This is a genomic window from Marinomonas sp. SBI8L (assembly GCF_001624705.1).
In the GTDB taxonomy this organism is placed as follows: Bacteria; Pseudomonadota; Gammaproteobacteria; order Pseudomonadales; family Marinomonadaceae; genus Marinomonas.
Genome location: NZ_JSEO01000004.1, coordinates 173,015 through 230,685, shown reverse-complemented (window position 1 = coordinate 230,685; position 57,671 = coordinate 173,015). Strand labels below are relative to the sequence as shown.

48 protein-coding genes and 6 tRNA genes (2 of these 54 running past the window's edge) are annotated in these 57,671 nt (G+C 40.5%); 29 read left to right on the top strand and 25 right to left on the bottom strand.

Features of this window, described 5'->3' with window-relative positions; genetic code table 11:
• Positions 1 to 746: the 5' portion of a LysR family transcriptional regulator gene (locus OA91_RS07300; protein WP_063337419.1), read on the bottom strand. Its footprint begins 121 nt before the window's first position; only the first 746 of its 867 coding nucleotides appear in the window; it begins with the start codon at positions 744 to 746; its stop codon lies beyond the left edge, outside the window.
• Positions 747 to 878: 132 nt separating this feature from the next.
• On the opposite strand from OA91_RS07300, the gene OA91_RS07295 reads away from it, so the two are divergent.
• On the top strand, positions 879 to 1,979 hold the full coding sequence (locus OA91_RS07295; protein WP_197477768.1) for an alcohol dehydrogenase family protein: 1,101 nt from the start codon (positions 879 to 881) through the stop codon (positions 1,977 to 1,979).
• A 53-nt stretch (positions 1,980 to 2,032) separates the two neighbouring features.
• Here OA91_RS07295 and OA91_RS07290 read toward each other — a convergent pair whose 3' ends face one another.
• On the bottom strand, positions 2,033 to 2,977 hold the full coding sequence (locus tag OA91_RS07290; RefSeq protein ID WP_063337418.1) for a LysR family transcriptional regulator: 945 nt from the start codon (positions 2,975 to 2,977) through the stop codon (positions 2,033 to 2,035).
• 268 nt (positions 2,978 to 3,245) lie between these two features.
• Here OA91_RS07290 and OA91_RS07285 point away from each other — a divergent pair, with 268 nt between their 5' ends.
• The 4 genes from OA91_RS07285 to OA91_RS07270 all read left to right on the top strand — a co-directional run bounded on the left by OA91_RS07285 (position 3,246) and on the right by OA91_RS07270 (position 6,648).
• Entirely contained in the window at positions 3,246 to 4,268 is a 1,023-nt protein-coding gene (locus OA91_RS07285; RefSeq protein WP_063337417.1) for a TRAP transporter substrate-binding protein, read from the top strand.
• A gap of 72 nt (positions 4,269 to 4,340) precedes the next feature.
• Positions 4,341 to 4,889: a TRAP transporter small permease subunit gene (locus OA91_RS07280; protein WP_063337416.1), complete on the top strand. Its 549-nt coding sequence runs from the start codon at positions 4,341 to 4,343 to the stop codon at positions 4,887 to 4,889.
• Complete coding sequence (locus OA91_RS07275; RefSeq protein WP_063337415.1) at positions 4,879 to 6,201, top strand: TRAP transporter large permease; 1,323 nt, start codon at positions 4,879 to 4,881, stop codon at positions 6,199 to 6,201. The genes OA91_RS07280 and OA91_RS07275 overlap by 11 nt, the downstream gene beginning before the upstream one ends.
• 3 nt (positions 6,202 to 6,204) lie before the next feature.
• Positions 6,205 to 6,648 (top strand): universal stress protein, encoded by a 444-nt coding sequence (locus tag OA91_RS07270; protein WP_063337414.1) that lies wholly within the window; start codon positions 6,205 to 6,207, stop codon positions 6,646 to 6,648.
• Positions 6,649 to 6,726: 78 nt separating this feature from the next.
• On the opposite strand, the gene OA91_RS07265 is transcribed toward OA91_RS07270, so the two are convergent.
• On the bottom strand, positions 6,727 to 7,713 hold the full coding sequence (locus OA91_RS07265; protein WP_197477767.1) for an NADP-dependent oxidoreductase: 987 nt from the start codon (positions 7,711 to 7,713) through the stop codon (positions 6,727 to 6,729).
• A gap of 185 nt (positions 7,714 to 7,898) precedes the next feature.
• Between OA91_RS07265 and OA91_RS07260 the strand changes: the two genes are divergently transcribed.
• From OA91_RS07260 to OA91_RS07250, 3 genes are all read left to right on the top strand, one after another.
• Positions 7,899 to 8,825 carry a LysR family transcriptional regulator gene (locus tag OA91_RS07260; RefSeq protein ID WP_063337413.1) on the top strand — a complete coding sequence of 309 codons (927 nt, stop codon included), beginning with the start codon at positions 7,899 to 7,901 and terminating at the stop codon, positions 8,823 to 8,825.
• A 150-nt stretch (positions 8,826 to 8,975) separates the two neighbouring features.
• Positions 8,976 to 9,275 carry a Bor family protein gene (locus OA91_RS07255; RefSeq protein ID WP_063337412.1) on the top strand — a complete coding sequence of 100 codons (300 nt, stop codon included), beginning with the start codon at positions 8,976 to 8,978 and terminating at the stop codon, positions 9,273 to 9,275.
• Positions 9,276 to 9,780: 505 nt separating this feature from the next.
• Positions 9,781 to 10,080 carry a Bor family protein gene (locus OA91_RS07250; protein WP_063337411.1) on the top strand — a complete coding sequence of 100 codons (300 nt, stop codon included), beginning with the start codon at positions 9,781 to 9,783 and terminating at the stop codon, positions 10,078 to 10,080.
• Positions 10,081 to 10,230: 150 nt separating this feature from the next.
• On the opposite strand, the gene OA91_RS07245 is transcribed toward OA91_RS07250, so the two are convergent.
• On the bottom strand, positions 10,231 to 10,695 hold the full coding sequence (locus OA91_RS07245; protein WP_063337410.1) for an Lrp/AsnC family transcriptional regulator: 465 nt from the start codon (positions 10,693 to 10,695) through the stop codon (positions 10,231 to 10,233).
• A gap of 283 nt (positions 10,696 to 10,978) precedes the next feature.
• On the opposite strand from OA91_RS07245, the gene OA91_RS07240 reads away from it, so the two are divergent.
• A complete protein-coding gene (locus tag OA91_RS07240; protein WP_231870333.1) occupies positions 10,979 to 13,138 on the top strand; it encodes an alpha-ketoacid dehydrogenase subunit alpha/beta in 2,160 nt (719 codons plus the stop codon).
• 10 nt (positions 13,139 to 13,148) lie between these two features.
• Positions 13,149 to 14,399: a dihydrolipoamide acetyltransferase family protein gene (locus OA91_RS07235; RefSeq protein WP_063337409.1), complete on the top strand. Its 1,251-nt coding sequence runs from the start codon at positions 13,149 to 13,151 to the stop codon at positions 14,397 to 14,399.
• Positions 14,400 to 14,487: 88 nt separating this feature from the next.
• On the opposite strand, the gene ggt is transcribed toward OA91_RS07235, so the two are convergent.
• A complete protein-coding gene (ggt, locus tag OA91_RS07230; RefSeq protein ID WP_063337408.1) occupies positions 14,488 to 16,254 on the bottom strand; it encodes a gamma-glutamyltransferase in 1,767 nt (588 codons plus the stop codon).
• Positions 16,255 to 16,622: 368 nt separating this feature from the next.
• Positions 16,623 to 17,483 (bottom strand): delta-class carbonic anhydrase, encoded by an 861-nt coding sequence (locus tag OA91_RS07225; protein ID WP_063337577.1) that lies wholly within the window; start codon positions 17,481 to 17,483, stop codon positions 16,623 to 16,625.
• 392 nt (positions 17,484 to 17,875) lie between these two features.
• Here OA91_RS07225 and cobJ point away from each other — a divergent pair, with 392 nt between their 5' ends.
• From cobJ to OA91_RS07200, 5 genes are read left to right on the top strand one after another with little or no spacing between them, the layout of a single operon-like run.
• On the top strand, positions 17,876 to 18,652 hold the full coding sequence (gene cobJ / locus OA91_RS07220; protein ID WP_063337407.1) for a precorrin-3B C(17)-methyltransferase: 777 nt from the start codon (positions 17,876 to 17,878) through the stop codon (positions 18,650 to 18,652).
• 24 nt (positions 18,653 to 18,676) lie between these two features.
• Positions 18,677 to 19,477: a precorrin-4 C(11)-methyltransferase gene (gene cobM / locus OA91_RS07215; protein ID WP_063337406.1), complete on the top strand. Its 801-nt coding sequence runs from the start codon at positions 18,677 to 18,679 to the stop codon at positions 19,475 to 19,477.
• Between the two features lie 3 nt (positions 19,478 to 19,480).
• Complete coding sequence (cobW, locus tag OA91_RS07210) at positions 19,481 to 20,560, top strand: cobalamin biosynthesis protein CobW (RefSeq protein WP_063337405.1); 1,080 nt, start codon at positions 19,481 to 19,483, stop codon at positions 20,558 to 20,560.
• A gap of 60 nt (positions 20,561 to 20,620) precedes the next feature.
• On the top strand, positions 20,621 to 24,571 hold the full coding sequence (cobN, locus tag OA91_RS07205; RefSeq protein WP_063337404.1) for a cobaltochelatase subunit CobN: 3,951 nt from the start codon (positions 20,621 to 20,623) through the stop codon (positions 24,569 to 24,571).
• A gap of 60 nt (positions 24,572 to 24,631) precedes the next feature.
• A complete protein-coding gene (locus OA91_RS07200) occupies positions 24,632 to 25,849 on the top strand; it encodes a sirohydrochlorin chelatase (protein WP_063337403.1) in 1,218 nt (405 codons plus the stop codon).
• 45 nt (positions 25,850 to 25,894) lie between these two features.
• Here OA91_RS07200 and OA91_RS07195 read toward each other — a convergent pair whose 3' ends face one another.
• Positions 25,895 to 27,466: a diguanylate cyclase domain-containing protein gene (locus tag OA91_RS07195; RefSeq protein WP_197477766.1), complete on the bottom strand. Its 1,572-nt coding sequence runs from the start codon at positions 27,464 to 27,466 to the stop codon at positions 25,895 to 25,897.
• A gap of 318 nt (positions 27,467 to 27,784) precedes the next feature.
• Between OA91_RS07195 and OA91_RS07190 the strand changes: the two genes are divergently transcribed.
• The 5 genes from OA91_RS07190 (at position 27,785) to folE (ending at position 34,617) form a co-directional block, all read left to right on the top strand.
• The gene (locus OA91_RS07190) at positions 27,785 to 29,035 is read left to right on the top strand and encodes a sensor domain-containing diguanylate cyclase (protein ID WP_063337401.1); all 1,251 of its coding nucleotides are present in this window, start codon (positions 27,785 to 27,787) and stop codon (positions 29,033 to 29,035) included.
• 242 nt (positions 29,036 to 29,277) lie between these two features.
• Positions 29,278 to 31,698: a putative bifunctional diguanylate cyclase/phosphodiesterase gene (locus tag OA91_RS07185; protein ID WP_063337400.1), complete on the top strand. Its 2,421-nt coding sequence runs from the start codon at positions 29,278 to 29,280 to the stop codon at positions 31,696 to 31,698.
• Between the two features lie 26 nt (positions 31,699 to 31,724).
• Positions 31,725 to 32,660 carry a 2-hydroxyacid dehydrogenase gene (locus OA91_RS07180; RefSeq protein ID WP_063337399.1) on the top strand — a complete coding sequence of 312 codons (936 nt, stop codon included), beginning with the start codon at positions 31,725 to 31,727 and terminating at the stop codon, positions 32,658 to 32,660.
• Positions 32,661 to 32,738: 78 nt separating this feature from the next.
• Positions 32,739 to 33,686 (top strand): phospholipase A, encoded by a 948-nt coding sequence (locus tag OA91_RS07175; RefSeq protein ID WP_197477759.1) that lies wholly within the window; start codon positions 32,739 to 32,741, stop codon positions 33,684 to 33,686.
• A gap of 247 nt (positions 33,687 to 33,933) precedes the next feature.
• Positions 33,934 to 34,617 (top strand): GTP cyclohydrolase I FolE, encoded by a 684-nt coding sequence (gene folE / locus OA91_RS07170; RefSeq protein ID WP_046016934.1) that lies wholly within the window; start codon positions 33,934 to 33,936, stop codon positions 34,615 to 34,617.
• A gap of 103 nt (positions 34,618 to 34,720) precedes the next feature.
• On the opposite strand, the gene OA91_RS07165 is transcribed toward folE, so the two are convergent.
• From OA91_RS07165 to OA91_RS07095, 15 genes are all read right to left on the bottom strand, one after another.
• Entirely contained in the window at positions 34,721 to 35,416 is a 696-nt protein-coding gene (locus OA91_RS07165) for a TIGR04219 family outer membrane beta-barrel protein (protein ID WP_063337398.1), read from the bottom strand.
• Positions 35,417 to 35,612: 196 nt separating this feature from the next.
• Positions 35,613 to 36,284, bottom strand: coding sequence for a TIGR04219 family outer membrane beta-barrel protein (locus OA91_RS07160; protein ID WP_046016937.1), 672 nt, complete (start codon positions 36,282 to 36,284; stop codon positions 35,613 to 35,615).
• Positions 36,285 to 36,466: 182 nt separating this feature from the next.
• Positions 36,467 to 36,541, bottom strand: a tRNA-Gln gene (locus tag OA91_RS07155).
• A gap of 16 nt (positions 36,542 to 36,557) precedes the next feature.
• Positions 36,558 to 36,634, bottom strand: a tRNA-Met gene (locus tag OA91_RS07150).
• A gap of 20 nt (positions 36,635 to 36,654) precedes the next feature.
• Positions 36,655 to 36,729 (bottom strand) — tRNA-Gln (locus OA91_RS07145).
• A 16-nt stretch (positions 36,730 to 36,745) separates the two neighbouring features.
• Positions 36,746 to 36,822: transfer RNA gene (locus OA91_RS07140), tRNA-Met, on the bottom strand.
• 28 nt (positions 36,823 to 36,850) lie between these two features.
• Positions 36,851 to 36,925 (bottom strand) — tRNA-Gln (locus OA91_RS07135).
• 120 nt (positions 36,926 to 37,045) lie between these two features.
• Positions 37,046 to 38,137 (bottom strand): redox-regulated ATPase YchF, encoded by a 1,092-nt coding sequence (gene ychF / locus OA91_RS07130; protein ID WP_046016938.1) that lies wholly within the window; start codon positions 38,135 to 38,137, stop codon positions 37,046 to 37,048.
• A gap of 50 nt (positions 38,138 to 38,187) precedes the next feature.
• Positions 38,188 to 38,772: an aminoacyl-tRNA hydrolase gene (pth, locus tag OA91_RS07125; protein ID WP_063337397.1), complete on the bottom strand. Its 585-nt coding sequence runs from the start codon at positions 38,770 to 38,772 to the stop codon at positions 38,188 to 38,190.
• Between the two features lie 23 nt (positions 38,773 to 38,795).
• On the bottom strand, positions 38,796 to 39,374 hold the full coding sequence (locus tag OA91_RS07120) for a 50S ribosomal protein L25/general stress protein Ctc (protein WP_063337396.1): 579 nt from the start codon (positions 39,372 to 39,374) through the stop codon (positions 38,796 to 38,798).
• A gap of 81 nt (positions 39,375 to 39,455) precedes the next feature.
• Positions 39,456 to 40,403, bottom strand: coding sequence for a ribose-phosphate diphosphokinase (locus tag OA91_RS07115; protein ID WP_046017085.1), 948 nt, complete (start codon positions 40,401 to 40,403; stop codon positions 39,456 to 39,458).
• Between the two features lie 37 nt (positions 40,404 to 40,440).
• A tRNA-Gln gene (locus OA91_RS07110) sits at positions 40,441 to 40,515 on the bottom strand.
• Complete coding sequence (gene ispE, locus OA91_RS07105; protein WP_082827818.1) at positions 40,495 to 41,379, bottom strand: 4-(cytidine 5'-diphospho)-2-C-methyl-D-erythritol kinase; 885 nt, start codon at positions 41,377 to 41,379, stop codon at positions 40,495 to 40,497. Before ispE ends, OA91_RS07110 begins: the two co-directional genes overlap by 21 nt.
• Positions 41,380 to 41,422: 43 nt before the next feature.
• Positions 41,423 to 41,995 (bottom strand): lipoprotein insertase outer membrane protein LolB, encoded by a 573-nt coding sequence (gene lolB / locus OA91_RS07100; protein ID WP_046016941.1) that lies wholly within the window; start codon positions 41,993 to 41,995, stop codon positions 41,423 to 41,425.
• On the bottom strand, positions 41,992 to 43,881 hold the full coding sequence (locus OA91_RS07095) for a hypothetical protein (RefSeq protein ID WP_063337395.1): 1,890 nt from the start codon (positions 43,879 to 43,881) through the stop codon (positions 41,992 to 41,994). The genes lolB and OA91_RS07095 overlap by 4 nt, the downstream gene beginning before the upstream one ends.
• 299 nt (positions 43,882 to 44,180) lie before the next feature.
• Between OA91_RS07095 and hemA the strand changes: the two genes are divergently transcribed.
• The 3 genes from hemA (at position 44,181) to prmC (ending at position 47,499) form a co-directional block, all read left to right on the top strand.
• On the top strand, positions 44,181 to 45,455 hold the full coding sequence (gene hemA / locus OA91_RS07090) for a glutamyl-tRNA reductase (protein ID WP_046016943.1): 1,275 nt from the start codon (positions 44,181 to 44,183) through the stop codon (positions 45,453 to 45,455).
• A gap of 69 nt (positions 45,456 to 45,524) precedes the next feature.
• The gene (prfA, locus tag OA91_RS07085; protein WP_046016944.1) at positions 45,525 to 46,616 is read left to right on the top strand and encodes a peptide chain release factor 1; all 1,092 of its coding nucleotides are present in this window, start codon (positions 45,525 to 45,527) and stop codon (positions 46,614 to 46,616) included.
• A gap of 25 nt (positions 46,617 to 46,641) precedes the next feature.
• Complete coding sequence (prmC, locus tag OA91_RS07080; protein ID WP_063337394.1) at positions 46,642 to 47,499, top strand: peptide chain release factor N(5)-glutamine methyltransferase; 858 nt, start codon at positions 46,642 to 46,644, stop codon at positions 47,497 to 47,499.
• Positions 47,500 to 47,572: 73 nt separating this feature from the next.
• Here the strand turns inward: prmC and yaaA are convergent, their stop codons facing one another.
• Positions 47,573 to 48,355: a peroxide stress protein YaaA gene (gene yaaA, locus OA91_RS07075; protein WP_063337393.1), complete on the bottom strand. Its 783-nt coding sequence runs from the start codon at positions 48,353 to 48,355 to the stop codon at positions 47,573 to 47,575.
• 101 nt (positions 48,356 to 48,456) lie between these two features.
• Here yaaA and OA91_RS07070 point away from each other — a divergent pair, with 101 nt between their 5' ends.
• From OA91_RS07070 to codA, 3 genes are all read left to right on the top strand, one after another.
• Positions 48,457 to 48,699, top strand: a complete 243-nt coding sequence (locus OA91_RS07070; protein ID WP_046016947.1) for a hypothetical protein — start codon at positions 48,457 to 48,459, stop codon at positions 48,697 to 48,699.
• Positions 48,700 to 48,840: 141 nt separating this feature from the next.
• Complete coding sequence (locus tag OA91_RS07065; protein ID WP_063337392.1) at positions 48,841 to 49,749, top strand: hypothetical protein; 909 nt, start codon at positions 48,841 to 48,843, stop codon at positions 49,747 to 49,749.
• A 36-nt stretch (positions 49,750 to 49,785) separates the two neighbouring features.
• On the top strand, positions 49,786 to 51,039 hold the full coding sequence (gene codA / locus OA91_RS07060) for a cytosine deaminase (RefSeq protein ID WP_063337391.1): 1,254 nt from the start codon (positions 49,786 to 49,788) through the stop codon (positions 51,037 to 51,039).
• A 108-nt stretch (positions 51,040 to 51,147) separates the two neighbouring features.
• Here codA and OA91_RS07055 read toward each other — a convergent pair whose 3' ends face one another.
• On the bottom strand, positions 51,148 to 53,505 hold the full coding sequence (locus tag OA91_RS07055; RefSeq protein ID WP_231870332.1) for a GH36-type glycosyl hydrolase domain-containing protein: 2,358 nt from the start codon (positions 53,503 to 53,505) through the stop codon (positions 51,148 to 51,150).
• A 66-nt stretch (positions 53,506 to 53,571) separates the two neighbouring features.
• Positions 53,572 to 54,576: a LacI family DNA-binding transcriptional regulator gene (locus OA91_RS07050; RefSeq protein ID WP_063337390.1), complete on the bottom strand. Its 1,005-nt coding sequence runs from the start codon at positions 54,574 to 54,576 to the stop codon at positions 53,572 to 53,574.
• A 264-nt stretch (positions 54,577 to 54,840) separates the two neighbouring features.
• Between OA91_RS07050 and OA91_RS07045 the strand changes: the two genes are divergently transcribed.
• The 3 genes from OA91_RS07045 to OA91_RS07035 all read left to right on the top strand — a co-directional run.
• Positions 54,841 to 56,067: an ABC transporter substrate-binding protein gene (locus OA91_RS07045; RefSeq protein WP_231870331.1), complete on the top strand. Its 1,227-nt coding sequence runs from the start codon at positions 54,841 to 54,843 to the stop codon at positions 56,065 to 56,067.
• 84 nt (positions 56,068 to 56,151) lie between these two features.
• Positions 56,152 to 57,045, top strand: coding sequence for a carbohydrate ABC transporter permease (locus OA91_RS07040; protein ID WP_157203789.1), 894 nt, complete (start codon positions 56,152 to 56,154; stop codon positions 57,043 to 57,045).
• A gap of 63 nt (positions 57,046 to 57,108) precedes the next feature.
• Positions 57,109 to 57,671 carry the 5' portion of a carbohydrate ABC transporter permease gene (locus tag OA91_RS07035; RefSeq protein ID WP_197477757.1) on the top strand. It continues 283 nt past the right edge of the window, so only the first 563 of its 846 coding nucleotides appear in the window; its start codon is at positions 57,109 to 57,111; the stop codon falls past the right edge of the window.

The window sequence follows — 57,671 nt, the reverse complement described above, 5'->3', positions numbered from 1 at the left end:
GATAAAGTCTCTAGGGATTGCAGGCGGTTTTCATTCACTAGGGAAGTGGGCAGAAGTGCGATGCCTAATCCTGCTTCAGCCGCAGCCACGAGGTTTTCTAATACAGGGCTTTCAAAACTGGTTTTAAAGACTCGTTTGCTTTCTTTCATGCTTTGCTTGGCAATGTCTTTAATCATGCAGTCTTGCTCGAAACTTGCTAAAGGTATCTCTTCATAAGCCTTTAAATCAAAGCCGTGGGGTGCTGCCCAAATCAAGGGTTCAATCCAAAGGGAGCTTGCGCTTGTTTTGGCGCCTTCCCCTGTCACTATCGCAATATCAATTTCTTCATTTTTTATTCGTTTACGCAAATTGCGGCTTGAATCACAGATTACCTTGGCATCTAACAAGGGGAGTTCGCTTTTTAGCAGGGGCATGAAATGACGAATAAAATCTTGAGCATAATCACTTGGGATGCCAAAGGTGAGATGGCTTTTTTCCTCTTTTACGGTAAGCGCCTGCACAGCTTGATGATTAAGGCTAAGCAGTTGCTCGCTGTAACTTAATAGTTTTATGCCTGCTTGGGTGAGCTTTAAGTCTTGGTTGTTACGAATTAATAATTGTTTGCCAGTGACTTCTTCCAAACGTTTAAGCTGCATACTCACAGCACCTTGAGAGCGAGAAACGGTTTCGGCTGCTAACTTTAACTGGCCTGTTTTGACTATGGCCACAAAGGTTCTAAGTAGGTCTAAATCTAAAATAGGGGACATAGGTTTCTCTAGTTTTATCAAAATAAACCTAGTTCAATATTTCTGAACTAGTTAATTAAAAATATTAGTTTGTCTTAATTATTCTGCCTTTATATTCTCTATTAATAAAGCAATTAAATTTTGAGGTGATGTATGTCTGATTTAGCAAAAGGGTTTATGGAAGGGGTTGTTTTGACTAGCCATGGTGGGCTAGAAAAATTGGAATATAGAGACAAGCTCCCTTTGCCTGTGCCTGCTGAAAATGAAGTCTTAGTTAAAGTGCATGCCGCAGGAATTAACAATACAGACATAAATACTCGCATTGGTTGGTATTCAAAAACGGTGACAGGCGATACGAATCAGGTAGCGGAAGACGGCTTAACGGATAACGCGGATGATGGCAGTTGGTCTGGAGAGCCTTTAAAATTTCCTCTTATACAAGGGGCAGATTGCTGTGGTGAAATTATTGCAGTGGGCTCCGGGGTTGATACAAGCCGTATTGGTGAGCGCATTCTTATTAGACCTATGCAGCAAAATCTAAATCAGAATGGTGAACTTAAAAGCATTACCATGGGCTCTGAATGCAACGGTAGCTTTGCTCAATATACTAAAGCTTTAGCACATGAGTGTTACCCAGTTAATTCAAGCCTTAGTAGTACTGAGTTGGCTTCTTTCCCTTGTGCTTATTCAACTGCCGAAAACATGATAGATAGGGTACAAGTAAATGAAACAGATACCGTCTTAATAACCGGGGCGTCTGGTGGTGTCGGTTCAGCAGCGATTCAATTAGCAAAACGTCGTGGTGCTAAGGTGATTGCCGTTTGTGCTAAGTCCAAAGCAGAAAGCGTGTTAGCCGTGGGGGCAGATAAAGTGCTAGCAAGAGAAGAAAGCATTTTATTGCACCAAGCCCATGAATCTGTTGATGTAGTGATAGACCTTGTTGCTGGAGATAGCTGGTCTGAACTGATTGATGTGCTTAAGGTGCGCGGTCGTTATACGGTAGCAGGTGCCATTGCTGGGCCTATCGTCGAGATGGATGTGCGTACACTCTACTTAAAAGATTTAACCTATTATGGTTGTACTTTTCAGCCGTCCTCAGTGTTTGAAAACTTGGTCCGTTATATCAACGATGGTGAGATCAAACCTCTGGTTTCCAAGGTGTATGAATTAAAGCAGATTAAAGAAGCGCAAACCGATTTCTTAAATAAAACCTACATAGGTAAATTGGTATTATCTGTTTCATCGTCTCATTAGGTTAAAAAATGCCCCTTTTTCTCATCATGGGGAAGGTGACTTGATAGGTACTTTTAGTATGGTTTTTGAAGATCTATGCCTTCAAAAACCTCTGAAATAGCTTTTAAAAAGAGCTCTTTAGCTCGGTTTTTATTTACTTCCTTCTTACAAATGACAGCAATGCCAAGTGGGAAGTTTTTTATATCTTTTCTTAAGGCTCTTAATTCACCTAGAGCAATGTGTGGTTCGGCAACCGCTTCTGGTAAAAAGCAAATATAGTGTCCTGATAAAACCATAGCTATGCGGGATTCGTAGTTATATGAGGTGCCAGCAAGGCTCATCTTACTAAGATTCTTATAGACTTCTTGATGCGGCTTGAGACCAGCATGTATGGCTCTAGCTTCATTTATCATAGATTCGGTCAAGTCTTCGTCTTTGACTGAATATAAAGGGTGAGTTCTACCACAGTATAAGTAATTATAATCTGTAAAAAGATGGGTATAAGCTAAGCCCTCAAGGTGTCTATGGTAAGGAATAAAGCCGATATCCATTTCATCATTCAGTACTTTGCGCTCAATTTCATTCATGCTCTCTACAAAAGTCGATAGCTCAACGCTAGGGGCGTTTAAGCAAAATTGATCGATAATTTGTGGTAATTTGCAGCGACTATCAAGGCTTAAGGTATCACTTAGTGCAATATTTAATTGCCCAGAAGGCGTTTGGCTTAAGTTATTGATGGTGTTACGTAAGTCTTCAAATGACTCCAACAGCTTTTTGGTTTGTTGATAAACTACAGCCCCTTCTTCCGTCAAAGCAAATCCTGCACGTCCTCTTTTGCAAAGCACCAAGTTGATTCGAGTCTCAAGGTTAGCAATATGATTACTGATGTTAGGCCGACTGATGTTGAGTGTCGTTTCTGCTGCCGCAAAGCCACCGCAATCAACTACGGCTTTAAACACTCTAAGTTGCTTGAGTTCTATATCACTGATTTGGCCAAGGGCAGTGTTGTTTGCTGTCATTTTTTATGTCTCTTGGATAGATATATTTATACCTATTAGATTGCACAGAAAGTCATTGGGTCGATTGGATAATAGCTTTTGATACCAGCCTGATAGTTAGTCTTTTTAAGGGGAAAGAATAAGTGAATTAGAAATAATTTATACCCCCTTATAGGTATTGAAAACTAAACCTTTACGTGTATTTGGTCAAATTTATCCTTGAAATTTCTTATGGGATCATCCTCTTGAAACAGATCATGACAAATGCATCACATGAGGATAAAAACAAATGTTAGACAATGTGAAAAAAATCAAATCAAAACTAGCGACTTCCACTTTAGCCCTTACTTTGGGGTTGAGCGTTATTGCTACTGACCTTGCCGCTGCCGATCATAATTGGCGCTTTAGTAATTTATATAGCCGTGGTACCGCTTTTGGTGAGCTTTATGAAGGATTAGGCAAAGATATCGAGCGCTTATCTGAAGGAAAGATTAAGGTACAAACACTTTATTCTGGTGAAGGCGTGGGAACCTCGGGTTTATTGGGGGCAGTAAAATCAGGATTAATTACGATGGGAGCCCCTTTTCAGTCTATGCATGCAGGAGAGCTACCTGCTGGCGTTGTTGAAATAGGTTTGCCTGGTGGTACTGAGGATGCTGGTGAACTGTATGCTTTATTCCATAAAAAAGGTTGGGGTGAAGTGCTTGAAAAAGCTTATGGATCACAGGGTATGGTGTGGTTAGAGCCTTATATTCAGCCACCTGTTTATATCATTACGAAAGAACCAATTCAGTCTGTAGAAGATTTTAAAGGTATGAAGATTAGGGCGCCAGGTGCTTACGGTAAATTTTTGAGAAACCTTGGGGCTTCACCTGTTTCTTTGGCATGGAGCGAGATCTATACCAGTTTGGCAACAGGGGTAATTGATGGCTCGATTGGCAGTAACTTGATTGATCATAGAGATGGTAATCATGTGGAAGTTGCAAAGTATATGTACCCATTGCCGCTTGCTGGAGCACAAGTTCTACCCATTGTGGTGAACCGTGGCGCATGGAGAAAGTTACCTGATGATTTAAAAGCAGCGGTTAGAAAAGCGACTGAGATTCATGCACAAAAACAACTAGAAAAATCAAGACAATGGGAATCAGAAGCCTTAGAGATGATGATTTCTCAAGGGCTAAAATGGAGCCCTGCTGCTAGTGATCAAGATAAACAAGCGTGGGCGCAAGCTGGCTCTGGTTTATGGGATGAGTATGCTGCGAAAGATAAATATAGTAAGCAGTTAATCGATATTCTTAAACAAGATCTTTAGCAGGGTATTTAGTCAGAGGTGTTATAGGCATCTCTGACTTTTTTTATGTCTTAAAATCCTTGGGTAATGCCAATGTTTATTATTCTAATAAAAAGGCTGTGTCTTAGTATCGATCTTATTGTCATGCTATTTGGTAAAACAGCGTCTTTTCTTATGCCTTTGATTGCTGCCATTGTGGCATTTGAAGTGTTTTCTCGTTACTTCCTTGGTGCGCCTACTATTTGGGCCTACGATTTATCTCTTTTTATGTTTGGTTATATGGCTGCACTTGGTGGAGCCTATGCTCAACAACAAAAGTCACATATTAATGTCGATATCTTGTATATACAGGTATCACAAAAAACAAAATGCATTTTTAACATTTGCTCATTTTCACTAGGTATTTTCTTTTTACTTGTGATGCTAGATACGGGTTATGAAAAATATCTAGAAGCCATTGAATTTGATTACCGTCGTCAAAGTGAGTGGGCTCCGCCTATGTATCATTTTTGGCTTATGGTCATGCTTGCCTGTGGCCTTTTTATTGTGCAGTTCATAAGAGATATCTTGCTAAATCTTTATGAGTTAATTACTGGAAATATATTAATCGAATTAAAAGAGGCAGAAACAGATGGCTATTGAGATGTTAACCGGCATTCTGCTTTTATGCATTTTAGTGTTTTTTGCACTAGGTGCGCCTGTGGGATTAGCTTTGGGCGGTATTGCCATGGGAATAGGCTATATGACATGGGGAGAAGGTATCTTTAATGTCATTCCCACTACTTTAGAGGCAACTTACTTTAGCTTTATCCTACTTGCCATTCCTCTTTATATTTATATGGGGCAGCTACTTACTAAGTCCGGCATTGGTGATGCCATGTTTAATGCCAGTCAATTAGTGATTGGCAAAGTACGAGGCTCGTTAGCCATTAGCGTAATAGGTGTTTGTTCCATGATAGGTGCCATGGTCGGCATTATTGGGGCAGGCATTATGACCTCAGGCAGTATCGCCTTAAGACCTATGCTAGAGCGTGGTTATGATAGACGCATGGCTTTGGGGGTTATCATGGCTGGTGGTGGTTTAGGGATATTAATACCTCCAAGTATTCCAATGATTATGTTTGCTGCTGCAACTCAAAACTCCATTGGCCGTATGTTCTTAGGGGCCATGGTACCTGCATTATTGATGATTCTGTTGCTAATTTGCTATGTCGTGATCAGTTGTAAAATCAACCCGGATAAAGCGCCTCTAGATTTAGAACAAAATGATTATGAAGAGCAAACCCCTAAGCAGAAGTTTCGCATTTTACGAGATGGATTATTTTCAATTTTGCTGATCGTCACTGTACTTGGCAGTATTATTACTGGTATTGCTACCCCTACCGAATCAGGAGCAATCGGTGTTGTTGGAGCTATCTTGTTAGCGATTGTTTTTAAGCGATTTAAGCTAGATATGTTTCGATCTGCTGGGATTCAAACGGCAATTTTAGTCAGTGTCGCAATGTGGGTTATCTTTGGGGCATCGGTATTTAGTAATTTCCATCTATTGATGGGGGTTCAGTCCATGGTTGCTAATTTTACCGATGGCTTAAACCTTCCACCGATTATGATCATCATAATGTTTCAAATTATTATGCTGCTCTTAGGTTTTATCATAGATGAATTCATTATTGTTTTAATGTGCGCACCATTATTTACTCCAATAGCCGTAGGATTAGGATATGACCCTATATGGTTTGGCATCCTGATGATCATCAATATCTTAATTGCAGTACAAACACCTCCCTATGGGTTTGCTTTGTTTTACCTAAAAGGTATTGCTCCAGCTAATGTGGGCATGGGGGAGATCTATAAATCTGTCACGCCGTTTATTTTGCTCAATTTGACTGTACTTATTTTATGTATGGTGTTTCCAGATATTATTCTTTGGTTACCTAATAAGGTCATGGGGTGAGTTATGTTTAAAAAAATACTCGTCGCTTTTGATATTGCCCACAATGAGCAAGTGCCTTACTTGCTGAAAGCAGCCTTTGAAGTGTTAGATCAAGAGGGCGGTCAGATTTGTTTGTTTTATGCTGACCCTAACTTAGAGCAAGGTATTAGTACCCAGCAACTGGAGGAGCAAAATATCAGGCACCATAAAGAAGAAGTGAAATTTGCAATAGCGTCTTTAATGGCTTTCATTCAAAATACTTTTTCTGAGAAAGAAGTGTCTGCAATTAAATGTCATACCCAACAAGGTAGTGTTCATGAACAGATATTAAAACAGGCCAAAGCACTCGATGTTGATGCTATTATTTTAATGTCCAAAAAACCTGGTTTCTCAAGTTACTTTATTGGTTCAAATGCAGATAGAGTTGTGCGTCATGCTAAGTGCTCTGTATTTGTGATCAGACACTGATTGGGTTGTGATCTTTTGGTACGATAAAGCCAGCGACTGGTTGAATAATAATCGCTGGCTTTGGTTCAGCTTTAACTTCTAATCAGCATATTCATATGCTGCAATATTGAGTACTATCTTTCCTGTCGCTTTACCTGCCTCACTGCGCTGATGGGCTGCTTTCACTTCTTCTAGTGGATAAACAGAGTCCAGATGCACTGTGATTTTTTCTGCATCGATTAGCTCTGCAATTTTGCCAAGATCATTTCCGTTAGTTTTTACCCACATACGCGTAAACTGGATATTATTGGTAACTTGAGTACCTTCTGGGAGCTCATCTAAGGTTGAAATAAGTTGGCCGTTAGGTTTTATCACATCTAATGATTTGACGAGATTTTCTTGACCGCCAATGGCTGCTAATACTATGTCTACTTCTTCAACAAGTTCGCTAAAATCTTGTGTTTTATAATCAATAAACTCATCGGCTCCTAAACTTTTAACATAGGCTTCTTTTGCGCCTGATGCACTAGCGATGACATGAGCTCCAAGATAGTGAGCAATTTGTACAGCAAAGCCACCCACACCCCCTGATGCGTTTTGAATAAAGACTTTTTTGTCTTTGGCATTTTCTAAGTTGAGCCCTGCGTCTCGGGTAAGAGCTTGCCAAGCTGTTACTGCTGCTAAAGGGACGGCTGCGGCTTGCTGCATATTAAGCTTATTCGGCTTTGACCTTACTAATTCGGCATCAACTGCCACATACTCAGAATAAGTGCCTTGTTTGCCGATATCAGTGAAAGCAAATACCTGATCGTTAAGGTTGATGCCACTGACATCATTGCCTATTTGAACCACTTCACCGGCTAAATCCCAGCCTAATACAAGGGGAAGCTGGTGGGTGTCAGTTCCTGCTAGCATCCCGTTACGAATGTGAAAATCAACTGGGTTTACACCGGCTGCTGCGACCTTGATTAAGACTTGGTCGGCATTAATTTGAGGTGTATCGAGTGTGCCAACTTGTAAGTTTTCATGGCTTCCATATTGATTGATAAAGGCGGCTTTCATTTGAGTTTTAATGCTTTCATTCATTGTCTTATTCCCTGTGTATTTTGCCTTTTAGGCTGTATTCGAGTTAATGCCAGTATTGAAGATTAAATACATATCTTCAAATTAATGATTGGTATAAAAAGCATTGATAAAAATGATGTGTTTATATAAGGTTTGTCTAACTTAATGGTTTTTAATGACGTCGTTTTATTAAAAGGAGAGTGGAAATGGCGAAGACGGATCTCAATCTCGTTGTGATTTTTGATGCCATCATGAAGGAGAAATCTATCACTGCAGCGGCAGATAGTCTTGCTATGACTCAGCCATCTGTATCAAATGCTGTTTCTCGCATGCGCCATGCTTGGAAAGACCCTTTATTTGTAAAGGATGGCAGAGGCATAAGACCGACGCCTTATGCCAGTAAACTTTGGAAAAGTGTGGCCGAACCTCTTGCTCAAATTAACCATGCGATTGCTCCTGATTATTTTGATCCATTAACCTCTAAAGCCAGTTTTCGCATTGGTATTACGGATGGTTCTGCCTCCATTGTCTGGCCTGAACTTAGGCATATTATTGAGCAAGAAGCGCCAAATATTAATATATATGCTGTGCCTTATAAGGTGGATGGGGAGCTTTTATTAAATAATGCCGATGTTGATCTGGTGTTTGATTATTATGATGGCAGTAGTAACGAAATTAGCTCTAAAGTGATGTACGAAAATCATTTTGTGACTGTGATGCGCGCAGATCATGTGCTAGCAGATAAAGAGTTAACCCTTGAGCGTTATCTAGAAGCTGAGCACTTACTGGTATCTTTATCTGGCGATATATGCGGGATAGTGGATGATAAGCTTGCTGAGCTTGATAGTAAGCGGCGAACCGCTATGACAGTAAATAGCTTTGCCAGTGCAATTAACCTTATCAAGCAAACACGTTTAATTATTACCATGCCCTATGCCGTGATAGCGGAACACCTTGAAACGAGTGACCTTGTGTTAAAACCCGTTCCATTAGAGCTCTCTAGTATCAAGATTAGTTTAGCTTGGCATAGCCGTAATAATCACTCGCAAGCATTGAAATGGTTGATAGGGGTATTGGATAGAATTATTGATTCTAAACGCCATTTATTTAATTTGGATTTACCACATACTTAATCGGTATATTTCTTTACAAATTACTCATAAATAATTTGCAATATAGGGGCTCTTGGGGCTTACTACGCCGTGATAAAACTAGGCCATTTGAACAGGGCTTAATTTTATAGGGACTTTTTACTTTAAAATGGAAATATAGGTAATTTAAACATGAAAAAAACATTAGCTGTTGCAGCACTTAGTACTCTTCTTTTAGCAGGTTGTTCTACTCAGAAATTCAACTTGAATCCAGGTGCTGATTTAACCTCTGATGCGAGTCTTACAACATCTCAAACTTTCTTTGTAAGTGGTATTGGTCAAGAGACTGAAGTGAATGCGGCAGAAGTATGTGGTAGTGCTGATAAAGTAGCTCAAGTACTGACTAAACAAACTTTCATTAATGGTTTGTTGGGCGCTGTGACTTTTGGTATTTACACACCTCGTACTGTCGAAGTTCGTTGTGTAGGCTAAGCCTAAAAACAGATTTGGAAAAGGCGTGCTGTTAAGGAACCTGCGATTAAGTCACCTCTTCTCAGTCTTATCAGAAAAAGTATCACACAAGGCGTTACTTTGACGTAATGTAGGTACCTTTCGAGAAGTGACAACACAGGGTGTTACTTTTTCTGAAAGACCCGAAGGGCGTGGTCTAAAAGCCCTATCTTTACGTTGAGAATCTTATTAATAGAATCACTATTAAGTTGCGCTCCTCGCCATAAATCTAGCGGCTTTTATCCACACGCTGAGGCGGGAGAACTTATTCGCAGGTTCCTTAACTTAACAGCACGCCTTTTTTGTACTTATTGCTAGGGTATAAATAAAGCTCGCTTACCTTTGATTCTTGCCGAAAGATTACAAATAGTTAATTTGAAAATAAGCCCATTCTATTGCTTACTTATAGGTCTTTATTATTCGTCATTTTTGTCAGTATGGCGTTAACAATTTGGCTTTTTCAATATATTAAATAGGTGTCTTTCAAATGAAAAAAACTTTGGCTGTTGCTGCTCTTAGCACGCTTATTCTGGCGGGTTGTTCTACTCAAAAATTCAATGTAAATCCAGGAGCTGATCTGACTTCTGAAGCAAGCCTTTCAACGTCTCAATCATTCTATATCAGTGGCATTGGACAAAAGACTGAAGTGAATGCAGCAGAAGTGTGTGGCAGTGCGGATAAAGTTGCACAAGTGCTGACTAAGCAGACATTTCTAAATGGTTTATTGGGTGTTGTGACATTTGGTATTTATACACCTCGTACGGTTGAAGTACATTGTGTAGGCTAGGCTAAAAGTAGATCTTAAAAGGGCGTGTGATAACTCAGTTGCACGCCTTTTTTATTATCTAAATCTCACGACTCTCAATAAGTCTCACGGATTTCAATAAGTCTAATGTCTTTTAATAAGTCTAACGTCTTTGCTAAATCTAATGCTTTTCTATAAATCTAATGGAATTTCAACCGAGACTTTTTGCTGTTTCATTGAAAAGAGGGTATTGGCGTTATGTACCCCTTTGTGATTCAAAATATTCTGGGTTAAAAACTCTTGATAGGCTTCCATGTCCTTGGCCAACATTTTCAATAAATAATCACAACCACCAGATACGGCATGGCATTCTAAAATCTCAGGGCAGCGGTTCACCATGGCCAAAAAGTCAGCCACTGTGTCAGGGTGGTGGTTATCTAAAGTGACCTCAGCAAAGGCACAAATCTTAAGGCCAATTTTGTCTGAATTTATGATGGCGGCATAACCTTTTATGTAGCCGTCTTCTTCCAAACGTTTCACTCTTCGCCAACAAGGCGCATTGGATAAGGACACCTTTTCAGCTAGGTCTCGATTGGACAAACGACCGTCTTCTTGTAAGGCCCCTAATATTTCAGAATCGACTCTATCTAATGGCATGGCAATTTATTCTCTATTTATTGTTGTTTTGAGATACATATGTTTCTTATTGTGGCAAAAACACCAAACAAAAAGCAATCAAGTTTCTCAAAACATAGATTAGAATTTAATCAGGTAGGGCATTTAGTGAAAATTAACTTTCCCATTGATGCTTGCAAATAAGAATAAAATTACCTCCCTGATTAGTATCTGCCTGCGTTTTTGTTGCTGTGGTTAACTAGGTATGGTTAGCCAGGTTATGAGGCAGCATGCTGTGGTATGAAGGGATAGAGAGGACAGGATAATGCAATCTTTGGCAGCAAATCTTTCGGCAGCTAAGATCGAAAAGAATAACGATGTACCCCTTAACGAATTGGATAAAGTAACTTGGCTGAAGCCGAAAATTGACTGGTTCCAATTAGTACATACCTTACTTACTTCTCGCTATATGGACGATGTTGAAGAACAAGATTTAGTACCTGCAAAACTTGTCTTTAATCAATTCTCTGCTCGTGGACATGACTTCGCACAAATTCTATTAGGTTCTCTTTTAACTCACCCTCATGATGGTGCAACGGGTTACTACCGTTCTCGTCCTTTTGTTTTATCTTTGGGCTTATCTATGGACGATGCGCTTGCTTCTGGGATGGCTAAATCTGGTGGCTATAGTGATGGACGTGATATTGGTGTGGTGTGTAACTATGCTAACCAAGAGCGTAATGGTGCCATGTTATTTCCTATGTGTGGTGGCGTTGGCTCTCAGTATTCACCTATCTCGGGTTGGGCTCAGTCTATTGTTTATCATAGAGATCAACTTAAAGATGAAGCATATAAAGGCGCTATTGGCTTATCCATGGGGGGGGATTCTTCCATGTCTACCAGTGGTTTTTGGGCGGCATTAAATATCTCTACAACGAATAATTTACCTCACCTTTTTTATATTGAAGATAATGGTTATGGCATTTCTGTTCCGCAAACAGTGCAAACACCAGGGGGGGATCAGGTTGCTAACTTAGCGGCTTATAAAAACTTAAAAATTATTGATGGTGATGGTACTGACCCCTACACAGCACCAGCGCTTATCGAAGAAGCAGTTGAATATGTGAGAAGCGGCAAAGGGACCTGTCTTTTAAGACTTAAAGTGCCACGCTTGTGTGGTCACACTTTCCAAGATACCCAAACCTATAAACCTGCTGATTTACTTGCCCAAGAAAAAACGCAAGATCCATTGCCTAAACTGCGCGAATTTTTACAAGACAAAGGCATTATGGATGAGCAGCAATGGCTAGCACTTGAAGAGCAAACTCATGCAGAAGTATTAGCCGCTGTGGCAAGAGTGAAGCTGAGACCTGAGCCTAAAATCGAAAATATTACCCGTTATGTATATGCCGAAAAAGATGAGCAAGGGCAAGCTGAACTGCAGTTAAGGGGCGGCTTACATGCGGATCACCATGTGTTTCCACCAGTAAGTGAGCAAGCCAAACCAGAAGGTGCTCGTTTAAATATGTTGGCATCGATTCGTAAGGTACTTGCTCATGAATTAGAAACTAACCCTAAGGTATTGGTGTTTGGTGAAGACGTTGGACCTAAAGGAGGTGTGCATGCAGCGACCTTAGGGCTTAATGAAGCTTATGGTGATTTAAGAGTTTTTGATACTAGCTTATCGGAAGAGGGTATTATTGGTCGTGCCGTAGGGATGGCGTTAGCAGGCTTGATGCCTGTACCTGAAATTCAATTTAGAAAATATGCCGAACCTGCTAGTGAGCAGATTACCGATACTGGCATTATGCGCTGGCGTACCAATAACCAATTTGCAGCACCTATGGTAATACGTATTCCAGGGGGCTTTGCTGGTCGTGGTGATCCTTGGCATTCTATGTCGGATGAAGTGGAGTGGGCGCACAAAACCGGTTGGCAAGTGGTAATGCCTTCTAATGCAGAAGACGCTGCTGGCCTATTACGTTATGCCTTAAGAGATAATAACCCGACTATCTTTTTTGAGCACAGAACCTTGCTTGATAACCGTTGGGCCCGTAGACCTTACCCTGGTGATGACTATGTGATTCCTTTTGGTAAGGCGAAAACCTTAACCCAAGGAGACAAGCTAACCGTGGTGTGTTGGGGGGCCATGGTAGAGCGTTGTGAACAAGCCGCAATTGAGTTAGATCTTGGCATCGAAGTCATCGATTTACGAACTATTCAGCCTTGGGATAAAGAGGCTGTCCTTGCTTCCGTTAAGAAAACTAGCCGTTGTTTGATCGTACATGAAGATAATATGACAGCAGGCTTTGGGGCTGAGATAGCTGCCATACTCGCCAAAGAGGCCTTCTTCGATTTGGATGCACCGATTGAGCGTTTAGCCATGCCAAATACCCCTGTGCCGCATAACATTAATTTGTTAAATGCTGTTGTCCCTACCACTGAACGTATTGAACTTGCCATGCAAGATCTGATTGAGATTTAAGGAGATTAGCATGCAAGCACTTATAGATATTGTATTACCCGCAGATCAGTTAGAAGGTACCTCGGCGGTATTAAGTAAATGGCTCATTAATGTGGGTGAAGAAGTTAAGCAAGGCGACCCTATTATTGAATTAGAAACCGATAAGGTGGCTATGGAGATATGTGCTAATCAGGATGGAGTGTTAGCTGAAATAATGATGCACGAAGGGGATAATGTCCCAGTTGAAGGCATTTTAGGGCGTCTTTCGGAATCAGGTGTATTAGCACAAGATTCTGAAATTACTCAAGTTGTACCACAAGTAAAAGAAAGTGAAGCCTTTCACTTGGACGAAGAGACCTATCAACAGTCCGCTAGTAAATTAGTTGGGCCAGCTGTTAGGCGTTTATTGAGACAGCACAGCCTTGATTTATCTCAGATACAAGGTACGGGTCGATATGGTCGAGTGACACTTTGTGATGTCAAAGCTCATCTGGCTCAAATGGGTGAAACTGTTCCTCAAAGTGTTAGTCAAAAGCGTGTGACTAAATCGCCTTTAACTCGTCATGATCATGATGCTAGACCGCTAGTTGGCGAGATGAAGCCCCACACAAGTATGCGTAAGAGCATTGCAAAACACATGACAGATAGCTTGTTGCATACCTCTCCCCATGTAACTAGCGTATTTGAAATGGACATGACAAATATTATTGAACATAGAAAATGGCATAAGAAAGAGTTTGCAGAGCTTGGGGTTAATCTCACTTATACCGCTTACTTTTTGTCTGCTTGTGTTAAAGCATTACAAGCTGTGCCAGAGGTTAATGCTCGCTTTCATGAAGAAGGTTTAGAATTATTTAAAGACATTAATATCGGTGTCGGGACGGCGTTAGCGAATGATGGTTTGGTCGTGCCTGTTGTGCAACAAGTTCAAGAAATGAATCTGTTTGAGATTGCCTATGGGCTGAATCAGCAAACAGAAAAAGCCCGTACCGGAAAACTTCAGCCTAGCGATATGAAAAATGGCACCTTTACCATTTCTAATCACGGTGTCAGTGGTAGTTTGCTCGCAGCACCTATCATCATTAATCAACCTCAAGTGGCGATTTTAGGTATAGGTAAACTGGATAAACGAGTAGTGGTAAAAGAAGTGGACGGGGTGGATACTATGGTAATCAAGCCTATGTGTTACGTTTCTCTTTCTATGGATCACAGAGCTTTAGATGCCCATCAAACTAATCGTTTTCTACAAGTATTTGTAGATGCTATTCAAGACTGGGGCTAACTAGACTCATCGCGATACATTCAAAAAAACGGGCTTCATATTAAGTGAAGCCCGTTTTTTTAGCTTAATTAAAATGGTTCAGAAGTGATTAATCCCCTAAGGCAATCCCTTCACGTCTTGGGTCTGCTCCACCTTGGAAACCATCTCCATCAATAATGATGCCCTGTAAACCAGAGTTCAAATCACGCACATTCACTTTAAAGCCCATTTCAGCTAGCTGAGAGCCTAGCTTTTCTGCGCTTGTGCCTTTTTCAACATCATAAGTACCAAAACGGTTAAGCATGTTCGGTAAGCTAATTGCTGACTGAATATCCATGCCCCACTCAAGGTGAGCAATTAACGTTTTAGCTACATAGCCAATAATACGAGAGCCACCCGGTGAGCCTAGTACTAGATAAGGCTTACCGTCTTTAAGTACGATAGTTGGAGACATAGACGAGCGAGGGCGCTTGCCCGGTTCTAAACGGTTAGCAATTGGAAAACCATCCTTATGAGCTCTAAATGAGAAGTCGGTTAATTCATTATTCAATAAGAAACCATTACTCATGACACGTGAGCCAAAACCATTCTCAATTGTAGTTGTAACAGAGACAGCATTACCTTCAGCATCGACAATCGAAATATGGCTGGTGGATGGTAGTTCGATCGAAATATCATCCGCTTGCGCAATAGGGTGATTCCAACTTGGGTTACCTGGTTTTACCTCTTTAAGTGCTTCTCCTGGTGTGATCAGTGCGGCTCTTTCTTTCAGATAGGAAGCATCTAGCAAACCTTGTGGCATAGGGACGAAGTCTGTATCTGCCATATAACGACCACGGTCTGCGAAGGCTAAACGTGATGCATCACCAATAATTTGCCAAGCTTTTGTCGAGTCTGGCCCCATAGAAGCAAGATCAAATTCGCCTGTTATTCCCATAATTTGTCCAACCGTAAGGGCGCCAGAGCTTGGTGGACCCATGCCACAAATATCATATTGCTTGTAAGCAAGGCAGGTTGTCGCTCTTTCTTTAATCTGATAACTGGCAAAGTCGATTTCGTTTAAGACACCTGGGTTATCTTCAATACCGCGGACTTTCTTGACGATATCTTTGGCGATATGGCCTGTATAAAATGCATTTGCACCATTGTTAGCAAGGGTGTCTAAGGTTTGTGCATAAGCTGAGTTTTTAAGTAAGGTACCTTCTTTTAATGGTTCGCCATCAGCATCAAAAAAGTAAGCTTTAGTGGCAGGGTACCTTGCTAATCTTTCTTTGCCACCCTCAATAGAACTTGCTAGGCGAGCTGAAACTTCAAAGCCATCTTCAGCTGTTTCTTGAGCAGGCTGAAGTAATCGACTCCAAGATAAACGGCCATACTTTTCATGTAAGTCACCCATGAGTTTCACTGTACCTGGTGTACCTACAGAACGGCCTCCGACAACGGCATCATAGAACTTGAGTGGTTTGCCATTCTCATCTTGGAAAAGTTCTGGTGTTGCTTCTTGCGGAGCCGTTTCGCGACCATCAAAAGTAGTTAGCTTTTTAAGTTTTGCATCATAATAAACAACAAAAGCACCGCCACCTAAACCAGAAGACTGAGGCTCCACAAGGCCTAGCATCATTTGTACGGCAACCAGAGCATCGATGGCAGAACCACCTTCACTTAAAACTTTATAGCCCGCTTGAGTGGCGATTGGGTTGGCGGCAGCCACCATAAAATGGTTAGATTTAACTAACTCTTTATTTAGCCAAGCATTGGATAGTTCAGGGGCGATCGTGTCTGCAACCTGTCCTGCTCCCACTGCCATACCGCTTAAACTGAAGCCTAAAATACCAGCAGCTATATGACTGCTAAGTTTCTTTTGTGTAAATGTCATCTCTATTTCCCTATTTTATAATTAAAGTTATTTTGAAGAGGTTATAAATATAATCACACGTTGAAACTTATGTTAAGAGATTTATTCTAAATAATTATAACTATATTCACTTTAATTATAACGAAAGTTATATGTTCTTTTTTATAAGCATGAAGCATGCCTGTTCTAATGTGTTTTTGAACGAAATTCGCACAAATAAACAAGGAGTCATGCAAGACTTATTTATTTAACGTTTTAATTTTTTGCTTAAAATTATGTATCAGACGATAATTTAGATTTGAGGAAATAGATTCAAAAGATGGAAAAATTAAATATTAGCAATAGATAAAGGAAGGTGAGTAGAGTTGCTCACCTTCCTATAAGTGTACTTATCTCTCTATTTTGGAAAGCAAACTCAGGTTAGTGACGAGATTCCTAACCCCATGGGCATGATCTTCTTCAAACACATTGTCTTTTAGCCACTCATCGACTGTGGCTATGTTTACCTTGACCACTTGCGGTCTAACATTCCAGGTTACTTGATAAGGAGACGATTTTTCGTTGTAGCCAGGGCCGGTGGTTGAGCCAATATATTCAACGGCTTTACCTGTATTGGATGGGATGTTTGGCGCTTGAGGCCTGTCATTAACAGTGTCTACAGCGGTTAAATATAAAAAGTTTTGTGCTTTTTTATCATTCACAAGTACATAGACTTGCGTTTCAACTCTTAATTGTGGGTTGCCATTTTCTTTGGTTAGGCAAGATCCAAGTGTTGGGCCTGGAGTAACTTTAGCGGTTGAATAAACATAGTGAACTTCGATGGTATCGCCTGGATATAAACCTCCATGTTCACTTTCTCCCACTGTATGCTCATAGGGCATGAGTTCGCTCTTATTAAACTTGCCTGTGTACTCAAAGCCTGTTTGATAACCGTGTCCATCGCCATTGCCTGCGAAATGGGTAAACTCACCCCCTTTATGCTCGGCATTTTTATGAAAATGTATGTTACATAAATTCATTTGAGTGGAAGCAGGTGATAAGCCAAAAATAATGTCATTTTTTCCTTCCAGCGAATCTATGTCTCTAGGTGATTGGGGGCCATAACCCTTACCAGCGGTATTGCTTTCTAGCATGGCTCTCTGGTTTGCAATGACGCTATCAGCAACAGCGTTTGAAGAGGTGCTAGCAGCATGGGCTGCAACGGAAAAAATTGAACTGGTAACAAGACCTATTACAAAGGTATTTTTCATAGAGACTTCCATTTGTTTTCCATGTTTAAGTAATTATTAGCACCTTAACGCAAGTCTAAATACAGCTTGTTAATAAGGTGCGCTTAACTCGACTTTTCAAGCCATAAGCCTAGTTTCTTTTGAGATGCTCGGCATGTTTTTTTCATTTCTTTGAGTCAAGTCTAATCAAAATGCTGACCCGAATAATACCAATATGCAGATAACTTCATGTTTGAGTGGGTTTCCCTGAAAAAGTATTAAATATTGAGACTCATTTTGGAGAGGTATTCAGCTTGACCTGAAAAGCCTTCACACTTTCATCAAGGCTTTTCATGCCGTCTTATAAAGAAGTCCTGTACAATGCGCTCCATTCGCGAAGAATCGCTAAGTTATTATTTGAGTACAGGTTTGTCATGAGTAAGTTATTTGTAATTGGAATGGGGCCAGGAGATCTGGATCTGGTCGCACCTAAAGCCCTTGCTGCATTAAAGGCCAGCACAGACATGGTGGCCTACGGTTATTATTTGGATCTGTTAGGGGATATTTGTCACAACAAAACCCACCATGATTTACCTTTAGGTGAAGAAATTGCCAGAGCGCGATTAGCTTTGGATCTGGCTGCATCAGGTAAAACAACCGCTCTAATTTCGAGTGGGGATATTGGTATTTATGCTATGGCGACCTTGGTGTTTGAATTGCTAGATCAGCAGTTACAAGGTAAAGAGTCTCACCCTGAATGGTTAGATATCGAGATTGAAGTGGTGCCAGGTATTTCTGCGATGCAGGCGGGTGCGAGCAAAGTCGGTGCTATGCTAGGGCATGACTTCTGTACCATTTCTTTGTCCGATTTATTAACCCCATGGGAAAGCATTGATAAACGTATTCACGCTGCGGGCGCGGGTGACTTTGTTGTTTCTTTTTATAACCCAGTATCAAGAAAACGTGATTGGCAACTAAACCATGCCCGTGATGTTTTATTGAAGTATCGTCCAGCGACGACTCCCGTCATGATTGGGCGACAATTAACGCGTCCTGATGAAGAGATTACCTTCACAACCTTAGCGGAGTTAGATGCTAAAGATGTAGATATGTTTACCATGGTGAGTGTGGGTAACAGTGAATCTCGTCATATTCAAAATGGTGAGAAAGATTGGATTTATACGCCTAGGGGCTATTCTAAAAAACTCTAATACTGAGGCATTAAGGCAGAGAAAATGAAAGTCTACTTTATTGGTGCAGGTCCTGGTGACCCTGATTTAATGACAATTAAGGGCATGAAAACCTTGAGTGCTTGTCCTGTTGTACTTTATGCAGGTTCCCTTATTCCAAGAGAAGTGATTGCCAGTGTAGAAGAAAGCGCTGAAGCAATTTATAACACGGCAGAAATGAACTTAGATGAAACCACATCAGTGATTGAAAAGGCGCATCTAGAAGGTAAGGATGTGGCTCGTTTGCAGTGTGGTGATCCGTCTTTGTATGGTGCAATTGGCGAGCAAATTCGCCGTATTGAAGCATTAGACATTGATTATGAAGTGATTCCAGGTGTCAGTGCTGTTGCGGCTTCTGCTGCTCTATTACGTAAAGAGCTAACCTTATCGGGTGTGTCCCAGACCATCATAATGACACGCTATGAAGGTAAAACGCCTTTCCCTGAAAGAGAGCGTTTACCGGCGCTTGCTAAAAGTGGTGCAACGCTCGCGATCCATTTGGGTGTTACCAAGATACATAAAATAGTTGAAGAGCTAATACCTCACTATGGCGCTGATTGCCCGGTAGCTGTTTGTTATCGCTCAAGTTGGCCTGATCAAGACTATGTGACTGGCACTTTGGCTGACATAGTACAAAAAGTACGTGAGAAAAAATTCACCCTAACTAGCCTTATTTTGGTTGGCCATGTGCTGGATACTGACGACTTTAACGACTCTTATTTATACGATAAAAACCAACCTAATTTATTCCGTAAAAAGCAGCGTGCCCCAAAGGCAGATAAGATGCTTAACGAGAACAAGGACTAGATAATGCAACTTAATAAAATTCCAACAACTATTGTTACTGGCTTTTTGGGCAGCGGTAAAACCACTTTACTTTCTAATGTATTAAAGCAAGCCCAAGGCAAGCGTATTGCTGTGATTGTGAATGAGTTTGGTGAACTGGACATTGACTCTGATTTACTACGTTCATGCCCACTAGACTGTGATGATGAAGAGGCGAGTACAACACAAAACGGTGAAGATGGTTTTTATGAACTCGCCAATGGTTGTATTTGTTGCACCGTTGAAGAAGAGTTTTTGCCTGTTATGCAGCAGTTAGTCGCGCGTCGTGATGATATAGACCACATTTTGATTGAAACCAGTGGTTTGGCGTTACCTAAGCCATTAGTACAAGCCTTTAACTGGCCTGGCATTCAAGAGTATTGCACGGTTGATGCTGTGATTACTGTTGTCGATGGTCCGGCGGTTGCTGCAGGCCGATTTGCTCATGATGAAGCGTTAGTGCAAAAGCAACGCTTAGCAGATGAGAGTTTAGATCATGACCCAAGTTTACAAGAGTTATTGGATGATCAGTTAAGTGCAGCAGATTTAGTGGTCGTCAGTAAAAATGATTTACTCGCCGAAGCTGAACGTGAGCAAGTTAAAAAAGTGGTTGCTAATAAAGTGCCTGACACAGTGAAAACGGCGTATATCGACAATGGTGTAGCAGCATTAGACATGCTACTAGGCATGGATGCGGCGTCTGAAACGCGTATTGATCATGTACATAATCACCATGACCATCACCATGCACATGGTGAGCATCATGATCATGCCCACGACCATTTTGACTCTTTCGTGATTAGTATCGGCGAAGTGGACTCTGATCGCTTAGAGCAGGTTCTAAATGGTTTAATTGCGTCCCACAATATCTATCGTGCCAAAGGCTTTGCAGCGGTAGCAGGTAAACCAATGCGTCAGGTGTTCCAAGCGGTAGGTAAACGTCTTGATAAATACTTTGACCGTTTGTGGAATGCAGAAGAAGCACGCCAAACTCAATTAGTCTTTATCGGTAAAGGCATTTCTAAAGACGCTGTTGAAGCTGAATTAAATAAAGCCTTGGCTTAACTTTGGTTTTGATTAGATCAGTTTTAAGCCTGATTGAATAAACGAAATAGGAAATAACAAGTGCATCTTTTAGCAGCGAAACCGGGTGGCTTTGTCGATGATGAAGGTATTATCGACCTTGATCAAAGCCCTGCTGATATTGTGTGTTTAGCTGCAGCTGACTCCTTGCTGTCTGCTTTAGCTCAAGGTGTAACAGCCATTGATCACACGCTTGATAGCCAAGCCCCAAGGCCCAGTATACGCCTCGCTAATTGGATGCAATTGTTAAAGCCAGCTGCCTATGATCTTTATGAAGATAAGGTGCTTGAAAAGGCCAAGTTAGTCGTTGTGTCTTTTTTAGGGGGCAAACATTACTGGCCCTATGGCTATGAAAGGTTGGTTGCTTGGTCTAGAGCGAAACCTGGCCGTACTTTGGTTATGGTGCCTGGGGATGATGTGCCAGATCCAGAGCTTGCTGCAACCTCTAATCTAGGGGATTTTGAAAGCCATAAGGTTTGGCGTTTTTTACGTGAAAGTGGCACAGAGAACCTGGCTTCCTTTTGGCATTTTTTGTTTGATCAGGTGTTTGCACTTAGCCAATACACTTGGCAAGAGCCTAAAGCACTGGCTTCTTGCCTGGTTTACTTAAAGGGGGGCGCCTCTAGTCTTGTTGAGTGGCGTTCTCATTATGTAGACCAGTTGCAACAGGGTGAAAACTCAAGGCCAGTTTGTTTATTGGTGTTTTATCGCAATCATTTGCAAAGTGCTAATACGCAAATGTTTGATCAATTAATTCGCATTTTAGAGGCGCATGGTTTAGTGCCCTTAGCGGTTGCTGTGACGTCTCTTAAAGATGCTGAATCTTTGCAAATGCTTAATGGTTTGATCGAGAGTACGGATGCTAAACTGGTGCTCAATACTACTGGTTTTGCTAGTAATCGTGCCCCTAGTCCTGATCTAGCGCCATCTCCAACTGATTTTCAGTCGAGCTTCGAACGACCTTTACCTGTCTTACAGCTGGTTCTCTCTAGTAGTACTGAAGAGGATTGGCAGGAACAAAACCAAGGCCTACGAAATCGCGACCTTGCTATGCAAGTGGTCTTGCCTGAAATGGATGGCCGTATCATTAGCCGAGCGGTGAGTTTTAAGCAACAAAGCTATTATGATCAGGCTTGCGAGATTGATTTGATCCGTTATGCCATTCATCAAGAGAGAGCGCATTTTGTTGCAGCATTAGCAAAAAAGTTTGCCAATCTTGCTGTGAAACCTAATAGCGAAAAACGTATCGCTTTAATTTTGGCTAACTATCCAACCAAGGATGGACGCATTGGTAACGGCGTTGGGCTGGATACACCAGCCTCGACAGTGACTATTTTAAATGCGTTAGCTGAGTCAGGTTATCCTATTAATGAGATACCAGAAGATGGCAATGCGCTGATAGAAAGTTTGCTTGGTAGTGTGACAAACAATCCTAATACCTTGCATCACTTAGGGTGCTGGCAAAGCCTTAGTCTTGATGAATATAATAAACACTTTGCCTTGCTGCCTAAAGCATCTCAAGAAGCCGTTTTATCTCGCTGGGGGGAGCCCGAAGCAGACCATAAATGTCGAGTTCAAAATGGCCAAGCTCGTATCATGCTGGCAGGGATTCGTTTAGGTCAAACCTTTGTTGGTATCCAGCCTGCGCGGGGGTTCAACCTTGATTTGGCGGCGAATTATCATGATCCAGATTTGATACCGCCCCATAGTTATTTAGCCTATTACTTTTGGCTAAGACATGTTTACAAAGTTGATGCCATTATTCATGTGGGGAAACATGGCAATTTGGAATGGTTGCCGGGGAAGGGGTCTGCTTTATCTGATGAGTGTTGGCCTGATATTGCGATGGGGCCTATGCCTCATTTCTATCCTTTTATTGTGAATGATCCAGGAGAAGGGTCACAAGCAAAACGTCGTACTCAAGCCGTTATCATCGACCATTTAATGCCACCTATGACGCGGGCTGAAAGCTATGGTGAATTGGCTGAACTTGAAAACTTGGTCGACGAATTTTATCAAGCCATGGGAATGGATGAGCGACGTGAAAACTGGCTGAAAGAGCAGATATTAAAGCTGGTAAAAGAAACACATGTATTAGATGAATTAGCGCCAAACTCAGGTGAAGATGAAGCTGTACTTGCAGAACTTGATACCTATTTATGTGAAATCAAAGAGTCTCAAATTCGTCATGGTTTGCATCGACTCGGGCAATTACCCGATAGTGAAAAGCTTGCAGATACCTTGGTTGCTTTATTAAGGCTGCCTAGAGGGACAAGTATCGAGTCACAAGGCATTATTCACAGTTTGGCTCGCGACTTTGGCTTTATATGGGGTTCTGGTGAGATCGGCTCAGCTAAAGATGATCTTGCATTTGACCCTAGCCAAGCAAGTTCAGCGCCTTGGTTAAATGATAAACCTGCGATACTTGATAGTTTGCTAGAAAACCATTGGCGCACCCACGCTGATACCAAAGAGCGTCTAGAAGTGTTTGCGCAAAAGTTGATTCTTGAGCACTTATTGAGTGAAAAGTTAGATGGCCAGTTAAATGATCAGTTGGATAATAGGCCAACTGATAACGCCAGTGGTTACAACTATGATCTTGCTAATTTACCCAACACTCAGACGCTATTAAGTCATGCGAAACAGACACTATTAGTCGCGCTTAAAGAGAGCGAAAGAGAAGAAATAAATGCCATCATCAAAGGCTTAGCAGGTAAATTTGTCGCGCCAGGGCCAAGTGGGGCACCAACCAGAGGTCGTTTAGATACCTTACCAACAGGTCGTAACTTTTTCTCCGTTGATAATCGGGCTATTCCTTCAAAGGCGGCTTGGGTCTTGGGAGAAAAGTCCGCTGAGGCGCTTATTTTAAGGCATCTTCAAGAGCATGGTGACTATCCTAAAGAGTTAGGGCTATCTGTTTGGGGAACCGCCACTATGCGTACAGGCGGGGATGATATTGCTCAAGCGTTTGCGCTGATGGGAGTTAGGCCTGTTTGGGCGGCGGGCTCTAATCGCGTGACTGACTTTGAGGTTTTATCTTGTATGCGATTAGGTCGGCCTAGAGTCGATGTCACTCTAAGAGTTTCCGGCTTTTTTAGAGATGCTTTTGCTAGCGTTATGCAGCTTTATGATGCCGCTGTGCAAGCGATAGTGGATTTTGAAGAGCCGGGCACAGGTAATTTGATACGTAATAATGTGCTTGCTCGCCAGCAAGCCTTGGAAGCGCAAGGCCTAACAAAAGAAGAAGCGAGGCAAGAAGCTAGTTATCGCGTGTTTGGCAGTAAACCCGGTGCCTATGGTGCGGGTTTGCAGGGGCTTATTGATGAGCGCTGCTGGGATACTCAAGTAGATTTAGCAGAAGCTTATGTTAACTGGGGCGGTTATGCCTATGGGGCTAAACATCTTAAAGGTGAGGGCATAGAGGCGAAAGGGGCCTTCGAGCATCGACTTTCTCAGTTAGAAGTCGTGGTGCAAAATCAGGATAATCGCGAACACGATATTTTAGATTCTGATGATTATTATCAGTTTCAAGGTGGGATGACGAATGCGGTGACTCAATTCGCAAAAAAGTCCCCAGAGGTTTATCTCAATGATCATTCGAATCCAAGCGCGCCTAAAGTACGAACCCTTAAAGAAGAGCTAAATAGAGTGGTGCGTTCTCGCGTACTTAATCCTAAATGGATTGAAGCCATGCAAGAACACGGGTATAAAGGCGCCTTTGAAATGGCAGCGAGTATTGATTATTTGTTTGCTTATGATGCGACAACCGATTTGGTTGCGGATTATCAGTATGAAAAAGTCACTGATGCCTTAGTATTTGATGGGGCCAATCGAGCGTTTCTAGAGCAAAATAATATTAATGCCTTAGAAGAAATGGCTGAGCGCTTATTAGAAGCTTGCCAACGTGGTATGTGGCAAGAGCCCAATGGCTATGAAACGAAATTACAAGACCTGCTACTTGAGCTAGATATGAGGCAAGAGCAGGCGAATTAACTTAGCTAGTGCCACAAGTGCTAGTACTAAAACAATTATATTTAAGACGGTAGAGTAAAGATGACAAATAAATTAGCCGCGAATGCCGGCATCATGATTTGCGGGCACGGTAGTCGCGATAAAGATGCGGAACGTGAATTTGGTTTGGTTGCAAAAGGTTTAAAGGAACGCTTTCCTGATGTGCCGGTTGAGTATGGCTTTTTAGAGTTTTCTGCTCCCAACATTCATATGGGGCTAAATCGTTTAATCAAGCAAGGTGTTGAACATATTTATGCTGTTCCTGGTATGTTGTTTGCAGCAACACATGCTAAAAATGATATTCCATCTGTATTGACTACCTTTGCTGAAAAGCAAGGCAATGTCGAAATGACCTACGGCCGTGAGCTTGGTTTACAAGACGATATGATTGATGCTTTTCAGGCTCGTATCTATGAATCTCTTGGCTTAGATGCTGAAAACCCACCAGAAAATTTATATGACACCATGCTGGTGGTCGTTGGTCGTGGTACCTCTGATACTGGTGCAAATGCAGAAGCAGCAAAACTGACCCGCATAGTGAATGAAAATATGGGGTTTGGTTGGGCGGATACGGTTTATTCTGGCGTAACTTACCCTTCTGTGGGTGTGGGTCTTGAGAAGCTAATGAAGCTAGGGTTTAAGCGTATTGTTGTTGCACCTTACTTCTTGTTCACTGGCCGTCTTATTAAGCGTATTCAAGGTTATGTTGATAAAGTGGCCGCTGAAAACCCTGGTATTGAATTTGTACAAACGCCTTATCTAAATGATCACCCAAAAGTGATTGATGCTTTTGAAAACCGTGTGATGGAAATTGTTAACGGTGATGAGTTAGGCGAAGAAAGTCTAATGGCCTCCTTTAAACGACGTTTAGCGGCGGGTGAAGTGGATGTGCATCACCACCATGCTGAATTTGTTGACCCTGAAGACGATACACAAGGCGCCTCTCAGGCTGATCATTCACATGATCACAGTCATTCACATGATCATAGCCACTCTCATGATCACAGTCATTCACATGATCACAGTCATTCACATGATCATAGCCACTCTCACAGTCATGGACATTCCCATAGTCATGGCGACGGCCATCAGCATAGCCATGGTGTGTATCAGCATATCTCGCACCCATTAGGTCCAAGAACCATGATAGGTGAAGGCGTGTGTTGTTGCTTTATGAGCCAATTCCCAGACGAGTTATTGGAAGAAGAAAAGGCAAGAATCGAAGGTGATTGTAGCAAAGCGGCTTTTGCTCATAAGTAAGGCTGTGTTCTTCAAAAGCGCAATAGTGTAGCCTGTTGCGCTTTTTTAGCTTTTAAGAGTAGAAGAATAAAGGATGGCTTTATTTTTTCCTCTTTCTTTCGCGTGGTACATTGCCTGATCTGCCTGGTGAATCAGCTGATCTGCTGTCGTCTTCTTCGTTGGGATGTTTCTCGTGATACCAATACAAGCACCAATATGCAGTTCTAATCCATCTATAATGTAAGGTGTCGTCAGTAAATCTAAGATTTGATTAACCTCAGACATCAGATTATCTAGGTCTCCAGGACGGTGAATAATAATTAAGAATTCATCCCCACCATAACGCGCAGCTAAATTGTTCTTTCGCGTATTTTCAGAGCGAATTCGCCTAGCAACAGCCTGAAGTAACCTATCTCCTGTAATATGACCATACTTGTCATTAATAGGTTTAAAGTTATCTAAATCGATAAATAGTAAGGCAAAATCTTCTTGTTTGTCAGTTAGCTTTTCCAAAGTGTTAATGGCTGACATGCGGTTTGCAAGCCCAGTAATAAAATCTAGATTGGCTAGATTGCGGCTCTTTTCTTCCGCTTCTTTTAATTCAATCGTCCTTTCATTAACTTTTTGTGATAGCTCTAATTTATCCTTTTCAATCTGCTGAGCCATGTGATTGAAACTTAACATGAGAGCAGAAAACTCTTTTGTGGGTGGCATTCTGCTCTTTTTAGTTTTTGACTTACTGTCAAAGCTGCCAGCGATACGATTTGTTCTTTTGGCTAAGGTTTTTATCGGTGCTGTAATAATGCCTGATATCCACCAACTCAGTAGTGCCGCTGTTGAAAATGAGATTAATGCAATGATTAAGGTTAATTGCTTAACCCTTTTAATACTCACGTCCAATTCGCTAAGTGGCTGTGGCACCATGACACCCCAACCAGTTTGATCAATAACATTAAAGCCTGCGATCATGTCTTGCATCAGAGCAGGGGAAAAAAACTGACTTACTCCTGTTTCGCCTGCCATCATTTTTTTAACAATGGATACCTTAGAAAGGTTTTTTCCAGAGCTTTCCCAGTCACTATTTGGATGAGCAAGTATACGCCCTTTTTTATCAACTATGGCCGCGTGCCCTTTTTCACCAAAGCTAATAAGTGATTGAATTTCTTTAATATACTTTCGATTTAGTGCGGCTAACCAAAGTTGGTTATTATCATCTTTTAGGTATAAAAAAAGACTTGGTTCAGGTAGGAAACCATGTTTTAAATCGGAGAAATAGACTTTGTTTTTAGTAATTGATTGGCTGTCTATTCTAAGACTAAATAGAGAGTTTGGCGTATAAATGGCTTCGCCAAAGTAAGTCATTATTCGGCGGCCTTTATGATTGTATTTGCCCAAGGTATGGATATTAAGCTGCTGTAATAATGCGTTTGTTATTTCTTTATTATCATTAGTATTACGAGAAATAACGGATGTTTTGAGTGCGCTACTTAAATCTTTTGTATAGCGATTCAAGGCAAATGTTATATTGTTCGCTATTAATAGGTGCTTTTCATTTACTGCTTCATATATTTGTTCCTTAATGATCTTGTTTGTCCACAGGGATAAACCAAAAATCGGAATTAAGGTAATTGAAGTCATTACACAAAAAATAAGTAGTCTTAACGATATCATATTGGAAATAGGCTTACTTATGTTGGTTTTAAAATTGACACAATTGATGCTCTAACTGTGTCTTATGTATAGTGAAGTCCATTTTCAATTAAGTAAAAGAAAAATTTACTTGCTGCCAGATTTAAAAATTAACTATTTGACTAGGCCTCTTTCCGCCAGCCCTGATTTGAGAGTATAGTTGTTTTAAGCATTTTAATTTATCTAGATTACAATGATAGCTTACATAAGAGACCAAATATATTTATTCAAGTTCTTCTAAAGTACTAATTTTTGGCTGTGTTTTATATGAATAAACAAAGAAGGGATTTAATCGATCCAAATTATGGCATGGTTATTCATCGAGATTTTGTTCCTCTCTACGCTGATGATAACTATGCTAAGTTCTTTGGCTTTAATGAGGGCCAAGATATTCTTAAGCTGCCAAGTATTTTTCCTTTGGTAAATGAAGGACAAAGAGAGGTAAGTTTAGAAAATTATAGAGCCCTAATGAATGGAGAGGTAAAGCCTCAGGTTCGATCTTTTAGGCATCTAGATCAAAATAATATTGAATTTTTTATCCTTGCGATTGAGCACATAGTGGATTGGCAAGGAGAGCCTGCTTTACAAATAACCTTTATTGATATTTCAGCCTTAACCCAAGCTGAAACTAAAATACGAGAAAGCGAACAGAAATTTAGAGACCTTATCGAAGGCTCTATTCAAGGTATGGTAATACACAGAGACTTTAAGCCTCTTATGGTTAATCAAGCTTATGCCAATATGCATGGTTATGATTCGCCTCAAGAAATCATGGCGCTAGATGATATTAGCTCTTTCTTTTCTGATAATAATGTTGAAACACCTTTAATTCGTGCATCTCAAATTTTAGCCAATCAAACACCTGACCCGAAATTGAGATTTAAGAACCGTCGAAAGGACGGCTCAGTTTTGTGGGTTGAGTTAGTCGAACGAAAAGTCACTTGGAATGATGAGGATGCCATACAGACCACTTTGGTTGATGTGAGTGAACAAGTCAGAATGGAACAAAAGTTGACCATGATGGCGATGACAGACTCGTTAACTGGCTTATTTAATCGTCGTTTTCTGATGGATAAGGCGGCAGAATTTTTCGCTACTGAAAGAAATTTAACATCCACTATTGCTTGTGTTCTTATTGACCTAGATAGGTTTAAACAAATAAATGATAATTTTGGTCACAGTGCCGGTGATGAAGTGCTAAAAGCTTTTTCAACACGTTGTCAGAGTGTGATTAAGGAGCCAAATTACTTTGGTCGATATGGTGGTGAAGAGTTCTTAATCATGATGCCTGGGTCAAAAGTGCAGGCGGCTATGCAACTGGCTGAAGAAATTCGATTAATCTGTGCAAGTGAGGCTTTAGAAACTAAGTTAGGCCAATTTAGTATTACTATTAGCGCTGGTATTTCGTGTTTACTCCCAACAGATACGAATGTGGATCAATTAATTGACCGAGCAGATAAAGAGCTATATCAGGCAAAAAAATCAGGCCGAAATAGGGTTGTTGGTTTAACCAAGTGAGCTTGGCTAGGTTTCTTCTGGAGTATAGGGGGAATTAAACTATAATTATCAATAGCTTCTATTAGGACCTTCACTTACCAATATCCTTAAAAAATTATATTGATTTTGTTTAAAATTATGGTGAATATGAAGCAAATTTAGTGAACCATGATTTTTTGCATTTTCATATTGAGCATTTCATGTGTCTAAGCTGGAACTGACTATAATATTAGTTTGTATATCATGATGAAAAGGCGTTTTGAGTGAGATCAGCATTAACTAAACCACTTTTTCTTAAGCAAGCCCTATATACGCTGTTGTTTGCTGTAGGCTTGAGTCTTGTTGCCAGCTTAATTAAGTTTTATACGGACATCATTGAAGTTAGAAGTGAAGTAGACAAAGAGTTTACTCAGCTACTGGAATTAATTGAAAAGCCAGCGGAGCAGGCTGCTTTTCGCTTCGATACCGTCTTTGCCAATCAACTGGTTAATGGTCTTACTAAAAAAACCTTAGTCTATCGTGCAGAACTCGCAAGTGAGGATGGTTCACTTTTGGGGGTGGCCCGGCGGGATGACTTTAAAAGTCGTTTCTATAAAATTCTTGCAGATTTCTTATTACCGGATGTGGCTCATTATAGTATTCCGTTAACTTATGAGGGCAGTGCCTTATTTGTTGGTAAGTTAAGTATATGGGTTGATCAGGAATTAGTTGTTCAAAACTTTATCAATGAAAGCCTAGATGGGCTGTTTTTGAGCTTACTAAAAGATATCTTTTTAGCATCATTAATTTCCCTCGTTTTCTTTGTCATTGTGACAAGACCGCTTAAAAAACTGACTACGATACTACTTGCGCATAGTGAAGACTTATCTCAGCCTTTGCCGAAACTTGATGACACTGAGTTCGTGAATAATGAACTTGGCGCTTTAAGTGATGCTTTTAGTGAGATTTGGTGGAAGTTAGAAAGCACCTTGAAAGCACTGGAAAGAAGTGATGCTCATTCAAAAGCTATTATCTCTCAAGCAGGCGATGCCATTTTCCTCTCTGATATAGAAGGCCAAATCTCTTTGGTGAATAAAGCGGCGGTTAAAATGGTCGGTGTTGATGAGTATCAGTTGACTCACTCTCATTTACGTAGTCTACATGCTGAAGATAGCTGGACAAAATTCTATCAAGATTTAGTTAAACAGCCTCTCGATACACCATTAACCATTGAAACCCAATATAAACATTCATCTGGGGCGATTACACCGACTGAAATTCGTTTAATCAAATATGTATTACAAGATTCAATTGAAGTTTTAATTCTTGCACGTGATATTTCGGCTCGTAAAGAAGCGGAAGATAAGATTAATCATCTGGCTTATTTCGATTCTCTCACCCATTTACCTAATCGCCATTGGATCATGGAAACACTAGAGTCTTCCATGTCGATTAGTCGTGAACGAAAAGTAAAAGGGGCCGTTTTGTTTTTAGACCTAGATAGGTTTAAAAACATTAATGACTCTTTAGGTCATGATGTTGGTGATCAGTTATTACAAGTTGTAGCGAATGACTTTAAGGTTTTGGCTGAGGGTGATATTTGTGTAGCTCGACTTGGGGGAGATGAATTTGTATTTCTTTTCCCATTCCTAGAGGGAGACCTTGAGCTTATCACTGAGAAGGTGTCTATTTTTGCGCAGCAGATAATACAGACTTTTAACAGAGCTAAGTTTGTTGGCGCTCACGAAATGCATATTTCTGTCAGTGTCGGTATTACATTATTTGATGGCTTTGAAGATAATGTTGGTGTTTTGTTAAAACAAGCTGATACAGCCTTGTATAAGGCGAAAGATGCAGGTCGTAATACCTATCGTTTCTACAAAGCAGAAATGCAGGTGCTAACCGATGATAGGCTCAAACTGGAAAAAGCCTTACATAGAGCCATGACTCATAATGAGTTCGAGCTTTATTATCAACCTCAAAATAATGTTAAAGGTGAGCTGTTAGGTGCTGAAGCTTTAATACGTTGGCATGATGGTGATAATGGATTTATCCCTCCTGCTCAGTTTATTCCGCTTGCAGAAGAAATTGGTTTGATTATCGAGCTAGGTGAGTGGGTAATGGAGAATGCTTTCTATCAGCTGTCACAATGGCTGAAACGGGATTTGTGGAAGCCTGAATGGACCTTATCTATTAACGTAAGCCCAATTCAGTTCCAGCATCCTGAGTTCCTAATTATTTTGGAAAAATTGTTATTAAAGTACAATATTCCAGCTAGTTTGATTGATATAGAAATCACGGAAAATATGCTGCTAACTGATTTACAAGCCAGTCGTTTAAAGATGGAGCATATTAGATCTTTAGGGATGAAGTTATCAATTGATGACTTTGGAACTGGCTATTCGTCTTTGCAATATTTGAAAACACTGCCAATAGAAAGGCTTAAAATTGATCAGTCTTTTGTACGTGATTTGTTAGTTGATAGTGGTGATGCAGCTATCGTAGGTGCTGTAATTGCTATGTCAGGAGCACTTGATATTGAGGTATTAGCTGAAGGGGTTGAAACTCAAGAGCACTTGCTAAGGCTTGAAGATATGGGCTGTTTAAATTATCAAGGTTATTTATTTGGCCGCCCAGTTTCTGCAACTCAGTTTACGTTTAATCATCTACTGGCTGTGTCATTTCAGAATGACTCTATTACCTAATCTGACTTTAACGAGATTCTACTTGTATGATTGCACTGGTTACTCAACTCAGTGATGCTGAAAATCAAGCTTGGTTGGCATTATTTAAAGAACAAATGCCTGCAGAAGAAATCGTGAAATTTAGCCAGATGAATAGTGAGCAAAGGCTGGCTTGTGACATTGCTATTATTGCTAATCCACTTCTTGAACATCTAGAAAGCCTGCCAAATCTAGTTTGGGTCCATAGTCTGTGGGCTGGTGTTGAATCCTTAGTGAAAGCAGTAGAGAAAATGAAGTTAACCTTGGTTCGCTTGATTGACCCTATGCTGAGCCAGACAATGGCTGAGGCGGCATTGGCTTGGACCTTGTATCTTCATCGCGATATGCCTAAATATGCCAAGCAGCAGTCCCAAAAAATATGGCATCAGATAGAGTACACAGAGCCAAAAGATCGTCATATTTCTATCCTAGGCCTAGGAGCTTTAGGCCAAGAGGCTGCAAAGGTTTTAAGTGCCCAAGGCTTTAAGGTATCAGGCTGGAGTTACTCGCCAAAAACCTTGGAAGGGGTGGATTGTTATCATGGTGAAGAAGGTTTGCAAACCATGTTGACCAATACTCACATTTTAATCTGCTTGTTGCCTTTAACTGATATGACTAGTGGTTTGATAAATCGCGAGTTTATCGCTCATTTACCGGATGGTGCTCAGCTTATCAACTTTGCCAGAGGTGGTATTGTTAATTCGACCGACTTGTTTGCAGCGCTTGATGCTGGGAAGCTTGATCATGCTGTTTTAGATGTATTTGAGCAAGAGCCACTAACCTGTGATAGTAAGTATTGGCAGCATGAGAAAGTTACTGTTTTGCCTCATATTTCTGCTCAAACTAACCCTGTTTCTGCGAGTAAAATCGTAGCAAAGAATATCGATAAATATCGCCAGCAAGGTATTATTCCTGATGGTGTTGATATGGGTAAGGGTTATTAGCTTTAACTTCCCTAATTAAATTTTGTAGGCACTCGCATTTATGCGTGAGTGCTTTTTAGTCATGCTGGATTCTATATTGTGTTGAAACTTTTTATATGTCTTTTAGGCTTGTCTTGCTTTACTGTGTTTGCTGACTCACCAGACCTTGATGTTGAAGAGGAATCAGTTATTGAAGAAACACCAATCTTGATTGAGCCTGAGCAGCCTGCTTCTATTTCTCAAAGGGCAGATGAGGCAGATGGTCTTATTGAGCAAAGGGTGGAAAAAGAATCTGCTTCCTTACAAAACCCTTTTGTTATTACCCCTCATAAACCAAATTACTTCTTACCTGTTAAATTTCAAGATGATACAGATGCCAGTGATGCTTCTGCCTTTAGTGGAGAACTTGAGGATATTGAATTTAAGTTTCAGCTGAGTGTTAAATTTCCCTTAGCTCATAATTTATTCGGCACTAAGGCAAGTTTATGGGGAGCCTATACTCAGCAAGCTTTATGGCAATCCTATAACACAAAGATATCCTCTCCATTTAGAGAAACAAATTATGAGCCAGAGAGCTTTGTGCTATTTGATTTTGAAAGGCAGATTACTTCAAGTTTAAAAGCAAAATATATTTCTGTCGGCTTTAACCATCAATCCAATGGTAGGACCGAGCCTTTATCGCGTTCTTGGAACCGTATTTTTGCGGAGTTTTTCTTTGAAAGTGAGAATGCTGTTATTTCTTTGAAGCCCTGGTACCGAATACCAGAGGGAAGTGAAGATGACGATAATCCTAATATAGAAAAGTACTTAGGATATGGTGAGTTAAATGCAGTATATGTGTTGGACGACTATAGTATAGATCTTATGTTAAGAAATAACTTAAGATCGGAAAATAAAGGTGCTATTCAACTTGGTTTTACATTTCCTATGTGGGGTAAAACACGAGGTTATATCCAGTACTTCGATGGTTACGGACAATCGTTAGCAGAATATGACGATCATGTTCGCAGTATAGGAATAGGGGTTATGCTAACAAACTGGCTATGATTTACCTTTTTGATTAATGTCTTAGACGGGCTTACTGTTTATTGGCTCTAATCTAATGAGGTGATTAAAGTACTTAGTTTGTTGTATTTATTGGTTAGCTTAATTTGAGGCGAATAATTTGTGTTTGTTTCAGTTATTCGGCTTGTTCTCTTCCTGTCGTTTTGATGGTATTAACTTGCATAAAAATTGGTGTAGAATAGCGGAAATTTATGACACCCTTGATGCGACAGCACATTAGGACACAAGTATGACAACAGTATTAGCCACTCAGCCTGTTATTAATGAATTACCTTTAAGTTCTGAGGCTATTCGTGTTCGTGACGCTTTGATTAAGCATGGGCTAGAAACGCCTATGATAGATAACGGTTTGAGCACAGAAGAAAAATACCAACGTATTCAAGCTTCATTCGTGGATATAGTAACAACCCTTGGTCTTGATCTTACAGATGATAGTCTGGCTGAAACGCCTCACCGTATTGCTAAAATGTACGTAAAAGAGATTTTCTCTGGCCTTAATTATCACGCCTTTCCAAAAATTACTGTCATTGATAATAAAATGAAAGTAGATGAAATGGTAAAGGTGAAAGATATTAGCTTTACCAGTACTTGTGAGCACCACTTTGTCACAATCGATGGGTTGGCAAAAGTTGCTTATTTGCCGAAAAAGAAAATTATTGGTTTGTCTAAAATTAATCGTATTGTGAGATTTTTTGCTCAAAGACCTCAGGTACAAGAAAGGTTAACTCAGCAAATCTTAGTGACTTTGCAGGTATTATTAGAGACGGATAATGTGGCTGTGACCATTGATGCTACTCACTATTGTGTCAAAGCGCGTGGTGTGATGGATGCAAGCTCATCAACACAAACAACGGCATTAGGTGGTTTGTTTAAGCAAAGTGATAAGACACGTGCAGAATTCTTGAATAGCTAATAAGTACGCAGTATGAGATACAAAAAAGCCCAGTTTTTGACTGGGCTTTTTTGTATCTGTTGAAAATATTTAAAACGCTAGATCGTATACTAAGCTAGTGCAATTAAATATCTATGTTAATACCAATAAAGATACCCGAGTTGTCGCTGTATACATCTAGGTCTGATACATCGACTAAATCTATTTCATGTTGACGATAACCCGCCTCGATTCCGACTAAGAAAGGAGACTCCCACTTAACTTTAATGCTGGTATCAGTAATGCTTGAATCATCGTAAGACAGATATTTTATTTCGCCACCAATTGATAGTCCTGTTCCTGGAATATCGATAAATGGAGAGGCGTATAGCATGGGTAATGTTTCTGATAAGTCTGTTCTATCATTCGAAATTTCTACATAACCATCATATTGTCTTAGGGTAATACCTAAATCTAGGTTGAGCCAAAATAGGCCATCTAATAGCTCATAGTACAAGGTGAAGTCTGTGTGTGATAAATCGATAGAGGCTGCTGCATTGCTATAAGAGGTGCCATTGTAAGTGGCTGTAGCAGTACCGTCAGCGGTTATTTCTGTACCTTGGATACGTAAATTAGGAATGACAGGAATAGGGTGCTCAAGGGCAATACCATAATAGATGCCACTATCCGCATCCATGTCACTGGTACCTGTTGTATTTGTATCAGCGGCCCATAAATCCGCGTCAGGTGAGTATGAACCTACTTCAGCGGTTAAGCCTAAAACATCTGCATTTGCGTTAGCGGCAATAAGGAGTGTGCCAAGAATCAGTGCGTGTTTCATTGTTTTCTTCCTTATGTTGGGTGATGCTTTAGGGCTTCATTTAAAGCATCAGCATATTCATTTTTAATAACCTATATAAGTTTATCGGTGATACTTGGCGTCTCTTGAGGGTTGGGGCTGTGTTAGCTTTACTTAGGCATAAAAAAGCCCAGTAAATACTGGGCTTTTTAGAATAACTTTGTTTTGTGTTTATTTATTAGATGTCGATGTTAACACCTAGGAAAACACCAGAGTTCTCACTCACAACATCACGACCTGAAACATTTTCAAAATCGATATCATGTGTGCGGTAACCTGCTTCGATGCCTACTAGGAATGGTGATTCCCATTTAACTTTAAGTGTTGTATCTGTGACATCTTTATCGTCGAAAGAGCCAACTTTGAATTCACCGACAACTGATAGACCTGTGCCTGGAATAGAGAAAGCAGGAGCGGCGTAAAACATAGGGACCGTTTCATCTAGATCAGTTTCAGAACCAGAGATAGAAACGCTACCGTCGTATTGACGGAAACTCACACCAGCATCAAGGCTTAGCCATAGTAGACCGTCTAGTAGCTCATAGTAAGCTGTATAATCAGTGTGAGACATATCAACAATAGTTGCGTTACCACCACTTGTGCCATCAGCTTCTAGCTCTGTACCTTGAATACGTACATTTGGAATAAGTGGGATTGGGTGTTCAAAGGCAATACCGTAATAAGTGCCTGAATCTGCATCCATATTGTTGCTTGATACAGATGTGCCAGTAGTTGCAGCTGTTGTGTCTGCATCGGGAGAAAAACTACCCACTTCTGCAGTTAAACCAAGAAAGTCAGCATTTGCATTTGCAGCCACTAATAGTGAGCCAAGAATAAGTGCAGGTCTCATAATATATCTTCCCTTTTGTTGGATATAAGTTACGAATTGTAAGAGTGTGAACTTTGGCTAATTATAAGATGATATGACGTAAGAACTAAAGTTAAATAAAGTAAGAATACAATTTAGTATCAGAAAAGATTAAGCAGGATAAGAGTTTAGTGTAAGGAAATGAAATCAGAAGAAGAGTGTTATGGCTGGGGTAGCTGGATTCGAACCAACGCATGACAGGATCAAAACCTGTTGCCTTACCGCTTGGCGATACCCCAATCAAAAACTGTTTAGTGGTGGCTATGACTAGATTCGAACTAGTGACCCCATCATTATGAGTGATGTGCTCTAACCAACTGAGCTACATAGCCTTTACTATGTTAGGTAGAAATGGCTGGGGTAGCTGGATTCGAACCAACGCATGACAGGATCAAAACCTGTTGCCTTACCGCTTGGCGATACCCCAATCTCTAAGTAATTAATGGTGGCTATGACTAGATTCGAACTAGTGACCCCATCATTATGAGTGATGTGCTCTAACCAACTGAGCTACATAGCCATAATTACTTTCCTAACTTTGCTTGCAATGGCTGGGGTAGCTGGATTCGAACCAACGCATGACAGGATCAAAACCTGTTGCCTTACCGCTTGGCGATACCCCAATTGCAAACCAGAAACAAATTATCTTTTACTCGATCCCCTGTCTCTGGGTGCGATATTATTCATATAAGCCCTTATCGGGTCAAGCTTTTTTCTGAAAATATCTAAACAATTTAATTTTTTTATACATTAAAACGGAAATGCATCACATCACCGTCTTTTACGATGTAATCTTTACCTTCTAGACGCCACTTACCGGCTTCTTTTGCACCACTTTCACCTTGATATTCAATGAAGGCATCATAGGCAACAACTTCAGCACGAATGAAACCTTTCTCGAAATCAGTGTGGATAACGCCAGCAGCTTGTGGGCCAGTCGCACCTTGCTTAACAGTCCAAGCACGTACTTCTTTAACGCCAGCCGTGAAATAAGTTTGTAGGCCAAGTAATTCATAACCCGCTCTGATAACGCGATCAAGGCCTGGCTCTGTCATGCCCATTTCATCTAGAAACTCTTGCATCTCTTCTGCATCAAGTTCAGAAATTTCTGCTTCCAACTGGTTGCAGATAGGAACAACAACTGCATTCTCTGATTTGGCAATTTCAATGACTTGGTCAAGGTATGGGTTATTTTCAAAGCCATCTTCAGCCACGTTTGCGATATACATGGTTGGTTTGGTTGTTAAAAGGTGAAGTAATTTCACTTCTTTTTTCTGATCGTCGGTTAAATCCATAGAACGAACAGGCAAGCCGTCTTCAAGGTGAGCTTTAATGCTTTCTAAAAAGGCTTTGTGGGCAATGGCGTCTTTGTTTCCACTTTTTGCATTTTTAGCCGTACGTAAGATTTGCTTATCGATAGACTCAAGGTCAGCAAAAATAAGTTCTAGGTTGATAACTTCAATATCAGCTTTTGGATTAACATGGTTAGACACGTGAATCACATTTTCATCTTCAAAGCAGCGAACAACATGGGCAATCGCATCAGTTTCGCGAATGTTGGCTAGGAACTTATTGCCTAGACCTTCACCTTTAGATGCACCTTCTACTAAACCAGCAATATCAACAAATTCCATTGTTGTCGCTAAAACGCGTTCTGGGTTAACGATTTTTGCTAAAGCATCTAAGCGTGGGTCAGGCATAGGAACAACACCTGCGTTTGGCTCAATCGTGCAAAAAGGGAAATTCTCCGCGCCAATACCTGCTTTGGTTAGTGCGTTGAATAGAGTTGATTTACCGACGTTGGGTAGGCCAACGATGCCGCAATTAAAGCCCATAATAAGTCCTGAATTGTTATCTTAAATAGTGTTAACGCTAAGCCTAGTAATTAAGCTTTAAAGCTGTGTAGTTGGTTCATTACAGGATTTAGATCCCCTGTAATTATGCTATCAATATGACGAAGTGATTCATCAATTGTTGCTTCAATTTGTTGATACTCGTCCTGAGGTGCTTTGGTTAATACATAACCTGCAACTTTACTAGCATGTCCTGGATGGCCTATGCCAAGTCGTAAACGGCCAAATTCACGGTTATTTGCCAATTTGGAAATAATGTCTTTTAGACCATTATGACCGCCATGACCACCACCGCGTTTGATTTTAACTGTACCAGGAGGGATATCTAGTTCGTCATGAATGACGAGTACTTCTTGAGGAAGGATTTTATAAAACTGGCAAACAGCTTGAACTGCTTTACCGCTTAAATTCATATAGGTGGAGGGAATAAGTAGATAGCATTCCTGCCCACCTATATAAACTTTGCCAAATTGGCCAAAGAATTTTCTATCGTTTTTAAGAGAGCACTGACTCTGGCGAGCCAGTGCTTCGATCAATTGAGCGCCGGCATTATGGCGAGTGTTCTCATATTCGGTTCCAGGATTACCTAAACCAACTAATAACTTGAAACTTGCCACAATACCGCCTTTTCAATCAGATCTTATTTCTTAGCTTTACCGATACGACCAATAGGTTGGTTGTGATCGTTACCTTTAAGAAGAGCAACTAGCTCTACGCCTTCAGGTAGTTGAGCGTCAGATAGGTGGAAAATGTCACCTAGTTGAGCGTTAGCACAGTCAACTTCTAGAGAAGCAGGTAGGTTACCAGGTAGGCAACGAACTTCAGCTAGTTTAGCTTCAACACTCAGACGACCACCTTGGCTCTTAACACCTTCAGATGTTGCAGCGCCAACGAAGTTTAGAGGGATGCGAGTTGTGATTACGCGAGCTTCGTCAACACGTAGGAAGTCAACGTGCATAACCGCTGGGCTAGCAGGGTGACGTTGTAGTGCTTTAACGATAACTTTTTCAGCTTTACCATCAGTAACTACTTCAACAACAGTTGTGAAGAAGTCTTGGTTTTCAGTGATTTTTTTCAGCTCGTTCTCAGCGAAAGTAATAGACTGAGGTGCAGCATCGCCACCGTAGATTACAGCTGGTACTTTGTTTGCTAGACGAAGGCGGCGGCTCGCACCTTTACCTTCTTCAGAACGTGCTACGGCATTAATAGATAATGTCATTTGATTATTTCCTAAATTTTAAAAGTTAAATGTCCAGAAGTGCGACCAAATCCGAACGTATTATTTGGTTTTATTTTTTAATTAGGCCCCAAACATGGCACTAATAGACTCTTCGTTGCATACGCGACGAACAGCTTCTGCCATGATGTCTGACATAGACAACTGGCGAATCTGTGGACACTCTTGAGCCGCTTTACTTAGCGGAATCGTGTCTGAAACAACTAACTCATCAAGTACAGAGTTAGTAATATTGTCGATCGCTTTGCCAGAAAGAATAGGGTGAGTAGCATAAGCTAACACTCTTTCTGCACCGTGATCTTTCAGTGCTTTTGCGGCTGCACATAAAGTGCCGCCAGTATCGCACATGTCGTCAATTAGGACACATGTTTTACCTGCAACATCACCAATCAAGTGCATGATTTGTGCTTCGTTCGCACGAGGACGACGTTTGTCTATGATAGCAAGGTCCGCATCATCAAGCAGTTTAGCGAAAGCACGTGCACGAACAACACCGCCAACATCAGGAGAAACAACAGTAATGTTGTCATGGCCTTGGCGTTGTAGATCGTCAAGTAATAGTGGTGTGGCATAAACGTTATCAACAGGGATGTCGAAGAAGCCCTGAATCTGATCTGCGTGCAGATCAACTGTTAATACGCGATTAATACCTACTGCTGAGATCATATCAGCAACAACTTTTGCTGTAATTGGCACGCGAGCAGAACGTACACGACGATCTTGTCTTGCATAGCCAAAGTAAGGGATAACAGCCGTTACGCGTGAGGCAGAAGCACGACGCAAAGCGTCAGCCATAACGATGAGTTCCATCAAGTTATCGTTACTAGGTGCGCAGGTAGATTGAATAATAAAAACGTCTTTACCGCGAACGTTTTCATTGATCTCAACCGTAATCTCTCCGTCACTGAATTTTCCTACTGTTGCATTGCCAATAGGAAGACCTAGTCGGCGCACAACCCTGCGAGCGAGTTCAGGATTGGCATTACCGGTAAAAACCATTAACTTGGACACTGTGAATACCCTTTGTATTTTCATGGTGAATAGAGTTTGGCTGGGGTAGCTGGATTCGAACCAACGCATGACAGGATCAAAACCTGTTGCCTTACCGCTTGGCGATACCCCAATTATGCTCAATCCACTGGTCAAGAACTTGATGTGTTGGAGACACATTATGACCCTGACATTGCCATGCTAGCCATTTGTCAGGCACTTGTGCTAAAACTCTCAAAACATCGTCTCGACTATCGAACGCCGCAAAAAGACATGACCCTGTACCTGTAAGTTTTGCATCTCCTTGATTTTTAAGCCAAAGATACGCTTCATTTACTTCAGGATTATGCTTTCTTACAACCTCAAGACAATCGTTATGTCCACCCAGCTTCAAGGCGTGCGGTATTTTGATGGGAGGGGTGTCTCTTGTCAAATATTTATCGGTAAAAATTTGAACAGTTTCCACTTCGCAATCGGGTTTCAATAGCAGGTAATAAGGTGTGTTTGGTTCAACTGGCGTAAATTCTTCACCTATCCCTTGTGCGAAGGCACTTTTACCATAGACAAAAATGGGAACGTCAGCGCCTAATTCAAGCCCTAGTTCAGCCAGTTTTTCTAGCCCTAACTGACATTGCCAAAGTTGGTTTAGTGCTAATAAAGTTGTTGCTGCATTGGAGCTGCCTCCACCAATCCCCCCCCCCATTGGAAGTTGCTTTTTAATGCTTATTTTAATGCCATCTAAGATGCTTTCGTTTCTATAAGGGAGTAACAATTTTGCCGCTTTATAAATGAGGTTTTGCTCTTTTAAAACGCCAGGAATCTCGTTTAGGAGCTGAATCTCATCCTTTTCATCCAAATGAAAGGTAAGCTCATCACAGACATCGATAAATTGAAAAATCGTTTCAAGTTCATGGTAGCCATTTTCTCTGCGGCCAGTGATATGCAAAAAGAGGTTTAATTTAGCGGGTGAAGGAAGTGTGATAGTTCGTGTGTTCATTGTGATAAAAATCTTAGGATATGTTGGTTTGATTGGTCGACTATTATTGAATCGACCAATCATTAATGATGAGGTTTACTCTAAAAGGCGCCTTAATGGCTTGTAATTTTCTCGGTAGGTCTAAGCCTTCAACTTTAGTGAACTCTTTATATTTCACTAGCCATCCATCTTGAGATATTTCCTCAAGTAGTTGTGTATCAACGTTATAGCTAAAGGCTGCAGCGGAGTTTGGTTCTGCAAGGCCTCTTGCCCAGTAGGCAATTTGTTTTACAGGAAACTGCCAACCAAAGTGTTGTTCTAATAGTGCTTGTGAATCAGGCCCTGTTGCTTTGGTATCTTTGTACTCAAGGGTAACTAACTGACTTTCATCTTGATAAATTTTGGTAGTGCCTTGTCCAAAAGGCCCACTGATAACTAAGTTAAATCCAGTTGGGCTATGCTGCCAATTAAAGTTTCCTGAAATGGCATCTTCGTTGGTTCTAATACCAACTCGACCGCTTGTTTGCCATTGTGTAATGGCATCTACACTGTCTGGTGCTGGTACGACGACTTTGGAGTTAGTGGAGCAGGCGCTAATTAAAAGGGTAATACATAAGAGAAAAAACGCTCTTATCATGGAGTTTGATCCTGTGCTATGTCCGTATAGGGAGATGTTTGTTGTAACTCGTTATCTGGGAATTCAAAGTCTGGATTTAGACGTTTGATTGTGTCCATTAAAGTGTCGTGATTTTGTTCGTTATCCAATGCTTGACGCCAAATAAGGTTGGCTTGTTCTGGATTCTTTTGCCATAAAGCTTCACCGAAGTGAGCGCCAATTTCTGGGTCTTTTAATAAGTCCCAAGCTTTCTTTAGGTAGAAAATAGATTGCTCATTATTACCTAATAAAAAGTGTCCCCAACCAAGGCTATCAATAATAGCGGGGTCATCCGCATTAATTTGGTACGCTTTTTCAATCAATTGCATGGCTTCATCTAGGCGTTTTGTATATTGCAAAAGTGTGTAGCCTAGCGCATTGAGATACTGGGGATTCTCAGGTTCGAGAGATATTAAATAAGAGAGCTCTTTTTCGGTTTCTAGCCAAAAACCTCTTTGGTCAGCAAGTAAGGCTCTTTTATAACGCAGTGAATTAGCATTTTTATAAATGTCTAATGCTGAGGTTAACAGCTGATCGGCAAGATCAAGACGCCCTTCATCTTCATGTAGAAAGCATATGCTTAGTACCATGTCTAAATTCTGCTGCTCATTAATGCGCGACATGACCATGGGGTTGATACGGCTTTCTTGTTTTAGCTCATAAAGCCAAGATGCGGCTTGTTCAGTTGCGTTTAATTTAAGTGGACCAGTGGTTTTTAATAAAAGTGCGATACCATCTTCTTTTTTATCTAATTGAGAAAGTGCATTTGCCTCTAGATAATAGAATTGATCAGCTAGGCCTGTTGATGGGTAATCAAGTTCTTTTAATAGTGAGAGAGCCAGCTCACTATGTTGGTATTCAAGAAGTTGGCCAATATAGTTTAGTGATAGTTGAATAGATTCTTGCTCTGCCAATGAATGCTCTCGATAGTATTGCTTGGATAGCTCTATTTGATCATCTTGAAGTAAGAAGTTTAGTAAAGGCGTCAGAATTCTTAGCTTGTCTTTATGGTATAGAGAGGCTTGCTCTAAGCTTTCAATCGCATCTTTAAGTTGGTCATTTTGGTTTTGGCTAAAGGCTAAAATGAGATAGCTTTCAATGCCAAACTTATCATCACCTAATGCCTTTTTTAAACGTTTGCTATTGGCTAAAGCAGAATCAAAATCCCCTTGTAAAAAATCAATCCTAGCAATCGCGACATCCAGCTCAACATTCGCTGGATGGTCAAGCTTCAATTGTTTTAGGCTCTCTTTGATGCTATCAATTTGCTCAGGCTTTCTTGCATTCTTATTAATTTCTTCGTGAATAAAGCTTATATCAACTTGATTCTCTAGTGCTTTTTGTAAAACATCTCGCCCGGTTTCACTTTTTAGATAATTAATTTGAATCGCGTAATTCAGCTTATAAGGTCTCGCTTTATTATTTTCTAAAGTTAGCCAGAGTGTACTTGCCTGCTCAATGAGAAATAAATTGTTCATAGCGACAGCAATATCAGTCGCACGACTAATGGCTGTTAAGTTTTGCTCTTCTTGTGCTAATGCTAAATAAGTTTTGTAAGCGGCATTCAAGTTTCCCCTATGTAAACTAAACTCAGCGACGAGCATTTGTTTAAGCATAGGGTTTTGTTTGCTTTCGATTTTTGTTGTTGCGATAGGCGCTTCATCAATAATGTTTAATTGTTTGCTAGAACTTGCTGTATTGAGTGGTATTGAAGCAGAAGAGCAGGCAATTAGGCCAAATGAAGCGGCAGCTAATAAAGCTTGTTTGGGTTTTATGCATGCTAAGAAAGGCTTTTGTCTTAACTTGTTAAAGCTAGGGCTTAATCCTGTTAAGACAGCAAATCCTTTTTTAAAAATAGGCGATGTCATGAGTTATAAAACCCTGTTTAATATTGATTTGATCTTAAAAGGCGCTAAAAACCTAAGGTTTAACAGAAATAGATTAAAACAATTGTTCAAGTTATTTCCTTATACTATCCCTTAGTAATAGTAATGTCAGTAGTGTATCCATCACATTACGACAAGCTTTCTTGTTTTTATTGATCACATGGGGTGCGAAAATGTGATGTTTACACGTATAATGCTAGGCCTTAATTTTTGAGGCCTGGTTTAAAAAGCCTTATTTAGCTTAGATGCTAAGATCTCATTACCTGTGAAGAGTTCCCTTAATGCCGCTAATTACGGTTGGTATCAACCACAAAACAGCACCCGTTGCGATACGAGAAAAAGTTGCGTTTGCGCCGGAGAAGATGTTCGACGCTTTGTCTTCCTTGATCACCCGTGATCGAGCTGACGAGGCCGTTATTGTTTCTACCTGCAATAGAACTGAGCTTTATTGTGCCGTGCCAGAAGGCGCGAGTATCAAGCAAATTATTCAATGGTTAGGTGAATATCATCAAATTCCAGCAGCTGAATTAGAGCAATATTGTTACGCCCATCAAGATGATGAGAGTGTAAGGCATATTATGCGTGTGGCGTCAGGGTTGGACTCTCTTGTCTTGGGCGAACCTCAAATATTAGGACAAGTTAAATCAGCTTATGCTGTGTCTCAAGAAGGCAAATATATAGGCCAATCATTACAGGCTTTATTTCAGCGTACTTTTTCTATTGCGAAAAAGGTACGCACAGATACGGCTATTGGTGAAAATCCAGTTTCTATTGCTTTTGCCGCTGTTAGTTTAGCACAGCGTATCTTTGCGGATGTAAAACGCAGTACGGCGCTTTTGATTGGTGCTGGCCAAACAATAGAGCTAGTTGCTCGTCATCTAAAAGAAAGTGGTGTAAAGCGTATAATCGTTGCTAACAGAACCTTAGAAAGAGCTCAGATTCTTGCCTCTGAAATGGGGGCAGAAGCCATATTGTTGGCTGATATAGGCGAATATCTATCTCAAGCAGATTTAGTGATTTCTTCAACCGCAAGCCAATTACCTATTATTGGTAAAGGTATGGTTGAGAAAGCAGTATCAAAACGTCGACACAAACCTATTTTATTAGTTGATATTGCGGTTCCTAGAGATATCGAACCAGAAGTCGAAGATATTAATGACGTTTACCTCTATACAGTTGATGACTTGCATTCAGTTATCGAGCAAAACGTTAAATCAAGACAAGACGCCGCTACCGCAGCAGAAGCCATTATTGATGCGGGAGTTGTTGAGTTTAGGCGTAACCTAGATTCTCGTAAGGTATCTAATGTTATTGTCTCTTACCGTAAAAAAGCAGAAGACATTAAGTCTTTTGAGTATGAAAGAGCGCTAAAAAACTTAAGTGCTGGTCAAGAGCCAGAGCAAGTTTTACAGAAAATGGCGCACAATCTTATGAATAAACTCATTCATACACCTACTCAGTTCTTGCGTGAAGCGGGTGCTGATGATGATCAAGCAAGCCTAGAAGTCGCACTTAAGGTGTTGGGCATGACAGAATTGAAAGACGATAAAAATTAGCCAGCTTATTTCGTGTAACAATCTAGCGTAAGTGCTCACTTTAAAGAATTTAATAAAAAGACCTTAACCATGAAAGAATCGATTAAATTAAAATTAGAAAATTTAGCAGATCGTTATGAAGAGCTAGCGGCTTTATTAAGCGATGCTGAAATCATCATGAACCAAGACTTGTTTCGTGCTTATTCAAAAGAATACGCAGAGCTTGAGCCTGTTGTAAAATGCTTTGAAGAGTTTCAAGAGAATGATGAAAACCTTGAAGAAGCGCAATTGATGATGACAGATTCCGACCCGGATATTAAAGAAATGGGTGTGGAAGAAATGAAAGCATGCCAGCTTAAGAAAGAAGAGCTGTTGCTAGATTTACAAAAACTGCTTTTGCCGAAAGACCCTAATGATGGTCGCAACGTTTTTGTGGAAGTTCGCGCAGGAACGGGTGGTGACGAAGCTTCTATTTTCGCTGGTGACTTATTCCGTATGTATTCTCGTTATGCTGAAACTCAACGTTGGAAAGTTGAGATGATTAGTTGTAATGAAGGTGAGCATGGGGGCTATAAAGAAGTAATCGCTCGTATTGTGGGTGAAGGGGCTTACTCTTTGCTTAAGTTTGAATCTGGTGTTCATAGGGTTCAGCGAGTGCCTGCGACAGAATCTCAGGGTCGTATTCATACTTCTGCTTGTACTGTGGCTATCATGCCAGAAATGGATGAGCAGGATGCTATTGAAATCAACAAAGCAGATTTACGTGTTGATACTTTCAGAGCATCTGGTGCCGGTGGTCAGCACGTCAACAAAACTGACTCTGCAATACGTTTAACGCACATTCCTACAGGTGTCGTGGTTGAGTGTCAGGATGAGCGTTCTCAGCATAAGAACCGTGCTAAAGCGATGGCCTTACTTGCTTCTCGCTTGCAGGCAGCTGAAGAAGAAAAGCATGCCGCTGAGCAATCTGAAACACGTAAATCTTTGGTTGGTAGTGGTGATAGGTCTGAGCGTATTCGTACTTATAACTATCCTCAAGGTCGTGTCACTGACCACAGAATCAACCTAACGCTTTATAAACTAGACGAGATCATCACAGGTGATCTAGATAATCTGGTTCAGCCTCTTATCAATGAGCATCAAGCGGGTCAGCTTGCTGCATTGAGTGAAGAGAATCGATAAATGACAATTGGCATGATGAAATAACATGAGAATTGATCAAGTTATCCAGCAAGGGGTCGCGCAATTAGCGGCCCTTTCTAGTTCTAATAAGCTTACTGAGACACCTGAGTTAGATGTTCAGTTATTACTAGCTGAAGTGTTGGGCGTAAATACGTCCTATTTTTATACTTGGCCAGAAAAGCAGGTATCAGAAGAAGATAGGGTAAGGTTTGATGCTTTGTTAGCGCAGCGCCTTAAAGGTAGGCCGATTGCTTATATATTAGGCTATCAAGCATTTTGGACCTTTGAGTTAGCTGTATCAGAATTTACTTTAATTCCCAGATCAGACACTGAATCTTTGGTAGAAATTGGTCTTGAGCTAATTGCTGATGTTAAATCTCCGAGTATTTTGGACTTGGGTACAGGCACAGGTGCGGTGGCGTTAGCGTTAGCCAGTGAAAGGTCTGATGCAAATGTGAGTGCAGTCGACCTTATTCCAGAGGCTGTTGAACTTGCTAAGCAGAATAACCAAAAGCTAAGTCTTAATGTGGATATTCAGCAAAGTAGCTGGTTTGATAATGTTGCTACTACTGGTTTTGCTCTGATTGTATCTAATCCTCCCTATATTGATCCTGAAGATCATCATCTTGATGAGGGAGATGTTAGGTTTGAGCCGAAAACCGCTTTGATTGCGGATCTCAAAGGGTATTCAGATATTGAAATTATTGCCCGAGATGCGAAAGCGCATTTAGCTATAAATGGCTGGTTAGCTTTTGAGCATGGCTATGATCAAGGTGAAGGTGCGAGAAAGATACTAGAGAAAAATGGCTATCATAAGATAGAAACACGCAAAGATTATGGTGGTAACGATAGAGTGACCTTAGGCCAGTATTCGGATTGCTAAAGGGATATTTTTTTACTCTCTAAAAAGTAAAAGCTAGGTACGAATCCCTAGCTTTATAAGATAAACCTGCTTATTACTTAGCAGGTTGCATGCTCTCAGGGCGAATAAAAACGGGCTCGTCAGCTTTAGACTGGTCAGGATCATAACGGTAGCCTGCCAGATTAAAGTTGAGCATGTCTTCGTATGTTTCACATTGCTCTTGAATCAAGTAACGGGCCATCAAACCACGTGCTTTTTTCGCGTAAAAGCTAATCACCTTAAATTTACCATTTTTCTCATCCAAGAAAATAGGCGATACGATACGCTGTGAAATAACTTTTGTATTTACCGCTTTAAAGTATTCGTTAGAGGCTAAGTTCACTAAAAGCTCATCATCAGCGAGTTCGCTAATAATCATATTGGCAATATCATCCCCCCAGAACTGATAAAGGTTAGTGCCTTTGTTATTACCTAAGCGTGTTCCCATTTCAAGGCGGTAAGCTTGCATCAAGTCTAATGGTTTTAATAGGCCGTACAGGCCGCTAAGCATGCGAAGGTGTTCTTGTGCATATGCTATGTCATCTTGGCTAAGAGAATGAGCGTCAAGACCGGTATACACATCACCTTTAAAAGTGAATAGCGCAGGGCGACTGTTTGCTTGGGTGTGGTTTTTATCCCACTCGTGATAACGGTTTACATTCAGGGTTGCAAGTTTATCACTCAGCTTCATTAAAGAGGCAACATCAGCTGGTGTATAAGGTTTAATGGTGTCAATCAGCGCCTGCGCTTGAGTTAGAGCAATAGGTTGGCTTGACTCATTAGTTGGTAACTTGCTGTCTAAATCTAATGTTTTTGCGGGAGAAATTAAAAACTTCATTGGGAATCCTGTAACATAAAGGGCAAGATATATTGCGTTTGTTACAGATTATCCATAGAGTAACGATAGATATCTATAGTGAAGTTCAATAGAGAGAATTTATGAAGAGCAATGTGCTACGTTTTCCTAAAGAATTAACCGCTCAGAGAGATGAGAAAAACAAGCTTGAATCGTCTGAGTCTAAAGCTTGGGATGAGCGTCTTGAAGAGTCGTTTAACCTAATAGATCAAATGAATGATTTAGACTTGATGCGATTACGTGAAGCTTTTGATAAGGCAAGATTAGACTGGCCAGAAGAAGAAGCAGAATTGCCAGAGAAAAATAAACTCCACTCTATTTTGTAATGAACACCTTTATTTCTTGATGAATCTGGATTGTAAAAACAATAGATTCACTCATTATGATTATTTAGCAAAGCTTGATGCTAAAATGCCGTAAAGCTATAAACCTTCAACATTTAACTTTCCTCTTCGGCAACAGATAGTATGTTTTCTTTTTTAATACGCCATTCTTTGGTATTTATTTTTGCGGCGGCCATTCTTGGCTTTTTGCTACCTGAATATTCCTTAAAAGTTTTTCCTATATTGCCTTACTGCCTTTTTGTTTTAATGACACTAACCTTAATTGGTATGAAGCAAAACGAGTTAGTGATTAAGCTAAAACAGCTTTATGTCTGGTGGTATGCTTGTTTTCACTCCTTTTTTTTGATGTTGCTTAGCTTTGTATTTGCTAAGTTGATCGGGGCTGATGAGGCGCTGACCTTGGCTATTGTTGCCGTTGCTGCGACAGGCTCATTGTTTGCTACCCCAGCTATTATCCGTGCTTTAGGTTTTGATGTAATGACCTCCATGGCCATGACGATTGGCTCTACCATTTTATTGCCAGTTGCTATTTATGTTTCTTTGTTTTTGCTGCAATCCGGTGAAGTTAGCTTGGATATGCAAGCCTATATTATGCGCTTGGTTATTTTTATCTTTGGCCCTATGTTGCTCTCTTTTGTTATACATAAATATGTACCGGAGGATAAGCTAGGGCGCGCATTGGTAAAAATCTCTCCTTATACCATTTTGGTTGTGTTTGCCTTTCCATTTGGTTTGATTAGTAATTTCAGACTGCAATGGGATCAAGACCCTATATTGGCGTATCAGCTTATTGGTATTTCAACCTTTTTGGTGACCTTGTTTTTTATCGCCGCATTCTTTTTGTATAAAAAACTGGGGAAAGAGCAGGCATTTATGGCAGCTGTGACAGCGGGAAACCGTAATGTGCTGCTAACTCATACCATCGCAGGATCATTGTTAGGGCCTATGTTTTTGCCGCTTGCTGGTGCGATCCAAGTACCTACATCTGCTCTACCTATCATTACTAAATGGCTGGCGAAGCGATCAAACTAGCTATTTAATTAATACAAAGAAGTCATGAGGGAAAATATGAAGGAACTGATTAACGCCCGTTTACGTGGTAAAATAGAACTTCACAGAATTAAAATAATAAATGGAAAATTTACCTCAATTGATGTTCAACATGACTACCTTGACTTGCCCCAGCATGACGGCGTATTTGATGCAAAAGGCAAGCTTGCCTGCGCGCCTTTTGTAGAGCCTCATATTCATCTTGATGCAGCATTAACTGCTGGTGAGCCCAATTGGAATAACTCAGGTACCTTGTTTGAGGGAATAGAGCGTTGGGGTGAGCGCAAGCCCATGCTCAATGAAGAAGATATTCGCAGCCGAGTTTATCAAACCCTAGAGCTACTTGTTGAAAATGGCGTGCAACATGTCAGAACCCATGCAGATACCACAGATCCAAGCTTGATTGGTGTGAAAACACTTTGTGCAATTCGTGATGAATTAAAAGATAAAATCAATATTCAGGTGGTGGCTTTTCCACAAGATGGATTGCTCTCTTATGAAGGTGGTTTAGACCTCATGATAGAAGCGCTAGAAATTGGCGCAGATGTGGTAGGTGGCATTCCACACTTTGAATATACTCGTGAATTAGGTGAGGCCTCGGTCAAAAAAATCATTGAATTAGCCCAGAAATACGACAGGTTAATCGATGTGCATTGTGATGAAACCGACGATGCTAATTCACGCTTTTTAGAACTGCTTGCCTGTGAAGCCCTGTTTAATAAGATGGGGCACAGGGTAACGGCAAGCCACACCACAGCCATGCATTCATATGATAATGCCTACTGCTCTAAACTCTTTCGTTTATTGAAAAATTCAGGCATTAACTTTGTTTCTTGTCCAACAGAAAGTATTCACCTGCAAGGTCGGTTTGATACCTACCCTAAACGCCGTGGCGTGACGCGAGTTAAAGAGCTTAATGCCGCAGGTATCAACGTATGCCTTGGTGAAGACTCTATTTTTGATCCTTGGTATTCCCTTGGGAATGGCAAGCTGCTTCGCACCTTGGATTTTGCCTTACATATTTGTCAAATGATGGGTTATCAAGACTTCAGCACCTCCTTGAGTCTCATAACGGACAACAGTGCTAAAACCCTCTGCATAGAAGATATTTACGGCATTGAAGTAGGTAAGCCTGCAAGCTTTATTTTATTGGATGGTGAAGATGACTATAGCGTAATTCGCAAACAAGGTGAAGTGCTGCTCTCAGTGAAAGATGGCAAAACCATAATGCAAAGAGAGCCAGCTAGGGTAATTACTGGGAAGTATTTTTAGTGTTTTATGGAAGGTAATCTTCTGTATTTCTCATTTCTCCCTACCTATTCATTAATGTTTATAGGTAGGGAGTTAGATAGATGTTTAAATGTGTTTCTAGGTAAGAGTTTATTTAAACCTTACTTCTACAAAATATTGTTTTCCAGATTCAATGTTTTTAACCACATTAGAATCTAGCGCTCTCCCATCAAGCCTAATACTGCATTCAGAGCTTTCTTTTACTCTAATATAGTGAATGCTTAAGCTAGCACCTCGAAACAGGCGTTTAGCGCTTGCTTCTGGCCAAGCTTTTGGCAATTTGGGTGTGATTTCTAAGCCATCATTACAGCCCTTGAGGCCAAACATCTCTTCAATGATCATTTGATAGAACCAAGCTCCTGTACCAGTATTAAAGAGATTGCTTGAGCGCCCTGCAGTACTTGGATATTGATAGTACGCACCACGGTAGTAGTTTGGAACATATATAGGCAACTGACCTCTTTGGGTAAAGGTTTCACAGTTTGGGTCTGCAATCATTTTACGTAATGTATTAAACGCTCTATCAGGCTCTCCAATTTTGTACAAACTGGCGGCATAGAAAGCAACGGCATGGTTATATACTGAGCCATTTTCTCCTGACCCAGGCCATTTTTGAGTTACTCTACCTATATCTTCTCGCATACCTGTAAAAGCTGGAGCGCATAACATTACACCAAAAGGCGTATCAAGTTGTTCGTCAATGGCTTTTAGCATGCGCTCTTTTTGTTCGTTATTTGGCATGTTGGCTAAAAATGCCCAACTTTGTGTGTTGAGGAAGATACGGCCTTCTTTGTCCTGTGGAATGCCAAAAGTTATGCCGTCATCGGTAATTCCTCGTGCATACCAGTCACCTTGCCATAAGAAGGTTTCTGTAATGCTTGCTAGCTGATCAATTATTGATTGGTAATGGCGAATCTTGTTTGGATTGTTACCTTCTTTGGAAACTCTAATCCATGTTTGTAGTGCAACACTTAACGCTTGTGCTAGCCAGCCAGAAACCCCTTTTCCTTTATGACCTACCATATTCATGGGATCACACCAGTCACCTTGATCTATATAGGGCAAGCCTCTGCTATCACGCGCTTGACACATTGTATCCATGGCCCTGTTAATATGTTCTAACACTGTGTCTCTTGTTTGAGAGTCTACCCATGAAACCTGCTCATTGAGTATATCCCAGTCGTTTGTTTCATTAAGATAAGCTTCGACAATAAGCGCTAACCAGACAGAATGATCTGTATGAGGAATTTGGTTTATATAATTAAATTTTGCCTCAGGAGTTAGTAGTATTCCGTCTGGCATTTCTCCATCGTGTTTTTGTTGTGATAGAGAAGTAAGGATAACTTTCTTAGTAATTGAGCTATCAATATATGCCATTCCCATGCCGTCTTGGAGGTAATTTCGTGTTTGAGGGTCTGTGGTGAGACGGTTGGTATCGCCGTGATAAAAGACTTGTCTCGGAAGCCAATGGTTAATGAAATGATTTAAGGAGTCATCTGGTGTGTTTATTTTTATTACACCACGGCCAGACTGAATGTAGTTTGTGTAGTTAAGAATTTGCTCTTGCTTCTGCTCACCTAGAGTTTGAGATATAACCGATTGAATTTCTTCTTTGTCTAAAGCTGGCCCAAAGACAAAGTTAAACTCCTTGGATTCATCTTTTTTTAGGTTAACTTGAAATTGCATTGCACATGCTGGCATCTCATAGTGGCAGTCTTGATCTGATAGTGTAGCTAGGTCACTTAAAGCATCTGGGTTATGGAGACCTCCTAGTCCTTCAAATCGAACACCGCTTGTTTCAAAGTGATTTGGTGTGCAGTCACTAGCAAAGTAAGTTATGTCTTTAAGGTGTTTGTTTTTTTCATAGTCTTCGAGTTTTTGATAGGGAGTTATTGAGGTGCAAACAACAGCTTTAAGCTTGTGGTCATAATGTGCTCCCATATTCATCCATGACATATAACCTACAGGAAAATAGGGGACTAATGACAACTTACGCTTTGAATTACTTGAATTGATCACCTTAACATGCCAAAGCTCAGCTTGAGATTGTTCTCCGAGAGTGAGTGTTATCTCGAGAGAAATGTCTTGGTTTTTAACTCTCCAACAAATATCGTTTAGCCCTGGGAGAAACTCAAAGCTTTGCAAAGGTGTTTTCATAGGAGCGTAAGGCGCTGAAAACATGTCTCCAGTTTCATCATCTCGTATATAAAAGAATCTACCCGGGTGGTTGGCAAAGTAAGGTTGCTCTGGTTGCATAAAGCTTTTGGCAGTTAAATTTGGGGCATGGGCGTATTTTTTAGGTTCTGGGTTCATATACTGCGCAACGGCATAACCTTGACAGTTCATATGAATCATCATGTGTTTGTTCCATAAGTAGCCTGCAGAGTTTGGGACTAATTTGGGATCATTTAATAAAAAACGTTTACCGCCTTCAATGTACATTGTCATCTAAATACCCTCTGGGTTTAAATGTAAAATTAAGTTTTATGACTCTCTTTTGTCAGCACTATTTGATTACAGAATTGAATGAGTTGATTCACGAATGGATAGGGTTGGCTCAAACTTGTTTTGTATGGCGTGAGTCTCCCCATAACATAGATTCAAAATTTGATGGCAAGCATTACGTGAGATTGCTTCAAGTGGAATGTTAATACTTGTCATAGGGGGGGATGTGAACTCTGCTAGGTCTATGTCATCATAGCCAATAACAGAAACGTCTTTTCCTACTTTAAATCCATGTTTGGTTAGGCTGGAAATAGCAGCCATGCCACTATTGTCATTTGAACAAAATAACGCTGTGAATGGCTTCTTTTTACTTATTAGCAGCTCAGTTGCTTCCATACTTTGTTGGAAACTATAGCCTCCTGACTCTATTAGGTTTGGGTCGACTTCAATGTCAGAAGCTAGCAGCTCATCTATGAAACCCTTATGTCTGCTTTGGGCGTCCTGTGCGTTCATTCGGCCAGTAACTATGGCTATATTTTTATGGCCGAGTTCAACTAAATGCTTTGCGGCTAAACGACCTCCTTGATAATGGTTGGTGCTAAATGCTTTTTCGGCCAAATCTTCTATGTCGCGATTAATAAAAACGACTTTGGGGTAGCGAGCTTCAATTTTAGCTAATTCAAATACGGATAATTCCGGACAAGACATCAGTATGCCGTCACAATCTCGCTCAATTAGGTAGTTTAGGCAATCAATACGTTCCTTGTCTGAGCTGCTATCTTCTGCATTTGCTAAAATGATGTGTTTATCTCGCTTACGTAATTCTCGCTCAATAGTTTGCAGCATTTTTCGATGAAAAGACCCAGAGAAAGAAGGGACCCATAAACCGATGATGTTTGATTTTTTTGATGATAAGGATCTTGCCATGCTGTTTGGTCGGTAGTTTAGTTCAGCCATAGCTGCAGCAACTTTATCACCTGATTTACTGGAGATTGAGCTTTTTCCTGATAGATATCTGGAAACAGTTCCAACACCAACTCCTGCTAGTTTTGCTACATCTTTAATTGTTGCCATATTTCAAAGCCTTTGATGTTTTAATCTACAATTTTTCTCCATTATAAGATCTAAAATGCTAGTTTTATAGTGTTTTTTACAGGTTTTAATTTTTATAAAAAATTTATTACTCATTAAATTAATAGAAAACAATAAGATAAAGTACATAAATAATCTTTAAAAAAGTAGAGTTTAAAATAATTTATGGAACCGGTTCCATAAATTAAAAAAGAGTGCTAACTTAAATACTCCATAAGAACAAAAATGAGAAATAAAGGTACCGCTATGATTAAGATAATGATGCTTTCTGCAGCTATCTCTTTAGCCGCAACCCCTCTAGTCGCTAAGGAAGAAGCCGAGGTTATGCATTGGTGGACATCCGGTGGTGAGTCTGCCGCAATAAAAGTATTGGCAGACGCCTATGAAGCAGAAGGCGGAAGTTGGAAAGATAGTGCTGTTGCTGGTGGTTCAAATGCACGAAGTGCGGCAATAAATCGTATGATAGGCGGATCTCCTACTACGGCTGCACTCTTTAATACATCACAGCAATATCATGAAATGATTGCTGAAGGAATGCTGAATAATTTAGATTCCATCGCTATCTCAAATGACTGGGATGAAATCCTACCAAAGCCGACCTTAGATGCCATCAAAGTGAATGGACATTATTATGCGGCTCCAGTCAATATCCACATGCCTACTTGGTTTTGGTATTCAAAAAAAGCCTTTAATGATTCTGGGATTGCTACAGAGCCACAGACTATTGATGAGCTCTTTGCAGCTTTAGATAAATTGAAAGCATCTGGTTATATTCCGTTAGCTTTAGGTGGGCAAAAGTGGCAGGAGAATCTGCTCTTTATGGCTGTTTTAAGCAATGTGGGCGGCAAACAGCTTTATCTTGATGTATTAAAAAAACGAGATGCTAAAACGCTTAACTCTCCTGAATTTCATAAGGTTGTAGATACTTTTTTGAAACTTAAACCTTATGTGGATTCTGGCTCTCCAGGCAGAAACTGGAATGATACAACCAGTCTAGTGATTAATGATAAAGCAGGTATACAAGTGATGGGGGATTGGGCTAAAGGAGAGTTTACCCAAGCTAAGAAAAGACCAAATAGGGATTATGGCTGCTTTGCAGGATTAGGTGATGACTCATTATATATAGTGGGTGGAGATGTTTTTGTTTTCCCTAAAACAGAGGATAAGCAGCAAATACTCGCTCAAGAGAAGCTGGTCGAAACTATGCTTAAACCTTTAACGCAGATTAGGTTTAACCGATTGAAAGGCTCAATTCCTGTTCGAACTGATATTGATGTTTCCAGTATGGGGCGATGTGCTCAATTAGGTTCAAGAATCTTAAGGGATGAATCTCGTCAAGTTCCTGATGGCTCAATGCTTATGGAGTCCTATCGTTATGGTTCTGTGAAAGATGCGATTACAGAAGTATGGAATAGTAGGGATATGTCTTCTAAAAAAGCTGTAAAGATTCTTTCACAGGCTTTACAAGGCTAGTAGTTTAGGGGGGGGGAGACACATTGTTTGTGTCTCCATTCTTATCTATTGTTTTATTTACTAGCCACTTTAAAGGGGTGAAAAATGAATGTAATCGCTATTCAAATGCATTTTAAGCGTAACTTATTGGCTTATATAGCGGCATTGCCTATGGCATTAACTGTGTTTGTTGCTTACATGGGAACCATGTTCTGGTCTGTTCGTTTATCATTTAGTAGCTCACGTATGCTACCAAAAAATGATTTTGTTGGTTTTGTTCAGTATGAGCGACTTTTTAACACTTCCCGCTGGATATCATCATTAGAGAATTTATTACTTATTGCCTTCTTGTTTTTAGTAATTTGTTTTGTTCTGGGATTTCTTTTATCTATTTTTATCGATCAAAAAATTAAAGCAGAAAGCTTCTTTCGTACTGTTTTTTTATTTCCTTATGCTATGTCGTTTATTGTGACTGGTTTAGTGTGGCAATGGATTTTTAATCCTCAGTTAGGTGTTCAAAAAACGGTTCAAGCATTAGGGTGGGACTCTTTCCAATTTGACTGGATAGTTAACCCTGACATGGTGCTTTATACAGTTGTCATTGCAGCTGTTTGGCAGGGAGCTGGTTTAGTCATGGCGCTGCTATTAGCTGGACTTCGCGGTATCGATGAAGATTTGTGGAAGGCGACAAAAATCGATGGTATTCCTGCGTGGCGAGTGTATATCAGTATTATTCTTCCAATGCTGCGTCCTATGATTATTACTACAGTGGTTCTGTTATCTATCAGCATTATCAAAATGTATGATGTTGTGGTTGCTATGACAGGAGGCGGACCAGGAGTTGCAAGTGAAGTGCCTGCAAAGTTCATTATGGATAACTTGTTTGAGCGTGCCAATATTGGTATTGCTACTGCCGCGTCTACTGTCATGTTAACTACCATTCTATGTTTGATTGCTCCTTTTATATATTCAAATTACATCAAGAAACAAGGTAGGTAATTTATGTTATCAATTTCACCTACAAATTTGAAGTTTGCCTCAAAGCGGGCTTCCTCCATTCAGATGCAATGGGGACGAATAGGTATTTATGGCTTTTTGCTCGTTACTGCGCTGTTCTTTCTGCTTCCCCTGTATGTCATGTTAGTTACTTCTTTTAAAGAGCTTGATGAAATTCGTTTGTCATCCATTTTTGCTTTGCCTCAAGATGTTAGTTGGGACTATTGGAAAGTGGCATGGAGTAGTGCTTGTACTGGGCTAGAGTGTAATGGTTTACAGGTAGGATTCTGGAATTCAGTTCAAATTCTTATTCCAAGTGTGATTATTTCAGTGATGTTTGGAGCTATTAATGGCTATGCTTTATCGTTTTGGAAGATAAAGGGTGCAAATATTTTGTTTGCTTGCCTATTGCTAGGAGCTTTCATTCCTTATCAGGTCTTTATTTATCCACTTATAAGGGTGTACGCGGAAATTGGGATTTATGGGACTTTAACAGGGGTTGTTGTTTCGCATGTTATTTTTGGTATGCCCATCATGACTCTCTTATTCCGTAATTATTACAGTACCTTGCCAATAGAGCTCTTTAATGCAGCAAGAATTGATGGTGCAGGATTCTTCAAGGTATTTTT

Bases quoted from the DNA above. Each gene is read 5' to 3' on its own strand.
- OA91_RS07040 (WP_157203789.1), top strand. From the start codon at position 56,152: ATGAATGTAATCGCTATTCAAATGCATTTTAAGCGTAACTTATTGGCT.
- folE (WP_046016934.1), top strand. From the start codon at position 33,934: ATGACAACAGTATTAGCCACTCAGCCTGTTATTAATGAATTACCTTTA.
- OA91_RS07290 (WP_063337418.1), bottom strand. From the start codon at position 2,977: ATGACAGCAAACAACACTGCCCTTGGCCAAATCAGTGATATAGAACTC.
- OA91_RS07160 (WP_046016937.1), bottom strand. From the start codon at position 36,284: ATGAGACCTGCACTTATTCTTGGCTCACTATTAGTGGCTGCAAATGCA.
- OA91_RS07180 (WP_063337399.1), top strand. From the start codon at position 31,725: ATGATTGCACTGGTTACTCAACTCAGTGATGCTGAAAATCAAGCTTGG.
- OA91_RS07260 (WP_063337413.1), top strand. From the start codon at position 7,899: ATGGCGAAGACGGATCTCAATCTCGTTGTGATTTTTGATGCCATCATG.
- cobW (WP_063337405.1), top strand. From the start codon at position 19,481: ATGCAACTTAATAAAATTCCAACAACTATTGTTACTGGCTTTTTGGGC.
- OA91_RS07065 (WP_063337392.1), top strand. From the start codon at position 48,841: ATGTTTTCTTTTTTAATACGCCATTCTTTGGTATTTATTTTTGCGGCG.
- OA91_RS07240 (WP_231870333.1), top strand. From the start codon at position 10,979: ATGCAATCTTTGGCAGCAAATCTTTCGGCAGCTAAGATCGAAAAGAAT.
- OA91_RS07225 (WP_063337577.1), bottom strand. From the start codon at position 17,483: ATGAAAAATACCTTTGTAATAGGTCTTGTTACCAGTTCAATTTTTTCC.
- OA91_RS07190 (WP_063337401.1), top strand. From the start codon at position 27,785: ATGAATAAACAAAGAAGGGATTTAATCGATCCAAATTATGGCATGGTT.
- OA91_RS07195 (WP_197477766.1), bottom strand. From the start codon at position 27,466: ATGACTTCAATTACCTTAATTCCGATTTTTGGTTTATCCCTGTGGACA.
- lolB (WP_046016941.1), bottom strand. From the start codon at position 41,995: ATGATAAGAGCGTTTTTTCTCTTATGTATTACCCTTTTAATTAGCGCC.
- yaaA (WP_063337393.1), bottom strand. From the start codon at position 48,355: ATGAAGTTTTTAATTTCTCCCGCAAAAACATTAGATTTAGACAGCAAG.
- OA91_RS07265 (WP_197477767.1), bottom strand. From the start codon at position 7,713: ATGAATGAAAGCATTAAAACTCAAATGAAAGCCGCCTTTATCAATCAA.
- ychF (WP_046016938.1), bottom strand. From the start codon at position 38,137: ATGGGCTTTAATTGCGGCATCGTTGGCCTACCCAACGTCGGTAAATCA.
- codA (WP_063337391.1), top strand. From the start codon at position 49,786: ATGAAGGAACTGATTAACGCCCGTTTACGTGGTAAAATAGAACTTCAC.
- OA91_RS07045 (WP_231870331.1), top strand. From the start codon at position 54,841: ATGATTAAGATAATGATGCTTTCTGCAGCTATCTCTTTAGCCGCAACC.
- ggt (WP_063337408.1), bottom strand. From the start codon at position 16,254: ATGACATTTACACAAAAGAAACTTAGCAGTCATATAGCTGCTGGTATT.
- OA91_RS07120 (WP_063337396.1), bottom strand. From the start codon at position 39,374: ATGACATTATCTATTAATGCCGTAGCACGTTCTGAAGAAGGTAAAGGT.
- OA91_RS07050 (WP_063337390.1), bottom strand. From the start codon at position 54,576: ATGGCAACAATTAAAGATGTAGCAAAACTAGCAGGAGTTGGTGTTGGA.
- prfA (WP_046016944.1), top strand. From the start codon at position 45,525: ATGAAAGAATCGATTAAATTAAAATTAGAAAATTTAGCAGATCGTTAT.
- OA91_RS07165 (WP_063337398.1), bottom strand. From the start codon at position 35,416: ATGAAACACGCACTGATTCTTGGCACACTCCTTATTGCCGCTAACGCA.
- OA91_RS07200 (WP_063337403.1), top strand. From the start codon at position 24,632: ATGACAAATAAATTAGCCGCGAATGCCGGCATCATGATTTGCGGGCAC.
- hemA (WP_046016943.1), top strand. From the start codon at position 44,181: ATGCCGCTAATTACGGTTGGTATCAACCACAAAACAGCACCCGTTGCG.
- cobJ (WP_063337407.1), top strand. From the start codon at position 17,876: ATGAGTAAGTTATTTGTAATTGGAATGGGGCCAGGAGATCTGGATCTG.
- ispE (WP_082827818.1), bottom strand. From the start codon at position 41,379: ATGAACACACGAACTATCACACTTCCTTCACCCGCTAAATTAAACCTC.
- OA91_RS07245 (WP_063337410.1), bottom strand. From the start codon at position 10,695: ATGCCATTAGATAGAGTCGATTCTGAAATATTAGGGGCCTTACAAGAA.
- OA91_RS07275 (WP_063337415.1), top strand. From the start codon at position 4,879: ATGGCTATTGAGATGTTAACCGGCATTCTGCTTTTATGCATTTTAGTG.
- OA91_RS07055 (WP_231870332.1), bottom strand. From the start codon at position 53,505: ATGACAATGTACATTGAAGGCGGTAAACGTTTTTTATTAAATGATCCC.
- OA91_RS07095 (WP_063337395.1), bottom strand. From the start codon at position 43,881: ATGACATCGCCTATTTTTAAAAAAGGATTTGCTGTCTTAACAGGATTA.
- cobM (WP_063337406.1), top strand. From the start codon at position 18,677: ATGAAAGTCTACTTTATTGGTGCAGGTCCTGGTGACCCTGATTTAATG.
- OA91_RS07270 (WP_063337414.1), top strand. From the start codon at position 6,205: ATGTTTAAAAAAATACTCGTCGCTTTTGATATTGCCCACAATGAGCAA.
- OA91_RS07250 (WP_063337411.1), top strand. From the start codon at position 9,781: ATGAAAAAAACTTTGGCTGTTGCTGCTCTTAGCACGCTTATTCTGGCG.
- OA91_RS07280 (WP_063337416.1), top strand. From the start codon at position 4,341: ATGTTTATTATTCTAATAAAAAGGCTGTGTCTTAGTATCGATCTTATT.
- OA91_RS07295 (WP_197477768.1), top strand. From the start codon at position 879: ATGTCTGATTTAGCAAAAGGGTTTATGGAAGGGGTTGTTTTGACTAGC.
- OA91_RS07070 (WP_046016947.1), top strand. From the start codon at position 48,457: ATGAAGAGCAATGTGCTACGTTTTCCTAAAGAATTAACCGCTCAGAGA.
- OA91_RS07255 (WP_063337412.1), top strand. From the start codon at position 8,976: ATGAAAAAAACATTAGCTGTTGCAGCACTTAGTACTCTTCTTTTAGCA.
- OA91_RS07285 (WP_063337417.1), top strand. From the start codon at position 3,246: ATGTTAGACAATGTGAAAAAAATCAAATCAAAACTAGCGACTTCCACT.
- prmC (WP_063337394.1), top strand. From the start codon at position 46,642: ATGAGAATTGATCAAGTTATCCAGCAAGGGGTCGCGCAATTAGCGGCC.
- OA91_RS07235 (WP_063337409.1), top strand. From the start codon at position 13,149: ATGCAAGCACTTATAGATATTGTATTACCCGCAGATCAGTTAGAAGGT.